Consider the following 54,994-nt stretch of genomic DNA (forward strand, 5'->3'; position numbering starts at 1 on the left):
GTCGATGTGGCACGACGCGCACGACACATGGCCCAGGCCCGACGTCTTGTGCGTGTCGTACAGGTGCTTGCGGCCCACCTTGAGGGCCTGGGGCGTCGGGTCGAAGAACTCCACCCGTGACAGCTCCTTCAGCCGATCCGTGCTCAGCACGGAGATGCTCGCGCCGAAGCGGTTGAGCACGTAGAGCCTGTCGCGCGAGTCGTCGGACACGATGCCCGTGGGCCCCTCGCCCACCTCCACCTGTCCCAGCCGCGCGCCACCCAGGCCCACGGCCACCACGTTGTTGGAGCCCATGCCCGTCACGAAGGCCCGCGTGCCGCGCGAGTTCCAGGCGATGCCGCGCGGGTCTCCCACCGACAGGTTCCGCACGGACTGGGGCACCGTGGGCGTGGAGTAATCGAGGTGCGGGTTGAGGTCATGAACCGAGGGCGACGTCGGCCGGCGAGGGTCCACCACCGCCATCAGCACGCGCAGGAAGCGCCCGTTGACGTTCGGCTCGAAGCGCACCTCGTTGCGCGCGTCGGTGCCCACCACCGTGACGGAGCCGGAGGGGTGCACGGCCAGCGCCATGTTCGCGTTCATCAGCCGCGTGGCGTAGCTGACGTCGAGTGACGCCGCGTCGATGATGGCCAGGTCGCGGTCCGGCATGTCCCAGCCCGTGAGGCGACCGGAGGCGGCGGCATTCGCCCCGCTCACCAGGTCCGTCCAGTCCGCGCGGTTGTCGTCCAGCCACTGGCCTCGCGTGTTCTTGCGCACGATGAGGCCCACGGGCGGAGGCGGCGGGTTGGCGGGGTTGAGCGCGGGGAAGAAGGTGGAGCCCGCGTTGGGCGGCGGGTTGATACCGCCATAGGGCCCGCGCGCGTCGCTCACGGCGTTGGGCGGGTAGGCGTTCGGAATCAGCGAGCCACCGCCGAGGATGGTGCTGCCATTGCCGGACTCGAAGATGGCCGCGTAGACGAAGCGGCCGTCGGGGCTCACCGCGAGCGCACGCGGATCCTCGCCCTTCAGGGTGATGCGCCGGGGCGTCGCGTCCGGACGACGCGGGTCCACCACCAGCACGCGGTTGACCTGGGAGCAGGTGATGAAGGCCCGCTCCGGGCGTCCCGCGAAGACGACGTCCGCGGGCTCGTCATCCGTATAGACGGTGGCCGTCACGGTGCCGCGTCGCAGGTCGACGATGCTCACGCTGTCGGAGATGTGGTTCACCACCCACGCCTCGGTATTGCTCCGAGCCCGCACCGACACGGGGTCCAGTCCCACGGGGATGGAGGCCACCAGCTCCAGCCCCCGCCTCGACGTCACATCGAACACCATCAGCCGGTTGTCGGCGGTGTTCACCGCCAGCAGCAAATTGCCATCAGGGGTCAGCTCCAGCGGGTGAACGTGGGGGTCCTCCCAGTTCACGAACGACTCATCGGCGTGAGACATCCCCGGGAGCAGGAGCGCAATGAAGCACAGCAGCAAGACCGCGCGTCGGATGACAGCCATATCGGCGACCTCCACGTCAGGAAGAAGCGGTGCTTCTCACTGTCTTGCATTTATCAACGCGACGGATGCAACTCCTTGCGTGAGAAAAAACGCATTCCTACATCTACCCCTGCGGGGTGCGTCCTCTCGGGAATCAAAGATTCGAGCTGCCTGGAAAACGACTCGGGGCGTCACACACGCCAAGCAAAGGCAGACACACAAGTCCATTTACCCACGCCAAAGCGGACAGAACCGCGACACCCAAAAATGCGGGCGCCACGCAAGAAACCGCCCCCATGGCGTTACAAGCCCGTGCTCCATTGAGACAGGATTTTTCTGTCTCACGGCGTCACATCCGGCGGAGTGTCTCCGCCCTGGACACATCAGCCGTGAGTGTCCGTCGTGGCCGAGCCCTCGGGCCTGGGGCGGAACACGCGGAACAGGAGCGCGATGGACGGAATCACCGTGAGCGCTCCCACCCCGAGCGCGATGAGCAGCAGACGCTGCGTCGCGGGGCTCGCCGCCGCGCCCTGCAGCGTCACGTCCGGCACCACCAGATAGGGATACTGGGACGCGGCCCAGCCCAGGACGATGAGCCCGGCCTGGAATGCCGCCGCCAGCCGCGCCCACTGGAAGCGACGCGTCCACAACAAGGCGAAGGCCGTCACCGCCGCCACCCCCGTCGCCGCATGCAACGCCAGCGCGAAGGGTGAGCGCGACAACCCCTCCCACACCCGGGGCGCTCCCTCGCGCGCGAGCAGCAACACGGCCACCGCCGCGACGAACACGGCCACCCCCGCCCCGAGCGCGCGCTTCCTGAAGTCCTCACGCAGCTCCGCTCCAGACGCCTCGTGGGTGAGGAACACCGCCGCCAGGAAGGCGAAGAGCGCCAGCGCCAGCACCCCCACCGCCCACGCGAAGGGCGACAGCCACGACGCGAAGAAGCCGCTCACCACCACCCTGCCCTCCACGCGGATGGAGCCGCTCGCCACCGCGCCCACGCACATGCCCAGCAGCAACGGCGCGACAATGCTCGCCGCGCTGAACACCAGACCCCACTGCCGCTGCGCGGCGTCGCCCCGCATGTCGTACGTGCGGAAGGTGAAGGCCGCGCCCCGGAAGACGATGCCCAGCAGCAGCAATGTCAGCGGTACATGCAGCGCCACGCTCAGCGCCGCGAAGGCGCGAGGAAACCCCGCGAACAACAACACCACACCGACAATGAGCCAGATGTGATTCACCTCCCACACCGGGCCCATGGCGTGAGCGATGAGCGCCCGCTGCTCCGCCTTGCGCGGCCCGAAGGACAAGAGGTCCCACACCCCGCCGCCGAAGTCCGCGCCCCCAAACAACGCGTAGAGCACGAACGTCCCCGCCAACACGAAGCCCAGCACCGCGTCAGTGGACATGGGCCTCGCCTCCCTTCGCGTCAGGGCCCTTCGGCTCGCGGTCCGGCAGCGTGTCCGCCACCTGCCGCTTCAACAGCGCCACCACCACCACGCCCAGGAACACGTACACGACGGTGAACGTCCAGAACGGCGCGGCCAGATGAGGCACCGGTGTCACCGCGTCCGCCGTGCGCATGACGCCCCGGACAATCCACGGCTGCCGCCCCCACTCGGTGACGAGCCACCCCGCCTCCAACGCCACCAGCCCGAGCGGCCCCGACACCAGCCACGCCCACATCATCTTCCGACCCGACGGCCACGCCTTCCTCCGCCACCGATACGCAAGCGTCACCAGCGCCAGCAACGCCATGGCGCTGCCCGTGCCCACCATCACCTGGAAGGCGACGTGTACCTTCGCCACCGGCGGCCACGTGTCGCGTGGGAACTCGTTGAGCCCCTTCACCTCCGCGTTGGGGTCGCCAAACGCGAGGATGGACAGGCCGTTGGGGATGTCCAACGCGTGGGAGACAGTGCCCGTCTCCACGTCGGGCAGCCCGCCCAGGCGCAACGGCGCGCCGCGCTCCGTCTCGAACTGCCCCTCCATCGCCGCGAGCTTCACCGGCTGCGCCTTCGCCACGTGCTTGGCGGACAAGTCGCCCACGACGGGCTGGAGCAGCGCGGTGACACACGCGAGCGGCAGCGCCACCGACAGCGCCTTGCGATGGAAGGCCGAGCCTGGATGGCGCAGGAGCACGAAGGCGTGGATGCCCGCCATCGCGAACGCGCTCGCCTGATAGCAGGAGAGCAGCACGTGCGACGTCTGGGTGAGCCAGCCCGGACTGAACATCGCCTTCAGCGGTTCGATATCCGTGGGCCCATGCGGCGTGGCCACGAAGCCCGACGGGTCATTCATGAACACGTTGACCAGCGTGACGAAGAACGCGCTGGCCGCGCCACTCACCGCCACCATGACACCGGAGAACAGGTGCAGCCCTGGCGACACCCGCTCGCGACCGTACAGATAGATGCCCAGGAAGATGGCCTCGGTGAAGAAGGCCACACCCTCCAGGCTGAAGGGCAGCCCAATCACCTCGCCGTACTGGCCCATGAACTCCGGCCACAGCAGGCCCAGTTCGAACGACAACACCGTGCCACTCACCGCGCCCACCGCGAAGAGGATGGCCGTCCCCTTCGCCAGCTTCTGGCTCAGCTTCCGGTAGTCGGAGTCTCCGGTGCGCCGCGCCTTCCAGTCACTCAGCACCATGAGGACTGGCAACGCCACGCCCGCCGCCGCGAACACGATGTGGAACGCGAGCGACAGGCCCATCTGCGCCCGCGCATAGAGCAGGTCCGTCATGAACATCAGAATACGTTATGCACAATTGTCGCGCATTTAGAGATTCTACTTCTCCAGCGAAGCGGGGCTCGGAGCCTGACGGGCGGGCACGAGCGTCTTCACGGAGTTCTTCGCCACGGCGGTGGCCAGGGTGGTGGCGAAGATGAGGATGAGCTTGCGGCCCAGCTCGGCGCCCACCGGGCGTTGGTCCGCGCTGGAGGCCAGCTGGTCCGGGTGCGCCCATGCCCGCTGGAGCGCCTTCCGGCGCTTCTTGCGCAGCACTTCCCCCCGGTGGCGGGAGCGGTAGATGGCCAGGCCCACGCCCGCGCCCACCAGCACCATGGCCACGGCGCCCGCGGCCACCAGCGCGCCGGTGTGCTGCTTCACCTGATAGCGGACGTCGAGGGCGCGCCCGCGCCGCCGGTCCAGCTCCTCCAACGTCAGCAGGAGCTCATCCCGGATGCGGTCCGCCGTCTGCTCCACCTGCTCGCGGTCATCCATGCCACGGGTGATGCGGTGGTCGACGTGGCGCTGACGCTCCACCAGCTCGTTGCCCCCTCGGCCGTTGCCATTCATTGCAGCGTCTCCCGCGTGAGCTGGTAGTCGAGCTTCAAGCGCTCCTGGGTGTGGGTCAGCGGCTTCTTGGGCACGCGCTTGCTGCCCAGGAAGAGCATGCCTCCGGCGATGGCGAGCAACACCACACCCACCAGCAACACGCCCAGGGCGGCGCGCAGGGGCAGGGCCAGGCCCAGCGCCACGAAGAGCACGGCCAGGGACGTGAGGGCGAGCACGGCTCCCGCGCCAATGAGGATGCCCGCGGTGCGCGCGGCCTTCAGCTCGTCGCGAAGCTCCTTCTTGGCGTGCAGCACCTCGGCGCGCACCAACAGGCGTGTCTCCGCCAGGGCATGCCGGATGAGCTCCGCCGTGGAGAGCGACTCCAGTTGGCTGCGCTCCAGGCGTTCCGATTCGAGGTCCACGGCTCACGTCTCCCGCGCTCTGAGGAGGGGGACTCCCGGGTGCGCGCCCGTCCGCTCGGCCGGCACCTGGCCCCACTCCTCCGGACAAGGTGGGCAGGGCGGACGAGCGCGCAAAGCCCGCCTGGAAGTACAGGGCCGGCCCGCCTGGTCGCCTGCCTGGAGCGTGTCGATGGGCTAACGGCGACGCTGGTGGGCCAGGGCCGTGGCCAGCGTCTCGCGGACCTGATGGGCCCGGAACAGTCGGTCCGCGGTGTCCACCAGGTTGTCCACGTACAGCACCTGCTTGCGCAGCCGCGCGGGGAGCGCGCGCGTGCCCAGGTGCGCGCCCAGCAACGCGCCCGTCAGCGCCGCCGCGACGTCCGCTTCTCCACCGCAGCGCAGCACCAGCGCCACCGCCTCGCGGAAGTCGTGGGGCACCTTCAGCGCGGCGTACAGCGACGTCAGCAGCACGGGCACCACGTGCGAGGGCAGCCCGTCCACGCCCTTCAGCTCACTGGGAGGCACGCCCACCTTGCGCAGCTGCGTCAACGCGCGCGTGGTGTCCCACGTCAGGAGCCGGGGCAGGTGCCGCACTTCCTCGGCCAGCCCCTTGTCATGCACGGCCGCCGTCAGCGACAGCTGCTCGCAGAAGGCCGCGGGCGTCAGCGGCTCCTCCTCCATGCCCAGCGCGGCCGCCTGCGCGAAGGCGGCGGCGGCGGCGGCGCAGACCGGGTCCTTGTGGGTGATGACGGTGAGCACGCCCGCGTCGTGCGGCAGCCGCGCGCGCTGACCGCTCTCCAGCAGGCCCACCACCAGCGAGCGGCTGAGCACCGACGGGCAACGCGTGCCCAGGGGCGCGCCCGCGCTCATCCACGGCGTGCCGCTGGAGAGCCGCTGGAGCGACTCCGCGAGGCTGCGAGGCGGCTGGAGGATGATGCCCTCCTGCCACAGCCACGCCAGGTGCGCCGCCGCGCTGCGCCCGTCCACGCGGCCCTCGCGGATGACGCTCTCCGCCGCCGCCAGCAGCAACTGCGTGTCGTCGCTGAACTGGCCCTTGGCGAACTTGCCGCGCGGCCTGGGCGCGAAGTCCTCGGCGAGCCCCGGCAGCCGCGCGAGACTCGCGGGGGGGATTCCGCGCAGCGGAAAGCCGAGCGCATCCCCAATGGCGAGCCCCACGAACGCCGCATGGAACCTGTCCTGGCGCTCAGAGGGAGTCAGCGGCATGGAGTCGAGGAGATTAACCGAGGCTCAGGGCTGGACGGACAGGGAGAAGCGCGCGAATCGCGTGAAACGCGCACGGCTTCCGGTGAAATGACACGCGTGGGGACTTGACTCGCGAAGGAGGAGGCCACTCGCGTGTTTCACGCGAGCGAATTCCACGCCATACACCAGGACGCCCGCCGTCATCACCATCCACCCTCCTTGCCTCGTGCCCCCCGCCGTCGCACGCGGGGGTGGGCTGACTACCGCAACCAGCACGCGCGCGGCAAGCCCGAGCACCCGCATGCATTCGCGCACCTGCACACGTGTCCAACTCCGGAAGCTTTCGTGCCGCCACTCACACGGAGCGCATGGCGCACGAGGAACGCGCAGGTGGCAGCATCACGCGGGAGTCGGCACACGCGCCGTCACGCGTCACGCGTCGTCGCGGCCCAGGTTGACGACGGCCTGCAAGCGCGCCAGCACCGCCTCCGCGCCCTGGTGCAGGTGTGTCCCGTCCCAGAGTGCGGGTGTGGAGTGGCCGCCATGCAGCGTCCAGTCCAGTTCGGCTTCCGCGTACACGAGGTTGCGGAACACGACGCGGTCCTCCAGTGCGTGGTCGACGATGTAACGGCGCGCCGCGGCGGAGGGCTTGTCGGCGATGCGGTGGAACAGCTCGAGCGGGGCAGAGGTCATGGCGCCGTCACGGGGAGGAAGAGGTCGGCCAGGTCCTTGCGGGAGCGGCCGACCAGGTCCGCCAGTGTGTACCGGTCCAGCACCGCGAGGAAGGCCTCCCGCGCCTCCGCCAGCACGCCCTTGAGCCCACAGGCGGGGGCGATGGGGCACGTGTTGGTTTCACGGTTGAAGCACTCCACCAGCTCGAAGTCGGGCTCGGCCGCGCGCAGCACCTTGCCCACGGAGATGTCCTTGGTGGCGCGCGCCAGCGTCACGCCTCCGGAGCGCCCGGCTTTCACCTCCACGAAACCCTCGCCTGACAGCGTCTGCACCACCCGCACCAGGTGGTGCTTGGAGATGCCATATGCGTCCGCCAGCTCCTGCGTGGACGCGAGCCTTCCGGGGCGGGCGGCGAGGTAGAGCAGGACGCGCAGCGAGTAGTCGGCGTGGAGGGTGAGGTGCACGGTCAGCGGGCTCCGACGGCCTCCACCCTGGGGGCACTCGGCAGGAAGGCATCCGCGTGGAGGTCCTTCAGCGAGAGCCCCGAGAGGAAGAGCTTCTTGCGCAGGGATAACACCAAATCGGAATCGCCGCAGAGCCACGCCCGGTAGCCCACGGGCTTCGGACACTCCGCGCGGATGAGCACGTCGAGCGCTCCCTCGGCCACGTCCCGGCTTCCTCCCGTCAGCACGCCAGGTCTGTAGTGGAAACCCACGTTGCGCGCGGCCAGCTCGCGCAGTTCGTCCGTGAGGTAGAGCCCCTCGGGCGTGCGCGCGCCGTGGAAGAGCCAGATGGGGCCGGTATGCCCCGCCTCCAGCGCGTCGCGCGCGATGCCGTAGAGGGGCGCCAATCCCGTGCCGGTGCCCGCCAGCAGCAGCGGCTGCTCGGGGCGACCGGGCACGTAGAAACAACTACCCGCTGGCCCCTGCACCGCCATGGCGTCACCGACGCGCGCCTCCCGGACCAGCCAGCCACTCATCGCGCCGCCCGGCACCAGACGCACGTGCAGCTCCAGCAGGCCCTCGCGCGGCAGGCTCGCCAGGGAGTAGCTGCGGGCCAGCCCATCCGCCCGCAGCAGCGACACGTACTGCCCCGCCCGGTAGTCGAAGGACGCGTCCGTAGTGAGGCGCACGCGCAGCACGCTGGGGGACAAGAGGGTCATGGACTCGATGCGCGCGGGCACGCGCAGCGCATCCGCGCCCGCCACCTCCAGCTCCGCGCCGGTGACGGGCCGGCAGACACAGGCGAGGAAGTAGCCTTGCGTGCGCAGCGTGTCCTTCAACCCCGCGCGCGCGGCCTCCGGCACGTCGCCGGACAGCGCGCGCATGAGGCAGGACTGGCACGCTCCCGCGCGGCACGCGTTCGGCACGGCCACCCCCTGCCGCAGGAGCCCGTCCAGCACGCTCTCCTCGGCCTCCAGCGGATACCACCGTGACTCGTGCTTCACCCTGGCCATGGCGCGCCTTTCGTCCTTCAGCGGTTCAGCACGTCCGCGCGAGCGCCCCCGGCGATGGCAAGCACCTGCTCCACCAGCGGCGCAGGAACGTTGAGCTCCTCCAGCGTCGCGCGCAGGTGCTCCACCACCGCGTCGAAGTGCACGTCGTTCAGCCCGCGCTTCACCAGGGGCGCATGGCCGGCGCGCATGTCCTTGCCCGTGTAGTTCGAGGGCCCGCCCGTCACCATCGTCAGGAACGCCTTCTGCTTCGCGGACTGGCGCTCCATGTCCACGTCCTCGAAGAAGTGGCTGATGCGGTCGTCCGACAGCACCTTCCGGTAGAACACGTCCACCGCCGCCGCCATCGCCGGCTCTCCGCCAATCTGCTCGTAAACGCTCTTCTCCTGCGCCGCCGTGCTCATCGCGTCCGCTCCTTCCGCCCCATCCGGGCTTAAAGATGCATTTCAAATGCATCGATTCGGGCGTAAGGTCAACTACAGCAGGACAAGGAGCGCGAATCGCGGGAATCAGTCGGGGCCTCCGGGCCACCGTCGTGCGGTGGTCATGTCTCCGCGCGGAAGTTGCGGCCCATTCCCGCGCCCGTGCCGACGTAGTGGCGGAACACGTAGAGCAGGGGTTGCCAGCGCTCCACGTCGATGTGCTGCGTGCCCGGCACGGTGACGGACTCGTGCGCGTGCACGCGGGTGACGCGCAGCTCGGCGATGACGAAGGAGGGCTCGGGGACCTCGGGCGTGGGGCTGGAGCGGCGCGCGGACAGCAGCACGGCCTCGAGCTGCAAGGGACACTCGGCGACGCGGGGTGGAGCGACGGTGTCGGAGGGCAACGGCGTGAGGCCCGCGCGCTCGAACTTGCGAGGCTCGTGCTGATAGCCCTGCGCGCGCTTCGAGTCCGGAACGGGGAAGCGGCCCGTGGTGGGCGCCAGGCGCTCGACTTGAGGCCACAGGGACGCGGAGGGCAGGTTCACCACGGCCTCGCGCGTGCGCTCCAGGTTCGCCAGGCCCTGGCCCAGCCCGCCCAGTCCAAGCACCAGCCTGTCATCGAGTGCCCACGCGGAGGACAGCGGCGTCAGGTTGGGTGAGCCGTCTTCTTGAAGGGTGCTCAGGAGCGCCACCGGCGTTCCGAAGTAGAGGATGTGGGGCGCAATCACGCGGTGTCTCGTCGGCTCGGTCATGCCCGCATCCCTAGGGCACGGGTGGCTCGAAACGCTTCGGTGCTTGCCGAGACGTCCGCGTGCCGCCCGGCCACACACGCAAGCCCCCGCCCGAGATAGTTCGGCGCGCGCCGAAACGTCCTCGTAGGCTTGGCCCTCAAGCTCTCGCCATGCCCCACCCCATCGACCTCGCCCTCACGGCTTCACTCATCGGCGACGCCACGCGCGCGGGCATGCTCTCGCGCCTCCTCGAAGGACCCGCGAGGACCGCGGGCGAGCTCGCACGGGAAGCGGGCATCTCCCCGCAGACGGCGAGCGGGCACCTCGCGAAACTCCTGGAGGGAAACCTGGTCCGCGTGGAGGTGCAGGGCCGCCACCGCTACTACCGGCTCGCCAGCGCAGACGTCGCGCGCGCCCTTGAAGCGCTCAGCCTGCTCGTCCCCACGCGCGTCGCCACCGTGCGCGTACCAGAGCCGCTGCGCTTCGCGCGCACCTGTTACGACCACCTGGCGGGCACGCTGGGCGTGGCGCTGGCCGAGGGCCTGGAGAAGCGCGGCCTCTTGGAGTCCGGCGAGGACAGCTACGCCCTCACCCCGGAGGGCACACGCTTCGTGGCGAAGTGGGGCGTGGATACACAGACACTGTCACAGGGCCGCCGCGCCTTCGCGCGCCGCTGCCTGGACTGGAGCGAGCGCCGCGCCCACGTGGGTGGGGCGCTGGGCGCCGCGCTGGCGGAGCGCCTGTTCGCGCTGCGCTGGATTGCACGCCGGCCCGAGGGCCGCGGAGTGCGGCTCACCGTCGAGGGCCGGCGGGGCTTCGAGAAGTCGCTGGGGCTGTCCTGGCCGTGAGGCCCGGAGACTGACTCAGGCCCGAGCGTTCGCGGCGCCGATACGAGCCGCCTCGCGACGCACGGTGGCCTGCTCCAGCTCGTAGCGCGCGTCCTCGGAGGACAGGCCCTTCAGGCGCTCCTGCGCCTCGGACAGGCGCTTGCGCGCGCCCTCCACGTCGATGCCGGACACGTGCTCCGCGGCGTCCGCCAGCACGAGCACCTTGTCGTTGGCCACTTCCACGAAGCCGCCCGCGACGAAGTACGCGTCACGCTTGCCCGCGTCGATGAGCGTCAGCGAGCCCGGCTCCATCAGCGACAGGAAGGGGGTGTGCCCCGGCCGCACGCCAAACAGGCCCTTGCCGCCGGGCACGATGGCCTCGTCGGCCTGCACCGACAGGATGCGCTTCTCGGGGGTGACAATCTCCACAGTCAGCTTGGCCATGAGGCTCCTCGCACTACCCAAATCAGAAATGGAGCTGCTGGGTGCTGCCACCCACCGGCTCGAACTCCACCACCCCGGCGTCCGTCAACCGAGGCCCCTTGCCGGGGATGCCGAGCGTGCCCTCCAGCCACTTCAAGTGGTGGGTCATCTGGCGCACCTCGGTGAGCTGCCGCGCGGGGACCAGGTCCGTCAGCCGCCGCTCCAGGACTCGCTGACCGTCGCGGCCATACTGCCCCGCCACCAGCACGTTCGTGGCCCAGCCCGGAGGTCCCTTGGGCTTCCTCGCCTTGCCCCGCTTCGGCGCCGGCTCCGGCTTCGTCTTCCCCTTCTCCACCAGGGGCCACACCACCCAGACGCGCTCGCCGTCGTTGGAGACGAAGTAGTAGTCGTCCACCGTCCCCAGGCACTGCTCCAGCTGCCAGACGGGTCCGCTCTCCTTCGTCACCTCGAGCCGGCACTTGCCCGGGCCCCCGTCCACCATGCGCACGCTGTACAAGCCGTTGGCGCTCACCCGGGCCCGTCCCTTTCGCTCCTCCGCCAGGGCGGGGAGCGACAGAACACAGAGGAACAGGGCGAGCGCCGCGTGACGCATGGTCACCTCGGAAAGCGGGTTTGAACCGAGTCTACGCCGCCTGCTTGATCGCGTTCTCGACGACTTCGCTGATGGTGCCCGCCATGTAGAAGGCGCCCTCGGGGATTTCGTCGTGCTTGCCCTCGGCGATCTCCTTGAAGCCCTGGATGGTGTCCTGGAGCTTCACGTACCGGCCTTCCTTGCCGGTGAAGACCTGGGCGACGAAGAACGGCTGGGACAGGAACTTCTGAATCTTGCGGGCGCGCGCCACCACCAGCTTGTCGTCCTCGGAGAGCTCGTCCATGCCGAGGATGGCGATGATGTCCTGCAGCTCCTTGTACCGCTGGAGGATGCCCTGGACCTTGCGGGCCACCGCGTAGTGCTCCTGGCCGATGATGCCCGGGTCCAGGATGCGGCTGGTGGAGTCGAGCGGGTCCACGGCGGGGAAGATGGCGAGCTCCGCGATGGAGCGGTTGAGCACCGTCGTCGCGTCCAGGTGGGCGAACGCGGTGGCGGGCGCCGGGTCCGTCAGGTCGTCGGCGGGCACGTAGATGGCCTGCACCGAGGTGATGGAGCCCTTGGTGGTGGAGGTGATGCGCTCCTGCAGGCTGCCCATCTCCGTGGCGAGCGTGGGCTGGTAACCCACGGCGCTGGGGATGCGGCCCAGAAGGGCGGACACTTCCGAGCCGGCCTGGGTGAAGCGGAAGATGTTGTCCACGAAGAGGAGCACGTCACGGCCCTCCACGTCGCGGAAGTACTCCGCCATGGTCAGCGCGGAGAGGGCCACGCGGGCGCGGGCACCAGGCGGCTCGTTCATCTGGCCGTACACGAGGACGGCCTGGCTGGCCTCCAGGTTGTCGGTCTTGATGACGCCCGTGTCCTGCATCTCGTGGTACAGGTCGTTGCCCTCGCGGGTGCGCTCGCCCACGCCGGCGAACACGGAGAAGCCGCCGCGCTCGATGGCGACGTTGCGGATGAGCTCCTGCAGGAGCACCGTCTTGCCCACGCCGGCGCCGCCGAACAGGCCAATCTTGCCGCCACGGGTGTAGGGGGCGAGCAGGTCGATGACCTTGATGCCGGTCTCGAACATCTGCACGCGCACGTCCTGCTCCGTGAACGCGGGGGGCGCGCGGTGGATGGGCCAGTACTCCTGCGCCTTCACCGGGCCCATCTCATCCACCGGCTCACCGGTGACGTTCAGGATGCGGCCCAGGGTGGCCTTGCCGACCGGAACCTGGATGGGGCCGCCCGTGTTGCGAACGGCAGTGCCACGCGCCAGACCCTCGGTGGAGTCCATGGCGATGGTGCGCACCGTGTTCTCGCCCAGGTGCTGCGCCACTTCCAGGGTGAGGTTCTCCTGCTCCGGCCCCAGGTTCGCGTTCGTCACCTTGAGGGCGACGTAGACCTCGGGAAGACCGCCCGGCGGGAACTCGACGTCGACCACGGGGCCGAGAACCTGGATGATTTTGCCTGCCGTAGGAACTTGAGCGCTCATGGGATGTCGTCTGCCTCGTGAGGGGGAGCGGCCGGCGCCGTGCCCGTCATCAAATTTCGGCCCGGATATGAGGGCGGTGCCCCTTTACCGGGGGCCTCCCCCAGAATCAAGCCTCCCGGGGACCTGACCGGTAAGTCCCGCTTAGCGGATCCACGCCCCCGGCGCCAACCCCCCGGCTACTTCCCGTCCACCTGGTAGACGAGCGGCAGGTTGCCCTTCGAGCCGCCGCCCACCACCACCACCTTGGCGTTGGGGCTGGAGGCGAGCTTCTCCGTGGCCTCGATGCCCTTGAAGCGCAGGTACTCCTCGGTGAGGCCCTGGCGGACGATGTTCTGGTACTTGGCGATGCCCTCGGCTTCGATCTGCCGGCGCTCGGCCTCCTGGCGCTCCTTGTCCAGGGTGAAGCGCATCTTCTGGCTGCGCTGCTCCTCGGCGAGCTTGTCCGCGATGGCCTCCCGGATGGCGGCCGGCAGCGTGACGTCCCGAACGAGGATGGCCTCCACGACGACGTGCTTGCCCTGCAGGGCCCGGGTCACCTCGTCCTGGATCTCCTTTTCAATCTGCTCGCGCTTGGTGGAGTAGATCTCCTCTGGCGCGTAGCGACCGAACACCTTGCGCGCCTCCGAGCGGGCGATGGGGGCGATGAGGATGTCCGCGTAGCGGGGGCCCGTCTGCGTGTGCAGTTCGAAGAGCTTCGCCGGGTCCACCCGGTAGCGCACGCTGGAGTCCACCTTCAGGTCCAGGCCGTTGTTGGACAGCACGCTCAGCTCGTCCTTCATCTCCTGGACGCGCAAATCGTAGGTGATGAGCGACTTGCCCGGCCTGAGCACATGCAGCCCTTCACCATAGGGCTCACGCTGGGTGCCGCTGCCAAACGAGTCGAAGCCGATGCCCCCGTGGCCGCTGGACACCGTCTCGCACGCACACCCACTGATGCACAGCAGTCCCAGCACCACCCACAGTCGCTGCTTCACGCGGCCCTCCTCGCGCGAGCCCTCACGCGCTCGGGGAGACCCTTAAACGCGAAGGGCCCGCACCCAAAAATGGGGCGGGCCCGAGGCTTGCGCGACAGGAGGCGGGAGCTACTTGAGCGCCTCGGCGCCGGAGACGATTTCCATCAGCTCCTTGGTGATGACCGCCTGACGGGTGCGGTTGTAGGTGAGCGTCAGGCTGGAAATCATGTCCGAGGCGTTGGAGGTGGCGTTCTCCATGGCGCTCATGCGGGCGCCGTGCTCGCTGGCGACGCTCTCCAACAGGGCGCGGTAGACCTTGATGTTGACGGCCTGGGGGACCAACCGGTCCAGCACCGCCTGGCGGTCCGGCTCGTACTTGAAGTCCACCATCGCGGTGGCGCCCTCGGAGGGAGGCGCTTCGGCGCCGAGCGTCTGCAGCGGCAGCAGCTGGGCGACGACGACCTTCTGGTTAATCGCGCTGATGAACTCGTTGTAGACGATGTGGACCGCGTCCACCTCGCCGTTGAGGAAGCTGGCGACGAGCTCCTCGGCCACTTCCGCGGCGGCGCGGTAGTTCAGCCGCTGGTACAGCCCACCGAAGTCCTTGCGGATGGTCTGGTTGCGGTTGCGGAAGAAGTCGTTGCCCTTGCGGCCCACCGTGGAGACCTGGATGCGCTCCAGCGCGGTGTTCTCGTAGATGAAGCGGTTGGCGCGGCGGGTGATGTTGGAGTTGAAGCCGCCCGCGAGGCCGCGGTCCGACGTCAGCGTCACCAGCTCCACGCGCTTGACCGGGCGGGCCACCAGCAGCGGATGGGTGAGGTTGTCGTCACCGGAGCGCGCCGTCAGGTCCGAGATGATCTGGTCCAGCATCGACGCGTACGGACGGGCGGCGAGGATGGCGTCCTGCGCCTTTCGCAGCTTCGCGGCGGAGACCATCTTCATGGCCTTGGTGATCTGCCGCGTGTTCTTCACCGAGCGGATGCGCTTGCGAATGTCGCGAAGGGACGCCATGGGACGGAGGACTCCTGTGGGACGTTCTGCCCAGGTGCGCCCGGGTGGGAGCAAGGCAGTCTGACGGCGGGGCCCCCTATATAAGCGGGCCGCAAGCCGGTCAACGGCAGTCCTGCCGGGGCTTTCCGGACACGTGGCCCGGGGGCTGCCGGGCGGGCGACCCCGGGGCTGTCGGAGGTGAGCAGACCCCTTACCTTCCAGGGCATGGCCTCAGCCGTCGCCGCCGGTGGTGGACCCCTGCTCATCGTCGAGGACGACGTGGATATCCGCGAGGCGCTCCAGACCTACCTGGAGCTCCAGGGCTACGAGGTCCGCGTCGCGGGCGACGGCCGGGAGGCGCTGGCGCACCTGGCGGCCCTGCCCCCTCCCTCGCTCATCCTGCTGGACATGGGGCTGCCGGTCCTGGACGGCCACCGGGTGCTGACGGCGCGCGGGACGGACCCGGCGCTCGCGCGGGTGCCGGTGGTCATCCTGTCGGCGGAGACGGCGGACATGAGCCCCCGCGACAGGGCGGTGTACGCGGCGAGCCAGGGCGTGGCGGCCTTCCTGCCCAAACCGGTGGACCCCAAGCGGCTCCTGGAGACGCTGCGGCGGCTGTTGCCAGGGCTGGCCGCCCCCCAGGCGGACGCACCGGTTTGACGCGGGAGGTCCACACGGGGCTTTGCGAGGGCGGTCGGCCGTAACACAATGGCGCCTGGTGCGGTGGTTCCTGGGTCCATGAAGCCAACCCGAGCGAGCGGTATCTGGGCGCGCAGGGCCCTCTTCCTCCTGCTCGCGGGCACGGTGGGCCTGCTCGTCACCTCGTACCTCGTGCGGGTGAGCTACGAGGAGCGCATCGTGTCCCTGGCGCAGGCGCCCACGGCGCCGGTGGCGCTCGTCTTCGGCGCGGGGCTGGCGCCGGGCGCGGTGCCCTCTCCGGTGCTCGCCCAGCGGTTGGACATGGCGATGGCGCTGTGGCGTGAGGGCAAGGTGCGCGCGGTGCTGGTGAGCGGGGACGAGGTGCAGCCCTTCCACCACGAGACGCGGGCCATGCGGCGCTACCTCCTGGAGCGCGGCGTACCGGAGTCCGCGGTGCTGGGCGACGAGGCGGGGCTGTCCACCTATGACAGCTGCCTGCGGGCGCGCGGCGTGTTCGGGGCGAGTCAGGCGTTGCTCGTCACCCAGCGCTTCCATCTGCCTCGGGCGCTGTTCATCGCCAACTCGGTGGGCATCGACGCGTGGGGCGTGGCGGCGGACGAGGGGCGGTCGACACCCTGGCGCTACACCGTGCGCGAGACGCTGTCGCGCGTGCTGGCCCTGGGCATGGTGCTGCTGAAGGTGGAGCCCGTCTACCCGACGGGCCGCGCGGCGTTCCCGAAGGGCGGCTGAGCCGCCGAACCCGGCAGGCGGGCGGGCGGCGCGAATTGCGGCGGCCCGCGTGGGTTCTCATTGTTGAGGTACGGCGGTTCAGCCCACCCCGCTTGAGCGAGGAGACACCATGCGATTCAAGAAGCTCGGTTCGGAGGACGTGGGCGAGTCCACTTCGTTGCGTCACGTGAATCAGGACACCGGCGAGGAGGAGATCAACATCTCCGACCAGGACCTGGCGGCGACTCCCCCGTTGGAGGAGGAGCCGGACTTCCGAGACATCCTGCCGGATCAGATTCACGAGTTCCGCCGGGGTGACGAGGAGGCGGAGGAAGTGGAGCTGACGGCCCAGCCCGAGGAGCGCTTGCGCCCCGCGCGAAGGGACCAGCTCCCGGAGAGCTAGCGCTTCGGCGCCCATCGGTTGGAAGGTCGAGGCCGGACTGATGAGGTCCGGCCCGCCTGCGCCCACTGGGATTTCTCGTGGACTCACTGCTCGCGCAGAGCGCTTCCGCCCGCGAACTTCTCCTGCCACGTCTGGAAGATGCCCAGAATCTCCCTCAGGTTCGAGGCTCCACCAAACCCCTCGAAGACGTCAGCGCGCACTCGGCAGCGGACCCAATCCTCGTCCGTTCGATCAATCGTCACTTCCTCGAAGGCGACCCCCGACAACTCCGTCTGGATCAGATCGACGTAGACCAACCACCCTGGATTATCGAGGTTCTCAATCCGAACACCGTACTGGTGCTCCCACTCTCCATTGGAGTGATTGGCAAGCCAGGCTTCCAGCGTGCGTAGCGCATCCATCGTCATGTTCTCCTCCCAGGAGTTCGTTTGACGATGAGGAACGGCGAGACCTCGTCAGGCTGACATTGAGGGGCCTCTTGCATCGCGCCGCGAGGCGGCCCCTCCTCGAGCGAAGGGGCCGCGCATGGACGCGTCGAGGGCCTACTTCCTCGACTTGGCCTTCTTGACGACGCCCTTCTTGGCTGCCGCCTTCTTCGCTGGAGCTTTCACCGCGACGACCTTCTTGGCCCCCGCCTTCTGGGTGGCGACCTTCTTCGCGGGGGCCTTCTTCGCGGCTGACTTCACAGGCGCCTTCTTCGCAGCCGACTTCTTCGCGGTGGGCTTCGCAGGAGACTTCTTCGCGGTGCCCTTCTTCGCGGCTGACTTCGCAGGGGACTTCTTCGCTGCGGCCTTCGTCGCGGCAGGCTTCGCAGGCGCCTTCTTCGCGACGGGCGTCGCAGCCGTCTTCTTCACGGGGGCATTCTTCAAGGCGGGCGTCGCAGCAGCCTTCTTCGAGGAGGGCGTCCCAGCGACCTTCTTCGAGGAGGGCGTCCCAGCGACCTTCTTCGAGGAGGGCGTCCCAGCGACCTTCTTCGCAGCGGGCGTCGCAGCAGCATTCTTCGCAGCGACCTTCTTCGCAGCGGGCGTCGCAGCAGCATTCTTCGCAGCGGCCTTCGTCGCGGAGGGCGTCGCGGCGGCCTTCGTCGCGGCGGCCTTCTTCACGGCGGCCTTGCTTGCGGTGCTGGGCGCGCCAACCGCTGGCGTATCGGCCTTCTTCACGATGGCTTCACGGGGCTTCGTCGCCGTATCCACCTTCGCCGCCGGAGCCACAGCCGACTTCTTCGCCGCCGCCTCCGCGAGCAGCGCCGGCACATCGCTCGTCGCGGGTGCCAACGCCAGTGGCGTGGCCACCTTCTTCGCCTTGGCCTTCTTCGCTGTCGGTTCCGCCTGGGGCGCGCTCACCGGCTTTGCCTCAGCGGGCGTCGCGGCCACCTGAGGCTTCGCCTTCTTCGCGGCGGGCTCGGCAGGAGCCTTCGGTGCCGGTGCCTCGGCCGCCTTCTTCTTGGGCGCCTCCTTCTTCTCGGGCCCCAGCTCCTTGCGCAGCGCCTCCTGCATCGTCGGACGCACGAAGAGCTCTACCTGCTTCACCGCCACCTTCGACGGAGCCTTCCTCCCACCGCCGTCCTTCGTGCCAGCCTTTCCGAATCCGGCGGTCTCGGCGCCCTTCCGGCCTCGTGACGCGTCGTCGTCATACTCGTAGGCCAGCTCGCGCTGAGCGCCCTCGTCCTCCTCCTCTTCGGCCTCGACGAGCACCTCCTGCGTGACGGACTCCTCCTCCGTCTCCTCTTCGTCGTCCACCCCGACGCCAGAGAGCGCGCCCTGGAGCACCGCGTTCAGCGCGCGCGCGAAAGTGCGCTCACCGAAGCTCTCGACCTCCGCAGGAGGCACGAGCACGTCGAGCATCTCCTTCAGCGTGCGGTACAGCCGCATCTCGCGCTTCTCGCCCTCCCAGGTGCCGAAAATCCATTCCTCGTCACCCAGCGCCTGGACCCAACCCGGCAGGGGTCCACCACCATCGCCCTGCTCCACCATGGCCGACTTGCGCGCGGAGAACAGGTGCCGGTGGGCCCCCTTCATTCCAATGCGCCACACACCCGCCGCCGGAAGGCCCTCCAGCTTCAGCCGCGTCTTCTCCAACACGCTCGCGGAGCCCTCGGGCCCGTGCAGCGGGAAGAGACTCACGTCCCCGTGAAACTCGCCCCCGTTGAAGGACAGGTACAGGTGGCCGAGGTCCTCGGGGAATGGAACGCCACACTCCGTCTCCGCCCACCGGACCTCATCCGCGGACACACCCGATGACGCTGCCTTCGCCGACTTCCGCAGTGCCTGCAACCACTCGTGCATGACCCCTCCACGACACAACCATTGCCACAACCTTACGGCGGCTGTGCGTCCCGCGCAGTGCGCCTGTTGGGCTTTTGATGGCCCCCCGCACGGAATGATCCAGCCCCCGAGGTAGGGCCACCCGAGCCCTCCCCGGACCTATCACGACAACGCCGGGCCAGGGCTCCATCCATCCCCTTGCTCGGGAGGAGGACCCGCCACCGACCCAGAAGGGCCCGGGCCTCGCGCCCCCTCCGCTCCAGGCCAGACAGGCCTCTTTCCGCTGATCCACGACCGCGCGGAACGGGTTCCCCGGGGACCCGCCACCCGGGCCGAGCCCGGCTTGAAGCCGGCAGAGCGACCCGTTAGGCAAGGGGCATGGCACATCCCGTGAGCTATGAGGGGACGGCGGAGAACTTCGACCAGCTGGTCATGGAGCCGAAGGGCGAGCTGGTGGTGGTGGACTTCTGGGGTGACGGCTGCCCGAACTGCGAAATCTACGCGGCGGCCGAGCCCATGCTCCTCTCGGAGCTGGACGGCGCACCGATGCGCGTCGTGAAAGTGAACGCATACCAGCACGAGACGCTGGCCCACCGCTTCGGCCTCTACGGCATCCCCACGTTCCTGCTGTTCCGCGAGGGGAAGCTCATCGGGAAGATGAGCCAGTACTACGGCAAGGAATACTGGCTCGGCGTCGTCCGCGACCACATGCCGACGGCGTAGCACCCCAGGGCGCCGTGCTCAGCCCACCTGGGTGAGCCGACCGCCCTCCGGCGGACTCGCGGCGGACACCACGGCATCGGCGGCGCGGCGCGTGTTGGCCTCGATGGCGACCTGACACAGCGCCGTCTGCGCCTGGAGCTGGAGGACGAAGGCCCGCGACCTCGCCGAGCGGACCCCCAGCGCCATCCCGATGAAGCCGAGGACCACGGCCCCTATCGGCCCGCTCTTCATCGCCGCGTCGAGCACCGCGCCAGCGACTCCTCCTCCGACAAAACCAGCCAGGCCCCACGCGAAGACCATGCCTCGTGCCTGGTCATAGAGCGCCTGCGCATGGGCGCGAATGATTTCCGGGTCGTATCTGACAGTCATTGCTTCCCCACGGGTCGAGACCTGCGAATGCAGGCCCCTGGAAAGCTTCCACAAGACTCCCGGGAGGGACCTACCTCCCCAGGGGTATGGACAGCAGCGCGTCCATCCTTCGGGGCAACGAGGTTGATGTGGGGCAGGGCCGTTACAACCATGAACCCTCGCGGTGGCAGGGCACGAGGGGGACGGACATGACGAAGCATCGATGGGGGCAAATACTTACGCATCTGGCCTGCATGACATGGCTATGCGGCGGCGCGCTGGGTTGCGGCACGGGCCAGCCCGATGCATACGAGGACGGCGCATCGTCGGACAGGGTGGGGACTCAGACCGCGAGGCAGGCACCCATCTTCACGGAAGACCTCTTCTACGACCACTGTCCGAGGGGGACGCAGGCGCAAGGTCCCACCATCCATGTCGCGAAGACCGGCCCACGAGACCCCACGAAGCCTCTGGGGTCCAACGAGAATCCCTACTCCACCATCATGGCGGCGGTGAAGGTCGCCCGGCCGGGAAACGTCATCGTGGTGAGAGCAGGTGACTACAACGAGCAGGTCGCCATCACCGCTCCGAAGGGGGCTCGACCAGGCACCGCCGACGCTCCCATCGTCCTGAGGGGTGAGCAGGCCGCGCGTCCTCGCATCCTGCCAGCGGCCACCAACGTCGGCAGCCTGGTCATGGTGAGCCAGCCGTACTGGATCGTCCAGTTCTTCGAGGTGGACGTCCAAAGCAGACCGTCGTTCGCCGTGCTCTTCGAGACCAACACGACCTGCTCCCAACTCCGCGACTCGAAGTTGCACGGAGGCCGGGCCGGCGGCGGCGTCATCGCCAGCTACGCGGAGTTCGTCCTCTTCGACCACAACGAGATCTACGACTTCTCCAAGACGAACACGGACTCGCACGGCGTGGCGATCCGAGGCGTGTCCCGCAACATCTTCATCGTGGAGAACGACATCCACGACGTTTCGGGCGACGGGGTGCAGTGTCAGCCGAATGGCGGCCGGCCCGCCATCATCCTCGTCGAGAGGAATCGACTGCATGCCACGGGGGAGAACGGCGTCGACGTCAAGGCCTGCGATGACCTCCTGCTGCACAGGAACATCATCTACGACCTCCCGAACATCACCCGCTTTCCCTGGCAGGCGAACACGTCCGCCGCCGAAGGCGTGCTGATTCACGAGGACGCGACGAACATCCAGATTCTGGACAATGAAATCTACCAAGCGGGCCGGGGCATCTCCATTGGCGGGAACAACGTCATCGACCATCCCACCAACGTGCTGATTGAAAGCAACTACATCCACGACATCTACAACTATGCGTCGCGCACCAATGGACAGGGCATCCGCATCGTGAAGGGTGAAGGGGTACACATCATCAGCAACACCATCGAGCGGACCGCCGACGCGGGACTCCGACTCGCAGCGGACGAACCCAACGTCGTGTTTGGCCTCATTGTCTATGACAACGTCCTGCGCGACATGCGGCTGTTCGTGCGCCTGGGGCGGCCGGAGCACCGGCCCGGCATGGGAATGGACCGCAACCGCTATTTGGGACCCATTGGAGTCTTCACCCTCTCAGGTGCCCTGTGGGAGGGGACCCATGCCCAGTGGCTCAGCGCACTGGCCCCCTCCCACCTGGACCAGTTCTCAGTGAGAGTCCTCGTGCCCTCACGGGCAATCACCGAGCCAGGGCTCACGGAAGCACCCTCCCCGAGGTCGACGCCCGCGCCGTAGCGGGTTACCGCATCACACGCACCCCGCCGGAAGGAGCCACAGGGCTTCCGGCGGAGCCGTGCGTTCGCATTGGGCGCGGCGCGGCATGCGGGAATCCCTATCCATGACCCATCACCACGGACGGACCCCATGCAACTCATTGACTCCGGCAACCACTTACATTCATGACATATTGCCTTCGCCGGAACTCCGTGGCTTACTGGCTTTGCGTCTGATGGGCTCTTCCGAACCCAGACGCCAAAGAAAGCGGAGACAATCATGTTCATCGCAGGACTGCGGCGTTGTGCGCTGTTGGCTGGAATCGTGGCATTGACCGCGTGCGGAGGTCCGCTCCCGGAGGAGCAGGCTCCCGTCGAGGCCACGCCCGGCGAGGAAATCAGTATGGAGGCCGTGACCGAGGGCGGCGAGGTCGAGGCCATGGCCTGCAATCTCGTCAAAGAGCCCTGTTCGCCCAACCTTCGGACCTGTGGCATCCGCTGCTGCGATGGAACCCTCATCCGGGCTCCGAACACGGCATGCGGCGACTGCGAGCCCCTTGCAAACGAAGTCTGCCTCTTTCGCGGCGGCCCATGGCACCTCCGCTGGACGGACCAGTAAGGGACGCGGCGCACGAACGGACTCTGTCCATTCGTGCGGCGGGCACTACATCGAAAAGTCATTGACTCAACCAATGACTCTCATTCTTCAACTCATCGCCCGCCAACAGGCGACCGCGAACCGTCTTCCCTTACCCTGAGTGGAACGACTCCGGCCTGACTGAAATCCGTATTACTTTGAACTCCGGGGCGAAGCCCCCCGCCGCTGCTTTGTCCTGGCGGTGGGGGCCTTCTCTCGTCTGGAGCGTCGCGCCCACTTTCCCTATCCTCGGGGCTCATTCAACGAGGAGCACGCTGTTGGCCCGTATCGCATTCGTCGTGGTGGAGCCGTTCGCCGACTGGGAGCCCGCGCTGCTGGCGGCGGGGGCGCGCGAGGACTTCGGTGACACGGTGTCGTGGTTGTCGCCAGGGGGACGCCCGGTTTCATCGATTGGCGGAATGACCATCCAGGTCCACGGCGCGCTCGAGGACTTCTCTCCCAACCAGGCCGATGCGCTCGTGCTGATTGGGTCCTCGCTCTGGATGACGCCCGAGAGCCCCGACCTCACGCCCGTGCTCCGGCGCGCGGCGGACGCGGGCCTCGTCGTCGCCGGAATCTGCGGTGCGACGCTCGCGCTGGCCCGGGCCGGCCTGCTCGATGACCGCGCACACACCAGCAACGCCCTCGACTTCCTCCAGCAACACGTCCCGGCCTACAACGGTGTCGCGCACTATCGACCCGGGCCGCGCGCGGTGCGCGACGGACGCGTCATCACCGCGTCCGGCTCGGCGCCCGCGAGCTTCGCCCTGGAAGTGCTCGGCGCCCTGCATCCCGAGGCCACCAAGCCCCTGGCCGAGTTCCTCACGGAGTTCGGGCGCGAGCACCAGCCCACCTGAGCCTTCGCGCCCTCGGTGCGAGCCCAGGGCGCCCCTCACGTGTGCTTCAATGACGGGAGCGCCAGTCCTCCCGCCGCCCCTCGAGGCAGACGATGAACCTCATCGAGCCCGTCATCTTCACCGCTGCGGCCCTCTTCGGAGTGGCGGGTGCCGTGTGGGGCATCACTTCGGCCCCCATCTGGGGACTCGAGGGCTTCGTCGGCGCCGCCGTGCGTGGGCTCGGTGGCTTCGTCGGCGGATTCATCGGAGGGGGCATCTCTTTCGCCGCGGTGCTCTTCGCCCTGGGTGCCCTGCTCGTCCTCAGGGACAAGGCACGCCAGAAGCGGCAGGGGCACCTGAAGGGGTCGGACCCGGCTCCCCCGCCCTGAAACCGCGTAGGGTGCTCCCATGAAGCCCCCCACGAAACGCACCGCCCGACGCCCTCGCGCTCCGGCCTTCCAGGCTCCTCCACCGGAGCTGGCGCTGCTGCTCGGCCCGCTCGAGACAGGAGACGAAGCCGCCCGACATCAGGCCGCCATGGTGCTGTTGCAACGCAAGGACCCCGTCACTGCACGTCACGTGGCCAGACTCCTGCGCACCGCCGCCGACCCCAAGGCCCGTGAGGTCTGCGCCTGGCTGCTCTGCGGCATCGACAAGGGCTCGCCCCCCGTCATCGAGGCCCTGCTCGAAGCCGCCGAGGACCCCTACGAGCACATGAGCGTCCGCGGTCAGTCCCTCGAGGCCCTCAGGCCATCAACGTCGTCGGGCCTGAACCGGCGCATCTTCCAGACCCTCATCGGCCTCCTCGAACACCCCGCCGTCGAGCTGCGCTTCTGGTCCTGCTTCGCCCTCGGCGCCCTCAAGCACCGCCCCGCCATCCCCGCGCTCCGCAAGGTCGCCGAGGAAGACGAGCGGGTGAACCCGGGCTGGTGGTACGTCGCAGAGGAGGCCCTCGACGCCATCGACCACATCGAGTCGAGGGAGTCTCCCGACCGCATCCCCGTCATGCGTCGCGGCAAGCGGGACTGAGCGCCTCGCCTCAGGTCTGATAGCCGCGCGCCTGCAAGCGGAACAGGTGCGCGTAGCGCCCGTCCTTCGCCATCAGCGCGTCATGACTGCCCAGTTCGTCCACGCCGCCGTTGTGCAACACGGCGATCTGGTCCGCCATCCGCACCGTGGAGAAGCGGTGCGAAATCACTATCGCCATCCGGTCCGCCGCCAGCGCCTGGAAGCGCTCGAACAACGCGTGCTCCGCCTCCGCGTCGATGCTCGCCGTGGGCTCATCCAGAATCAGTACCTCCGCGTCGTCCCGCATGAACGCTCGCGCCACCGCCAGCTTCTGCCACTGCCCCGCCGACAGCTCCTGCCCCTTCTCGAACCACCCGCCCAGCATCGTGTCGTACTGGCTCGGCAGCGTCTCAATCACCCCACTCGCCCCACCCTGCTCCGCCGCCTTCACGATGCGACCCCGGTCCTCCAGCGCCGGCACGTGCCCCAACCCGATGTTCTCCGCCACGTTGAACTGGTAGCGCACGAAGTCCTGGAACACCGCCCCGAAGCGGCTGCGCAAATCCCCCACGTCCATGTCCCGGATGTCCACGCCCCCGTAGAGGATGACCCCCTCCGTCGGCTCGTACAGCCGCAACAGCAGCTTCAACAACGTGCTCTTCCCCGCCCCGTTCTCCCCCACCAGCGCCAGCTTCTGTCCCGGCCGCAGCGTCAACGACACATGCCTGAGCGCCCACGCCTCCTTCCCCGGATAGCGGAAGGACACGTCGCGCAACTCAATGTCGTTGGTCGGCCCGCGCGGCGGTGACTTCGCCGGCAATACCCGGGGCGACTCGCTGCCCGTCGGAATCTCCAGGTACGTGAAGAGATTGCTCATGAAGAGCGCGTCCTCGTACATGGAGCCCACGCTCGTCAGGATGCCCTGGAACGCCGCCTGCCCCTGCCGGAACACCCCCAGGTACAACACCATGTCGCCCACGGTGATGGCCCCGTCCGCCGCCCGCCCCGCCACGAACAGATAGCAGCCGTAGAAGGCCGCCAGCGACAACACACCCAAACCCAGACCCCACCCCATCCGCTTGAAGGCCAGCGCGCGGTCCTCCGCGAAGAACTTCCGGAACAGCTCCCGGTAGCGCCCCAGCACCAGCTCCCCCAACCCGAAGAGCTTCACTTCCTTCACGTGACTGTCGCGCGTGAGGATCCACTCCAGGTAGTTCAGCTTGCGCCCCTCCGGCGCACGCCACGAGTAGAGCCGGAAGCCCGCCATCGCCAGCCGCGCCTCCGCGATGAACGCCGGAACCGACGCCACCACCAACACGACGACGCTCCACGGCGACAACGCAATCAACAGCGCCGCGAAGGTGGACAACGTAATCGCGTTGCGGACGATGGAGAACGCCTGCATCACCAGCGACAGCGGGCGACTGCTCGCCTCGCGCCGCGCGTTCTGCATCTTGTCGTAGGTGTCCGAGTCCTCGAAGTGCTGAAGCTCCAGCTCCAGCGCCTTCTGGAGAATCCGCTCGTTGAGCAGGTTGCCCAGGTTCGCGCGCAACAACTCCCGCGTCAGCGTCAGCCCCCGCTCCACCACCGCGGAGCCGAGCATCAACCCGAACTCCAGCCCCACCAGGCCATAGACGCGCGAGTGCGCCTCCGCCGAGCCCTGCGCGGACGCCACCACCGCGTCCACAATCAGCTTGCCCACCCAGGCGATGCCCGCCGGCAACACCGCCGCCACCAGCGTTAGCGCCCCCAGCAGCACCGCCCCCTGGGGGCTCGCCCGCCAGAAGAGCTGGAACGTGCCGGGGAGCTGCCGGAACAGGCTCCCGGCGCCCTTCAGGCGGTCTTTGAGGGAGGTCTTCGCGGGGGGCGTGGCATCAAGAGAACGAGGAGACACAGGGCGAGTTCATAACGCGCCCGGCGTCCGCGCGCTTGGCCCCTCACGACACCGCGCGCCCTTCGTGCCGGGACACCAGCACGTCGCACGAGGACCTCGCCAGCACCCGCTCCGCCAGCGAGACGCCGCACCCCTCGGCCTGCCCCGAGCCCGCCAGCGCCAGCAGGTCCGTGCCCAGCTCCGCCGCGTGCGCCAGGATGCTCTCGCCCGGCTCGCCTCCACGCAGCCGGGCCTCCAATTCGCGCCCCGTCTCCCGGTACGGAGCCAGGAAGCGGGCGAGCGCCACCCTCGCGGCGTCCTCCCGCTCCCGCTGCAACACCAGGAAGCTCTCCGGTGACGCCCCCCGCGCGCGCAGCGCCGCCTCGTCCGCGCGGGTGTCCACCACGTGCAACACCTCCACCAGCGTCAGGGGACACAACCTCAGCGTCAGCTCCAGCGCCCTCCGGGACTCGCGCGAGAAGTCCACCGCGACCAGCGGGCTCGCGTACGGCCGCGCCGGATGCGGCAACACCGTCAGCACCGACGTGTCCAACCGCCGCACCATCCGTCGCACCGTCGAGCGCTCACCGAGCTCCCGTCCCGGCACCGTCACGTGCGTGCCGCCCAGCACCACCAGCTCCGCGCCCTGCTCGCGCGCCACCGCCACCGCGGCGTCCACCGCGTCTCCCCGGCGCAGCTCCTCGTGCACCGTCACGTCCTGCCGCTGCCTCAACCGCCGCGCCACCGCGCTCACCGCCTTGCGCAGACACCGCTCCCCCGCCACGATTCCCGCGGGCGAGCCCTCCAGCGGAGGCCCCGCGTGCATCACCGTGAAGGTGGCTCCCATGCCCAGCGGAAGCCGCAGCGCCCGGGCCAGCGCCAGCTCGGAGCGCAGCGAGAAGTCCGTCGCCACCACCAGGCGTGTCATGCCCCTCGGGCCCCGGGAGGGCCCAGGTGACAACAATGGAATGTCCAGCCGGGTCAGCTCGTGCTGCCTCATCGCGAGACCCTCCTTTCGTCTGTCCCTACTTCTTTAGTGTCGGCGCCGTGGGGCGGTGACACGACATCCCATGCACCTGACGCGACCTGGGCGAGCCGTTGCTCGTCGGTCCGCCGCCGTGACGCGGCGATGTCCAAGTCCTCGCTCCGAAGATTCAGGCCCTCGCGCCCAGATGCCACCCGTGCCGCGGGGACGGCGCGTGCCCGAGCAGACGACAGAGCCCCAAGGTCCTCGCGTGCACCGCTCCCCCTGCGTTCTGGATGACGCGCGCTCGCCGCGTGGCCCGGCGCTTCAGTCGGGTGACAGCGACGTCGTCGCGACTCAGACCTGGGTGAGGGTGGAGCACGACACCTCGTCGCGGGAGGCGAGACGTCACGAAGGGAGGCAGGGGCTCAAGCCCCCGCTGCGCGCGGGAAGGAGAAGTGCGTCGCACGGTGGACGGCCTCCCTGAAAAAACTCCAGGCGTCTGGCGTCCGTATCTCACGTGAGTCGTAAGGGACATGCACCCCGGCACGAAGATTGGCCCGCTTGGCACGTCCGAGGAGCGACAGAGCGACTCCTGCGGGCCGCGAGGAGCACGGCCGAGGCTTTGCAGATGGGGTGCTACGGCAGCGCGGTGGGTGGCGGGTCGGACGGGATGCTGAAGAAGGGGGAGGGCCAATGCGCGGGGTCATCACCGGCAGAGAGGTGGTCACCAATCTGGGTCTCATCTACCGAGAGTTCGGCGCGGGCTGTGTGCTGCGCTGCTTGTGGGTGATGCTCAGTGGGAAGACCACGACGTTTCTTGAAGTGGCGTGTCCACCCGCGGCGAAGCGCTAGGGCGGACACAACGGCGACGGGTCGCGAGGGCATGCCCCGCGACCCCGCCGTAGCAATCGTCGTCTTCGCGGTACCGGACTAGGGCTCATCGCGGCGAGGCTTGTCGTCGTCCACCGCGTCCCGGACCGCACGCTTGGCGTCCTCGACCTTCTCCTTGGCGTGGCCCTTCGCCGTGTCGACCTTGCCCTCGGCCTCCAGCGAGCGGTCGCAGCGCTGACTGCCTCGCCAGACGTGGCGACGCAGCGGCGAAGGACAAGAGTCCGGCGGCCATCGAGCGCGGTCGCCGACCTCGCGGAGCGGTTGCTCGAAGCCGTACAGGCGTGCCATGGAGAGACAATCGCAATCCTCGCCGCTCGCATGGGCGAGAAGGCTCGGGCACTTCACCGGCCGATGATGCGCCTGAAGCAAGAGGGCCGTGTGCGCAGCGCTGGATGGCGGGACGACGTCGCCACGTGGAGAAGGGATCCGTCCTACCGGCCACGCATCTGGCCCCCGGACTGGACGGTATCCCTTTCCACAACCCCTACGGCGCGGACCGAGCCGTAGGGCATTGCTTCAGCTCAAGCGCGGATGAAGCCCAACCGCGGAGGCGTCGCCTCCAGCGCCCCGCCCACCCGCGCCTGAGCGAAGACTGCCTCCCCCACGGCACGTGTGGCGCGGAAGCGGTCCTCTCGCTGCGAGAAGGTGAAGGTGAGGCCCATCCCTTCCTTCACCGTGCAGAACTGGAGCTGCGCGATGCGGGCTCCCTGAAGCGTGAGAATGTACTCACGCTGGACCCCTACCTTGTCGCCGTGGGTGACCTGTCGCTCCGAGAGCAAGGTGAGGCTCTGCGCGTGTTGTTGGATGGATGAAAGCATGCGGGCGGCGAGCTGCTGCGCGGTTTCCGAGGGCTTCACGGGCTCCACGGACACCACGACACTCGGTCTGAAGCCACCATCCTCGGGGCCGAGGGCAATCACCTGGCTCGTGTCCTGCCAACCCTCGGGGAGAGAGAGCGTCAACGCACCATGACGAAGGGAATTGCGAGGAGACATGTTCACGCGTCCTTTCTGGTGACGACGTTCAGACCCGCTGGGTCGCGATGTCTTCCTTGCTCTTGTCCGCCTTTCCAATCAGCGTGGTGAGCACGTAAGCCCCTGCGCCAATCCCCAAGCCCGTCAGCGCCCCAAGCATGGCCCCCGGTGGTCCCGCGACGGAGCCCGCGACCGCGGACGCGGCAACGTACCCCAGCACCGCGCTCCCCATGGTGACGCCTCCGCTTGCCACCTTATAGAAATTGTCCTCCTGGATTCCTCGGGCGACCTGAAACCCTCCACTCATGACGCCCAATCCCATGAAGAACCGCCCTGTCACCTCCCCCGCGTAGGAGGGATTGATGCGCCCGTTCACCGTACTGATGGCGCCCCCCAATGAAGCGCCCTGACCCGTTCCCTTGGCGACCGTCACCAACGCATTGCCCCCCACATATACGGAGACCCCTCCACCCGTCAGCCCCACCACCCCCTCTGCGATTCCCAGTCCATCGCCTCGGGGGATATCGCGAATGAGCGAGTTGATGGAGGTGTAGACGTTACTGAAACCCGTGAGTGCCTGGACCCCTCCCGTAGCACCTGTCACGAATCGCTGCGGAGCTGTCAGGTCGATGGTCAGAGGTGTCTTGAACGCCTCCACGGGCGTCTTGCTCCATCTCGCCTTGTTGGCAGAAGGGTCTGGCTCGTTCTGGAGCGGGGCATGAATGGTCGTGAGCTCCTTCTTGACCAGATAGAGCCCGTAGTTGTTGGCGGCGAACACAGAGTTTCGCTCCCCGGTGTCCGTCCGGGCCTGCTGCTCCTGCGTTGCTTGCGCCTGTGGCTGGGCCTGCTCGGCCGCAGCAGCCTGCTCGGAGGGCGTGGGAGCCGAAGGCTCGATGGATGCAGTCCGGGCGGCAAAATCACGCAACAGCGCGGATTGTCCATCCAGCGCGGCCCCCCCCAGCGCACCCGAGGCGGGCTGTTGCGCCTTGAGGTCCTCCATGCTCGTTACTGGCACACCGTTGATGAGGAGTTCTTGCCCCTCGGGCGTCAGCGTTGATCGGGCATTTCCTTCGGGCGCGTTCAGTCCATAGACGGAGCGGACCAATTGCGGCCCTTTGTCCGTTTGCAGGGACACCACCTCCTGCTCGATGTTGCGCTTGGCCTGGCCCCCAGGGAGCTCTTCAGAGGAGGCCGTGCGCTCGGTGACTTCGACCTGTCCGCTGGCATTGCGCGCCTCGGTGCGCTGATGGTCCTGGACCTGCCGCTTGCCCTGAGCATCCGTGAGTTCCGCGTGCAGCGAGGTGATGCGCCCCTGAGCATCATACGTCTTGGACGAGGTGCCCTGGATGGACACGGGGTCCCCCTTGCCCGAGGGGTTGGGAACCTTGCCCTCCGTGGTCTCCTCCACGGTGTTGCCTTGAATCTTCTTCTTGATGACCACGGACAGGTCCGGCTGCCCTTCGACGAACGTCTGGGTATTCAGCTCACCCGGCTTGATTGCCTGGAACGTCCAGCTCTTTGGCGCTTTCTTCGCGTCCTTGGCGCGATCCTCGACCTCCAGGAGGCTGTAGGGAACAGAGGTCTTCTCATTCGCGGGGGAGTCAACGGCCTTTGTCTGGGAGCTCGTGGCGCGAATGCCGCCCTGCGAGTAGGACGTGCCCTCGGTGACACTCGCCTTGGCCAGCTTCCCATCCGGACTCTTGGTGCCCACGGGCGGGATGTTGGTGGTCCGGATCTTCACCGTGTCGAGGGGGCGCGTATCATCGAAGCGGACCTTCAGCTCGTCATTGACGCCGTCCGTCTTCTGCTGGCTGTCATAGAGCTTTCTCGTCTCCGTGACGCCTGTCTGTGCGTCTCGTGAGAATGAGTTCTCGACGAGCACACCCCGGTCGCGCCGGATCTCTGTTTCCGAATAGGAGACGTTCAAGTCGTCCATGTTTCGGAGGGCCTCATCGGTGTAGCGCAATGAGTCCTTCATATTGGGGTCAATCTTCCAGCTGGATTCGATGACCTTGGTCGTCGATTGCGGCCCCTGGCTCACGATGACACTGAGGTCGGCCTTCTGGTTCGCGCGATCAAACTTGGTGCTCTCGAGCCTGACCGAGCCATAGGTCATATCCGCCTGGATGCGCTCGAGGACGTTCCCCTGCTCATCCTTGAGGACCATCGTGGCCTTCTCGGGGTGCTTGTCTCCCTCGAAGGAGACTCCGGGGGGCCATTCCTTGGGGTCCTTCTTGGACAGGGCGATGGCGTCGGTGGCACGGGTGCGAGCTTCCGCGTCAGTCTGTTGCTGAGCCGTCTCCGCCTGCGTGCGCTCCTCCGCCACCGTGTTCAGGTCCACTTCGTTGCGCAGCGCTTGCTGGCCGGCGGTCTGCCCCGCCTTCGCGGTGAGCTGCGGACTCAGCTGAGCGATGGCATCCGCATCCTCGAAAAGGTTGCCATCACGTCGCAGCTTGGCCATTTCCGTTCCAAGATCGACCATGTTGGCATCCGCGCCGTTGGCGCGAATCGCATTGAAGACCCGGTCCTTGTTGGTGGGCCCCTCCCCTACTGCCGCGAACGGGAACGTCGCCGCGTTGATTTGCGTGGCCAGCGTGGTTCGGGCGGGAGGCCCCCCGAGGGCGGCGCTGTTGGCCAGGCTCTTCATGATGGCATTGGCGTCCTCGGAACGGGTTGACCCGGAGGCCACCTGTTCGACGAGCTTGCGGGTGTGGGGCATGGCCTCCACCGCGAGCGCCGCCCGGTAGTTGGGGTCGGTGCTCGCCGCAAGCTGGCGTTCCAGCTCCGCGGCACCTTCGACCGGATTGCTCTGGGTGGCCTCCCCCACGCGTTGGGCATCGGCGCGCGCGGCGGCCCAGACATTGACGACGGAGGGAGCACCGAGGAGCTCGGTCTGGGCCTTGGCGTCGAGACTGCCCGCATCGTACACGTCCCGGACGGCGTTCGCCTTGGGGAAGGGCTCGGACTTGCCGGCCGCCTTGGCCGCTGTATTGGCGGATTTCTGTGCGTCCAGGGCAGCATTGGCCTGGGTGATAGCCTGTTGGTAGGAGGCGTCCGAGGCTGCCTGGGTCGCGAGGTAGGGCTGTTCCAATCCCGCTGCGGTGGCCTTCGCCGCGTTGAGGCGGTTCTGGCTATCTGTGGCAGCCTGCTCACGTTGAAGCTGTTGCTGAGCATCGTCGGGCGAGGGGCACCGCTTCGCGCGCGCATCCTTGAATCGGGTCAGTTCGGCTTGCGCGTCACTGAGGGCGGTTTGGGCATCGAGCGACTGTTGTTCAGCGGGGCCGTAGGCCTTCTGTGCTGCCTGGGCGGCGCGGTCATCCTGACGCGCTTTCTCCTGGGCCGCGGCCGCCTCTTTCATGCGGGCTTCGGCCTGCTTGCGCGCTTCTTCGGCTGCTCGTGCGAGCGCTTCGGCCTCGCTCGGGGCCACGCCCTGAGAAGAGCCGGGGACGTTGGATACGCTCGTTCTCGCAGCGGTCGAACCCTGAACCATCGACATGGTGCTCACCTCGGGAATGGGCCTGCGTTGGCTTCTCCCCGGGGAGTTGGTTCGGATTTTCGTGGCGCATTCTTTTCTACGCCGGCACATATGGCCTGAGCCCCGGGTGTTGCCCCTCTGCGAAAACCTCCAGGGAAACCGTGGAGGTGCCCGTGGAGAAGGAGCTGGGGCGATTGAGGAGCGGGCACCAGCGCGGTTCATTGCCCTACCCGGAGGCGCTCAGGGAGTTCGCGGTGCGCTACGTCGCGCACGCGCAGGAAGCCGGGGGGGACGTTCGCGGGAGCGGCGAAGGCGCTGGGAGTCTCCGAGCCGACGCTGCAGTCGTGGAGGAAGGGCCGGCCGGCGGCCCATCGGCGAGGGCAGAGCCTTGGGCAGAGGCCGTCTCTGGTACCGGTGGTGGTGGCGGAGCCGAAGAAGACGGGAGCGTCCGCGGCGCGAGTGTACGCGTGCTCGGCTCCGTGGACATGCGCCGAGGCTTCGACGGGCTGAGTGCGCTGGGGGAGCCGTAGTTGGGAGGCGAACTTCTGAGGTGGCGGTGCTGCTGGCGGCGGAGAATGCCCAGCTCAAGGGCGAGGACGGCCAGGCGCGACTCCAACTGGAACTCGAGGGACTCAAGCAGCAGCTCGCCTTGCTGCAGAAGCAGCTCTTCGGCGCCTCGAGCGAGAGACGAGACGCACTGGCTGGTGCTTGAGAAGGACCCCGGTACCAGGTGGTACGCGGGAGTCGTCCTGGTGGACGGGTACGCAGCGTACCAGACGGCGACAAAGTCGGGAGCACAGCGGCCCACCCCGCGACGCTGGCCTTCTGTTGGGCTCACGTGCGCAGAAAATGCTTCGAGGCCAGACAGCGGAACCTGTCAACGCGGATGAGACAGAGAATTGGTGAGATTACTGCGCGGCCTACCGAGAGGTGGAGAGCCGCGCGGGGTCGTTTATCCAGACGGTGTTCGGAGGCGCCTGCGGCTTGGGAGGGCCTCGCGGGAAGCGCTCGGGGTGAGCGGCGTAGGCGGCGGCGAGTACGGCGGCTCGGGTGGTGATGCGCTGGGCAGCCAGGCCGTGGTGCACGTCGTAGGGAGTGAGCAGACCGAGGCCTGAGTGGTGATGCTCCTGGTTGTACCAGCCGAAGAAGTCGCCGCAGAAGCCGCGAGCGTCGTGGAGGCAGCCGAAGCACTGGGGGAAGTCAGGCCGGTACTTCATCGTCTTGAAGTGCGCCTCGCTGAAGGGGTTGTCGTTGGAGACATGAGGCCTGGAGTGCGTCTTGGTGACCCCCAGGTCGGCCATCAGCAGGGCCACCGGCTTGGAGGTCATCGAGGAGCCTCGGTCGGCGTGAATCGTCAACTGGCCGGGCACTACCCCCTGGCGTTCGCAGGTCTGCGCCAACAGCTTCTGGGCCAGAGTGGCCGACTCGCGATGCGCCACCATCCAGCCAACGACGTAGCGGCTGAAGACGTCCAGGACGACGTAGAGGTAGAGGTACGTCCACTTCGTCGGGCCATGCAGCTTGGTGATGTCCCAGCTCCAGAGTTCATTGGGCTTCGTCGCGTGCAGTTGGGGCACCGGGTGGTTGGGGTGGCGCAGTTGGTTGCGTCGCTCACGCACCGCGTGGTTGCTGGCGAGCACCCGGTACATGGTGCGCTCCGAGCACAGGTAGCGGCCCTCGTCGAGCAACTGCGCGTAGACTTCCGCGGGCGCAGCATCCGCGAATCGCGGCTCGTGCAGCACCGCGAGCACCTCGGCCCGTTGCTCAGGCGGCAGGGCTCGCGGTGGGCTGGCCCTGGGCACCGACTCCTGCTTCGGCTGGGTCCCTCGGTAGAAGGTGGCGCGAGCCAGGCCCAGCGCCTTGCACACGGTCGCTACGCCCCACTGGCCGACCGCCTCCCTGGCCACTTGCATCAGGGCTCCTCGTCGGGCTTGGGCAGTTCCACTCCGAGGATTTCCGATACTTTTTTTTGTAGGTCCAGCAGGGCCTCGGCGCGCTTGAGGCGCACCTGGGCCCGGGCCAACTCCTTCTCCAGCTCGGCGACGCGCCGAGCACTCGCGTCGGGCACTTTCGCCGGCGGGCCGCGCTTCTTCGGACTCTGCGCCGAGAGCTCTCCTGCATTGCGCTGGCGCCGCCACACGCTCAGCAGCGACGAGTACAGCCCTTCCCGGCGAAGCAGTGCTCCCACTTCACCGGGCTTCGTGCAGCGGTCTGCCTCCGCGAGCACCCTCAACTTGTACTCCGCCGTGAAGCCTCGGCGCCTCGCCTTCTCCTCCACCTCGGTCTCCCTGACCCGAGCCTCTTCCACCACCGGATTCATCGTTCCTGCCTGGGTCGCCCTGCACACTAAACTGCCCGGTACGGACTGTCTCACTCACGCTGGCAGAGAGGGCAGTTCGCTCCCGCCTGTGACGAAGTGCTGGAGCTCATGGGCCAGCTCTATGTCATCGAGGCGGACCTGCCCGAATGGTGCGCCCTCTCCAAAGAGGAGCGCCCGGCCGTGCTCGCGCAGCGACGGGCCACGCGCCAGCAGCATTCCGCGCCGGTGGTGGAGCGCACCCTCCAGTGGGCCCTGGCGAAGAGATGCGAGGCCCTCAAGCGTGGGCCTTCGGATGGCACGACCTGCGCCACACCCACGGCAGCCACCTTGCCATGAGGGGCGTACCGCTGAAGGCCATCCAGGAGCTGATGGGTCATGCCGACATGAGCGAGACGATGCGGTACGCCCACCTCTCACCAGAGACACGAGCGAACGCGGTGCAGCAGCTCGACCCGCCGAGCCCCCTTCCCCTTGTCGCTTCAGCTCCAGCCACCGAAGGGGCACCTGGAGGGCACATGACGTTTGCGGCAGGGGTCGAATGCACGACAACTCATTGATTTTATTGAAATACTAGAAGGGCGGGTCGCGAGGGCATGCCCCGCGACCCCGCCGTGGCAATCGTCGTCTTCGCGGTACCGGACTAGGGCTCATCACGGCGAGGCTTGTCGTCGTCCACCGCGTCCCGGACCGCACGCTTGGCGTCCTCGACCTTCTCCTTGGCGTGGCCCTTCGCCGTGTCGACCTTGCCCTCGGCCTCCAGCGAGCGGTCGCCCGTCGCGGCGCCCACGGTCTCCTTGATCTTGCCCTTGGCCTTGTCGATCAACTCACCCATGACGCATCTCCTTTGGCTTTGAGCTCCTGAGAGCCGTTGTGGTGAGAGTGTGAACACGCGCCGGGTGGCATGCAGGCGGCGCGACGACGCTCGCCTGCCCTGGGAGCATCAAACGGCGGAGGCGCATCGGCCCGCCCGGGAGCCCACTTCGCCAAGCAACGGGCGGTCCCCTCGTTGATGTAGGTGCCGGTGTCAGCCTCCTGCCTCGCACGCGCCAGGAGCTCCGCGTGGAGCGGCCCACGCGCCACCCGCGCCTCGGAGCAGGGGGTGGTAATCCCATAATTTTCCTTGAATTGCCTGACATGCAGACAGACAGGAGGTAGGGTCCCGCGCCGGTGCTGACGACCATGCAGACACGCTGCCTGGTTGGAATCCTTCTCTCAGGCTGAAACGGGACATTGACGCAAGGCGCGCCGGCCCGCACGCTGAGGTCACTGCCACCCCGGAGTCACTGCTTCCCGATGTCTACTCCTCCGCTTCCGACCCCTGGCGCGCTGTTCCGGCGGATGTACCTGCTGCGGTCCCTCATCACGACGGTGGCCTTCTGTCCGGCCCTCTACGTGGACATGCAATTGCTCTCACTGGAAGGACCGCGCGCGACGCGCATCCTCCTGGGAGTCATCACTCCGCTGGTGTTGGGGTTGTGCGCGGTGGCGCAGCCGGTGCTTGTGATTCCGTGGCTCCTGAAGCGCGCCATGGCCTCGCAGGGGAAGCTGCGCGTGGAGCGGCTGATCCGCATCCCTTCGACGCTGGCGTTCGGCGAGTCGATGGTGTCGTGGTTCATTGGTGGGGTGCTCTTCAACGGCGGCGTGGCGTTGCTGTTGGACAGGCCCATGTCGGTGGTGCCGGTGGGCGTGGCGGTGGCGGTGAGCGCGGGGCTGTTCAGCAGCCCGCTCCTGTACATGCTCTATGAGCAGATGCTGATGCCCACCGTGCTGGAGGCATACCAGCGCGCGCCGAGTGCCCGGCCCGCGGGCGAGGGCTTCGCGCCGAGGCAGCTGTGGCTGCTTCCGGCCACCGTCGTGTCCGCGCTGCTTGTCACATGTCTGACGAGCATCGTCACCCTGCACCTGAGGCTGGAGCGGGAGATGGGCGCGCTGGCGGCCGACATCGAGTCACGAGGACAGGCCGCGTCGGCCGACCGCGTGCGCGCCACCGTGGCGCCGCTGCAGCGCGACCTGGTGCTGCCGGTCATCATGTTCGGCGGTTATGCCGCGCTGGGTTCCATCCTCACGGCGGCGTGGGCCGCGCGCAGGCTCGCCAAGGGCTCGCGGGCGGTCGGTGCATCGCTGGAGGCGTTGGTGGAAGGCCGCGCCGCGCCGCCGCGCTGGGTGTCCACGGACGAGTTGGGCGACCTGGCGGCGACGACGTGGCAGCTCTATCAGCGGCTGCAGGAGCTGCCTCGTTCGCTGCGCTCGTCGGCCGGGGACCTGGCCCAGGCGGGCAACCGGCTGTCGGAGGCCAGCAGCCAGCAGAACCAGACGTTGTCGCGACAGGCCGCGGCGCTGCATCAGGCGCGAGCCACCGCGCAGGAAATCCAGCAGGCGTCGCATGTGGCGGCCTCGCGCGCCACCAGCATCCTCCAGGTCGCCGAGCGCGCCGCCGCCGTGGGCCGGCTGGGCGAGGAGTCCCTGCTCGGCACCGAGAAGGGCCTCGCCTCCATCCGCGAAATCGCCGACGGGCTGCATGAGCAGATGCAGGACCTGGGGCAGCGCGCCCGCGAGGTGGGGCGCGTGTCGGAAGTGGTGAAGGCGCTGGCGGACCAGTCGCACATGCTGGCCATCAACGCGGCCATTGAAGCCACGCGCGCGGGTGAGCACGGCAAGGGCTTTGGCGTGGTGGCGCGGCAGATGCGCGAGCTGGCGGACCAGTCCGTCCAGGCCACCAATCAGGTGCGCGGCCTGTTGGAGACGATGGCCTCGGCCGCAACCCAGGCGACGGAGATGACGGACCGGGGCGCCGCGGGTGTGGAGACGGCGCTGACGCCGCTGCGCACCAGTGGTGAGCGGCTGCGCGAGCTGGCCACGCTGTCCCGCGAGTCCGCGTCCGCCGTGCGACAGATCGCCGAGGCGGTGGCCCAGCAGCACCAGGGCGTGGACCAGCTCTTCGCCGCCGTGCGCGAGCTGGACGAACTCACGACGGACACACTGCGCCACCTGGACACCACGCAGCAGGCCGCCGTCGCCGTCACGCATGCGACGGGACAGGTGTCCCAGCTCGCGCAGCGCTACGTCTGAAGCAGCGTCGCTTCCTCCGCTGACACCGGAGGCTCGGGCGCGAGCCTCCGTCCTGTGCGCGGCGCTACGTCTGAGCCCGCGCCTGCTCCTCCGCTGACACCGGAGGCTCGGGCGCGAGGTGCCCATCCAACGTCAGCACCGGAGCGCGCAGCAGCACCATCAACTGTCCCGCGAGCACACCCAGGCGAGAGAGCCGCTCACGAGGCTCCGCGCTGCCCTCCTCGAAGCTGGCCGCATCCAGGTATGTCAGCTGAACCTCCGCGCGGCCATGGAGCGCTCCCACCCGCGCGTCGAGCGCGGCCAGTCGCGCGAGCAGCGCCTCCAGGAAGTCCGTGGCCCGCGTCAGCGTCGCCGCGCAGTCCTCCAGACACCGCACACGCGCCTCCACCGTGTCCGGCGCGGGTGATGCGGCCCAGGGCGCTGCGGCATGGAACAGCGACATCCCATCCAACACCACCGGCACCGCGTCCTCCTGCAACCAGCCCCGCTCCAACCACTCGAGCACCGGCACCAGCTCCAGCGGCGCCGTCGCCCCTGAACCGAACAGCGGCCACGCACGCCGCGCCGCTCGCGACACGGGCTCGGCGGGCAGCGCCTCCAACGCGGCCAGGGCCTCGGCCGGGAGGACGTCCTCCCGCCTCGCATGCTCCCACCGCTCCAGGCGCGCCAGCAGCCCACGCAGCGGCTCCACCACCTCCGCCTTCGCCTTCACCTGCCGCTCGCCCAGCGAGGCCATCCCCGCGCGTACGCGCAGCCGGGTCGACTTGAGCGAGCCCAACGCCACCGCGTGCCGCTCCCGTGCCGCGCGGACGTCCGGCGGCTCCGGCGCCCCCACGAGGCCCTCATCCAGGACCCGCTTCACGCCGAGCCCCAGCGCCGTCAGCACCAGGCCACCCACCGCCAACGGGATGAAGAAGGGCATACGCTCGCGACCTCCACGGACAGGGTGACAGCTTCGCATCCGTCGCGACCCCACGCGAGGGACCCCTTCCGTTCGCATGGAGGGGAAGGAAGCTCAGCCAGCGCGCGCCCGGGGCGCCTGCATCGACGACGGGCCCGCCGCATCCCGCGTCACGTCGTCCAGCGGCGGCACGTACGGCCAGCCCGGCAGCGGCCCCTGGCCCGCCTCGCGGTTGAGGTAGTCCGCCGCGATGTTGGCGCTCTCCATGATGGTGAGCAGCCCGCTGCCCGGATGCGTGCCCCCACCCACCCAGAACAAGCCCTCCACGTCCGGACTCTTCACCCGGGGACGCAGCGGCCCCAATTGCATCCATGTATGAGAGAGATTGAAGACCGCGCCCCGGAACACGTTGAAGTCATCCCGCCAGGTCTCCGCCGTGAAGTAGCGCTCCTCGCGAATGTGCTCACGCACGCCCTTCAACCCCACCTTCGCGAGCATGTCTGGAATGCGCTCGCGCAACGTGGCCTCCGTCTTCGCCCAGTCCACGGGCCGCGCCGTGTTGGGCGTGGGCACGAGCACGTAGAGCGTGGAGTGCCCCTTCGGCGCGCCGGACGGGTCCGTCACACACGGGTTGCACACGTAGAAGGGCGGGTCGTCCACGTCGACGCTCCGGTCCTCCAGCGCGTCCCGGTCCGTGCGCCGCGCCGCCTCCGAGAGATAGATGAGGTGGTGCGGCAGGTCCTCGTAGCGCGTGTCCAGCCCGTAGTACGCCATGAACGTGCTGCACGAGTACTTCGCCTTCTCCAGCGCCGCGTCCGTCAGCCGCGAGCCCTCGCGCGCCTCGGCGGGCACCAGCTTCGTCGCCGCGTACGGCAGGTCCGCGTTCATCACCACCGCGTCCGCGTCCAACACCTCGCCCCCCACCAGCGTCACGCCCACCACGCGCCCCGCCTCCACGCGCACGCGCTCCACCGGCGCGCCCATGCGGAACGTCGCGCCCAAATCTTGCGCGCACCGCATCATCCCTCGCGCCAGCTCTCGGAAGCCGCCGTCGACGTGCCACACCCCGAAGGCCAGCTCCAGGAAGGGAATCACGCTGAACACCGACGAACACGTCGTCGGGTGCAGGCCCAGGTACTTCGACGGATACGCCAGCGCGTACGTCAGCCGGTCGTCATGGAAGAACGAGTCCAGGTGCCGGTACAGCGTCTGCCAGGGCTTGAAGCGCAGCGTGGGCGCCAGACGCCAGGGGGCGTAGTAACCCAGGCTTCCCGCGTGCGTGCAGATGAACTTCTCGTACGCGACGCCGTACTTCTCCTTCCCTTCCGCCAACCACCGGCGCATCGCCGCGGCCTGCTCCGGACCGAAGCGGGCGACCTCCGCCTCCATGCGCTCCGGGTGTCGGCTGGTGTCCAGGTGGGTGCCATCCCAGAAGTGCACCCGCGTGTTGACGTCCAGGGGGACCAGCTTCACGTAGTCCGCCAACCGCCGGCCCGCCCGCTCGAAGATGCGCTCCAACACACCGGGGAGCTGGAGGATGGAAGGACCAGTATCGAGCGAATACTCGCCCTGCGGTCCGAGCGTCAGGCCCTTCATCCGCCCGCCGGGCACCGGGTCCTTCTCCACCACCGTGACTCGAAAGCCCTGGCCGGCCAGGTTGATGGCGGCGGACAGCCCACCCGGTCCCGCTCCCACGACGATGACGTGACGCACCATGGCTCCTAGAATGCCCTGAGCGAGCAGCCGTTGCAGTGTCCGTGGTGCGAACGGGCGGGCGGGGATTGTGTTTCGGCCCCGGACGTTTCTCCTGGAGGACACGCGCGGGTGGGGACGGCTTGAAGGGGGCCGCCGCGCACTCGAAGCTCGCGTCGTCGTTCTCCCGGCCCCTTCCCCGGCAACCTCCCTCCGGTCCTGCTCCCGCGAAGCCGTGTCGCCCCCCCTCCTCTCCCACCTGCGCCGCAACGCGGCCGCGTATGGCGCCCTGCTGACGGGGCTGCTCATCACCGCGGGGGCCACGGCCTACGTCCAGCGCGGCGTGGACCTGCGCCGGGAGCAGCTCTTCGAGAACGCCGTCACCGACGGCAGCGTGGCGCTCCTGCAACGCATGGACATGTACCAGGCCATGTTGCTGGGCACGCGCGGGGTGTTCAGCGGCAGCCAGGAGGTGGAGCGGCGGGAGTTCCGCGCGTACACCGCGAGCCTGGAGGCCCGGCGGCGTTTTCCTGGCATCCAGAGCATCGGCTTCGCCCAGTGGCTTCGCGAGGAGGACCTTCCACGGCACGAGGCCGAGGTGCGCGCCGAGGGCTTCCCCGACTATCGCATCCGTCCCCGCATCGTGCGGCAGGACCACGCCGTCATCACCATGGTGGAGCCCTTCGACGGGAACAACGCGCGCGCGTTCGGCTTCGACATCACGTCCGAGCCCGTGCGTCACGCGGCCCTCCAGCGCGCGCTGGAGACGGGGCTGCCCGCGGCCTCCGGCAAGGTGCGGCTGGTGTCGGAGCCGAAGAGCGCACCGGACCGACAGGTGGGCTTCCTGCTCTACGTGCCGCTCTACGAGGAGCCCGAGCCCTCGACCCCCGAAGCACGCCGCGCCCAGATTCAGGGCTTCGTGTTCGGCGCCTTCCGCATGAGGGACCTGGTGGAGGGCCTGCGCTTCCCCGGCTTCCAGTCCACCATCGACCTGACCATCTACGACGGGGCGGGCACCCGCGCGACGGACCTGCTCTACACCTCGCGCTCCGAGCAGACCCCGAAGGGGCGCGGCCTGCTGCGTGAGCAGCTCACCGTGCTGGTGGCGGGAACCCCCTGGACGCTCGTCTTCACCACGCGGCCCGCCTTCTTCGAGGGGACGCGCTCCAGTCACCCGGCCACGGTGGCCGGCGGTGGGCTGCTGATGTCGCTGCTGGTGTTCCTCGTCACGCGCGCCCAGGTGAACGCGAGGGCCAGCGCGGAGCGTGCCAGCGCCAAGCAGCGGCGACTGGCGAGCGAGGCCCGAGCGGCGGTGCGGGTGCGCGACGAGTTCCTCAGCGTCGCCGCGCACGAGCTGCGCACGCCGCTGACGTCCCTGAAGCTCCAGCTCCAGCTCCTCTTCCGACAGCTCCACCAGGGCGAGCCCGTGGACACGGTGCGCCTGGAGCGCGGCGTGGAGACCTGCGAGCGGCAGACGACCCGACTCACCAAGCTGGTGGACAGCCTGCTGGACGTGTCGCGGCTGTCGAGCGGCAAGATGGAGCTCCAGTTGGAGCCGCTGGAGCTGGGAGAGCTGGTGCGCGAGCTGGTGCGCCGCTTCGAGGCGGAGGCGCAGACGATGAACGTGCGCCTGGACGTGGACACGCCCGAGCCGGTGACGGGCCGGTGGGACCGGCTGCGGCTGGAGCAGGTCATCACCAATCTATTGTCCAACGCGCTCAAATACGGACACGGCGCGCCGGTGGACGTGCGCGTGCTCGGGGACAAGGCAGAGGCCCGGCTGGAGGTGAGGGACCGGGGCATCGGCATCGCGCCCGAGGACGCGGCGCGCGTGTTCGACCGCTTCGAGCGCGCGGTGTCCAGCCGCCATTACGGCGGCCTGGGCCTGGGGCTGTTCATCACCCGCCAGCTCGTCGAGGCACATGGCGGACGCATCTTCCTGGAGAGCCACCCGGGTCAGGGCACGACCTTCATCGTCGTGTTGCCTCGCACCGGACCTGTCTCCGGGACACAGATGCCACCCCCGCCCCCGACGGAGCCTACCGGGCCGCTCGCGCCCTGAGCGGGAGCCGAGCCCGACGAGAGGACACGTCCCCCGCCGGGCTCGTGCCACCTGTCAGAGGCGCGCGAACCGGGTGTTGTTACTCGTACGTCGGCAGACAGCGGCTGCCGACCGCCGTGTACGGCTGCCAGACACAGCGCTGCGAGCCCGTCCTACAGGCCTCCTGCGTCTTGAACTGCGCGCAGAAACATTCCCAGGCATTGGCGCTGGAGCAGAGCTCCTGCTCCGTCCCGGAGACAGCCTCCGGCTCGGTTCCAGCGGACTCGACACCACCACCACACGCGGACAGACCCAGGAGCGAAAACAACACGACCAAGCGACGCATGATGTGAACTCCAGCGCGATGAGGGCGCAGCCACCCTCGGTGAGCTGGACCTTGCCTCAGGCATCAGAGGGGTGTCCAGGATTACAAGGAAATAAGAATTTCCCAGCAACGACAGTGCCTCGTGAGAGGCACCGATTCCTAGACACCGACGGACGACAGGTGGCGCAAGGTGGAGGGTGGCGCGGCGCTACCAGGCGTAGTCCTCGGGCGCGGGACGGTGCCCCGGGAAGATTTCATCCAGCCGGGCCAGGGCCTTGTCATCGAGCTTCACCTCGAGCGCTCGGAGCGCCGCGTCGAGCTGCCCCGCGGTGCGGGGTCCGATGATGGGCGCGGTGACGGCGGGTTGGTGCAGCAGCCACGCCAGCGAGACGTCACCCGGCTCGTGTCCCAGCTCGGCGGCGAGACTCTCGTAGCGTTCGATTCGCTCGCGATTCTTCTGGAGGGCTTCCTGCGCGCGGCCCTCCAGCCGGCGCTTGCCCTCGCGTTCCTTCTTCAGCACGCCGCCGAGCAGACCGCCCTGGAGCGGAGACCACGGCAGGATGCCGACGCCGTAGTGCTGAGCGGCGGGCAGCACCTCCAGCTCCACGGTGCGCGCCATCAGGTTGTAGAGGGACTGCTCGCTCACCAGCCCCATGAAGTCGCGTCGCGCGGCGGCGGCCTGGGCCTGGGCGATGTGCCAGCCCGCGAAGTTGCTGCTGCCGACATAGAGCACCTTGCCCTGGGCGACAGCGACCTCCATCGCCTGCCAGATTTCCTCCCACGGCGTGGCGCGGTCCACGTGGTGGAACTGGTACAGGTCGACGTAGTCGGTGCGCAGCCGCTTGAGGCTGGCGTCCAGCGCGCGGCGGATGTTGAGCGCGGACAGCTTGCCCTCGTTGGGCCACTCTCCCATGGGGCCGTAGAGCTTGGTGGCGAGCACGGTGCGCTCGCGCCGACGGCCGCCCTGCGCGAACCAGTTGCCGATGATTTGCTCGGTGCGGCCCTTGTTCTCGCCCCAACCGTAGACATTGGCCGTGTCGAAGAAGTTGATTCCCCGCTCCAGCGCGGAGTCCATGATGGCGTGCGCGTCAGGCTCCTCGGTGGTCCAGCCGAAGTTCATCGTGCCCAGGCACAGCCGACTGACAGAGAGCCCCGAGCGCCCCAGGTTCGTGTACTTCATGTCGACTCCCTCGCGGCCGGATGGAAGGACGCTGCGCGTTGGGGAACGGTCCGGCCGGATGCCGTTCGAGCGCGCCACAGTGACGACTTGCATCCAGTGCGTCGAGTCCGAACAGGACCACCGTTCAATCCCTGCCCTTCGACCCGGACCCTCGCAGGGGGCGTCACGAGCGTGGGGGGCCACGGGCTCAGCGCAGCGCCACCGACGTCATTCGCGACACGATTCGCAGACAGGCCTTGAGGGCGGGGCCTGGGGGCGTGGGAGCTCGGGCAATCACCAGGTCCACGTGGCGGGGAGCTCCCGCGACGGCGCGATAGACGGCGCCCTCTCGCGAGAAGGTGCGGACCGACTCCGGGAGGATGGCGCACCCGAGCCCGGCCGCCACCAGGCTCACCATGGTGAACCACTCCACCGCCTCGGTGACGAACGTGGGCGTAAACCCCGCCTCCAGGCACATGCCCATCATCGCGTCATGCAGCGACGGCGCCGTGTCCCGCGCGAAGCCGATGAAGGGCTCATCCGCGAGCTGCTCCAGCGGCACCCGCGCGCGGCGCGCCAGCCGATGACGCGACGGCAGAACCAGCACGAGCGGCTCCCGGCGCAGCGTGTCGACGCGAACCCCTGGCGCGATGACGGGCCCGCGCACGAAGGCAACGTCGAGCTGTCCCAGCCGGACCTCCTCCAGGAGCGTCACGCTGTCCGCCTCGCGCAGCATGAGGTGCACATCCGGGTGCTCGGCCCGCAGGCCGCGCAGGACGTCCGGCACCAGGGCGAACGCGGCCGGATTGACGAACCCGACGCGCAGCAAGGACTGCTGCTCCCTGGCGGTGCGCTGGGCAGCCTCCGCCGCATGGGACAGGTGGACGAGCGCTCGCCTTCCCGCTTCGAGCAGCGTCCTGCCCGCCGGGGTCAGCTCGACGCGCCGCCGGTCCCGCTTCAGGAGCTGACAGCCCAGCTCCTCCTCCAGGCGGCGAATCTGCTGGCTCAGCGCGGGCTGGGCCAGACGCAGGCGCTCCGCGGCCTTGCGGAAGTGCAGCGTCTCCGCGACCGCGATGAAACACGTGAGGCGACGGGCATCGAGTGTGGGTGAGATCACTTCGCTATCACAGGCCTGGATTTCGGTATTGGACGCGAGCCGGGGAGCTGACTTCTAACGGAGCCCATGTCCTCGAGCATCATGGCCTTCCTGGCATCGCTGTCACTCGCCATTTCGGGCGTGCCCCGGTTCGAGCCCGCACCCTGCCCCTCCACCGTGGAAGCCGGAGAGGGCATCGACTGTGGGTTCCTGGTGGTTCCGGAGAATCGGAGCAAGGCGGAAAGCCGCTCCATCCGGCTGCCGGTGATGCGCCTGCGAAGCCGCGCCGAGCGCCCGGCGAAGGACCCGCTGCTCTTCATGCCGGGCGGTCCCGGGGTCAGCTCCGTGGCCCGGCTGCGCTCCGGGAAGAAGAACCTCCTGCTCGACGAGCGCGACCTCATCGTCCTCGAGCAGCGCGGCGTGAAGATGGCCCAGCCAGCGCTGGAGTGCCCCGAAATCAACACGCTCAAGGGTGAGATGGCGGCGGGCCGGCTGCGCGGCGCCAGTGCCCAGAACGCGCTGACGAAGGCGGCGGGCCGCTGCCGTGCGACGTTGACGGCGTCCGGGGTCGACCTGGACGGGTACACGACGACGGCGACGGCGGATGACATCGAGGATTTGCGCAAGGTCCTCGGCTACGAGACGTGGAACCTCCAGGGCCTCTCCTACAGCACGCGGTTGATGCTCACCGTGCTGCGCAGACATCCGGCGGGAGTGCGCTCGGTCATCCTGGATTCGGTGCTGCCGCCCGAGGTGAACTTCGACGAGGTCGCCGCGATGAACCTGCTGCGCTCGCTCGACCTGGTGTTCGACGGGTGCGCCATCGACCGTGAGTGCTCCGCCGCGCATCCCGACTTGCGCAAGCGCTTCGCCCAGCTCGTCGCCACCGCCGAGCGCAAGCCCTTGCCTCTCGTCTTGAAGGAGTCCGCGACGGAAGGACGCCCGGTGGAGGTGCGCGGCGCGCAGGTCGTCGAGGCCCTCTACAATGCGCTGCATGACCCCGAGAGGATTCCCCTCCTCCCGCGCATCATCAGCCGGGCGGCGGCGGGCGATTACTCGGAGCTGACGCCGCTGGTGGAGGACAGCCTGGGTCCGTCGACGATGAGCTGGGGGCTGCGGCTGTCGGTCTGGTGCTCGGAGGAGATTCCGTTCGAGGACCCGAAGCGCATCGCGGCGCAGCGCTCACCGGCCCTGGGGCTGGGCGGGGTGGACGAAGGGACGGCGTCCATGGAGACGTGCCGGGTGTGGAACGTGGCGCCAGTGCCCGCGGAGGAGAACACGCCGGTGAAGAGCGACGTGCCGACGCTCATCTTCGCGGGGGAGTTCGACCCGGACACGCCTCCTGACTGGGGACGGCAGTTGCTCGAGTCCATGTCACAGGCCCGCTACGTCGAGCTGCGAGGCTACAGCCATGGCGCGTCGTTCAATCGCTGCGGCGGACAAGTCACCATGGCCTTCCTCCGCGACCCCAAGGGGCCACTGCCCCTGGACTGCGTCCTCCAGCTTCGCGGCGCGGACTTCGGCAAGAGCGCGGCGGCCCCTTGAAGCGCCGTTGCGTCGGAGGCGCTAACCTCTGGAGGCATGACGACCAGGACACTCCCGTTTCGAGGGAGCATGAGCCACAAGCCTTCCGAGAGCCTCCGTCACGATATCGAGCGGTGGCTGAAGGAGTTCCTGCTCAATCCCACGGAGCCCGCTGACCAGCGCGAGCTTGCCCGCGAACTCGGCGGACTGCCCCTGTATGCCGACATGGGCGGCCTGGTCGTCCTTCGCCCAGACGGCACGGTGTTGACGTACGACTGGGAGGACTCCAAGTCCGAAGCGACTGATGACGCGTGGAAGGTGGTCGCACTCACCACGAGCCGCGAGAAGTATCCCCGACTGCGGGAGCTGTTGCCCGAGCGCACCGTGAGCGCGCTCGACTGCGCGGCCTGCACGGGGAAGGGGTCCATCCTCCGCACCGCGACGTGCTGGAAATGTCTGGGCCTCGGCTGGCACGAGCCAGAGGCCGTTGGCGTCGCGGGTTGAAGGAGCCTCGCCGGAAGCCGACGTCACTCCATCAAGCCACGTGAGATGCGCGACGAACGCGCCGCTGCACGAAGTGGGTGAGCAGCAACACCACGCCCCACCACACCAGCCCCCAGACAAGGACGACCGCGACCCAGCCGAGCACCGATGGTCCGGCCCAGCCGCCCGACGGCTCCTGCGACAAGACTGGGAGCCCCAGGGCACGCAGGGGCATCAGCGGCAGGTAGACGGAGCCGGCCAGCGCGGGCGCAATCGACGCCGGGACGAAGACAATCGCGAGGAAGTGCAGCGCCATCATCGCGCCCCAAGCCACCCATCGAATCAGCATTGCGTCACAGCCTCTGGTGAGCGGGCCCATGAGTCAAGGGCAGCCTCAGGGCACGGCGAAGGCACGCAGGTGCGTCCACTCGTCCTTCACCGTCGCGGCCAACATCGCCTCCTGCAGCGAAGGGAGAGGCCACGCGTCGAGTTCGAGACTCCTCGAGACGCGCGCGACCTCCCGTCCCTCTTCGAGAGCCAGCGCCGCTTGGGTTAGTCGCTCGGAGTCAATGAGCAGCATGGCCCCCTCCCTCATCGTGTTCAGCCCCACCAGGCGCTCGACGAGCGTCGACTCGGCCGCCATGCGCTCGCCCAGGGACCACAGCACCCGCCCCAGCCGCATGCGGTGGTCGGTGGAGAGCCTCCCGTAGGAGGCATCGACGACCTTGGAGATCAAATAGGGCCCGTCAAGCACCAGCTCATTCACCATCACCATGAAGGCGCCATTCTCGGGGTGAGTCACTCCCGCTGACCTCAAGAGCCGCTCAGCCTCCGCGTACATCGACACGGTGGACGTGGGCCGGAAGTCGGGCAGGGCCGCGATGCGCTCCAGTTCGCGGAGCTCTTCGTCCGTGAACGGCGCATCGGCCACGCGAGGCTCCAGCAAGAGAAGGAGGGAGCGCTGCATGTCCGTCGGCGCATCCTCCGCGAAGCGACGGAGTCGTGACCGCAACAGGTCGCGCTGCTCCCCAGCCAGGACATCGCGCTGGAAGAACGCCAGGGCGGCCAGCAGCAATCCAGGGTCCTTGACCTCCTCCAGATGCGCGAACAGCCAGCGCCGCGACTCCGCATCAAGCTCGTCGCCGGCGAGCGCGAGCACCAGCCGGACCTCCGCGCTGTTCGTCCGCCCCCAGGCTCCAGCCAGCAGTGCCTTCGCCTTCTCCAGGAGATCACCCATCCCGTCGAACAGGTCGCGGTCCTGGAACCCCGGACGACCCGCCTTCCTCCACGCCCACAAGAATGAGTCGCGCCAGTCCTCTGTCGGGTGGGTACCGCGCCTCTCGATGAGCACTTCGAGGACCGGTGCTTCGAGACTCGCGGGCGCCGCCGCGCGCAGGCGCTTCACCATCCCCGTGGCCTCCTTCAGCGAGCCCCGCTCCAGGAAGACACAGGCTTGGACGAAGAGGGCCTTCGCGTCCGTGGGCGCATCTGCGAGGGCTTCGTCGAGTTGCCGCTGCGCGGTGTCGAAGTCCTTCCGCTCCGTGGCCTCGACAGCGCGCGCCACTCGCACGGAGTGCTGCTCCGGATGGGACACCAGCAAGGGAGTGGCCTGAGAATGCATACCGCCCGTGGTGGTGGAACATGCGGCGACGAACAGGAGCAGAAAGGAACGCGCGAAAGACATGGGCGCTCCGAGCGTACCCGAAGTCATCGTGGAGCCCCGCCCCTGCCCTGGCGGCACGCGGGTGGTGCATTTCTTCCAAGCGCTCGCGGCCCGTTCAGGGTGGAATCCGCGTCCAACATCCTGGAGGCCACACCCCATGTCGTCGACCGCTTCACCGCTCGCAGCCCCCGAACCGTGGGACCTCGTCGCGCCCGAGTACGTGCGCGAGCTGCTCCCCGTGTTCGAGAACTTCGCCCGGGACGCCCTCTCTCGCATGGCCGTCGGCCCGGGCTCGCGCGTGGTGGATGTGGCGGCGGGTCCCGGCACCCTCTCCCTGCTCGCGGCGCGACAGGGCGCCCGCGTGACGGCGGTGGACTTCGCCCCCCAGATGCTCTCCGCGCTGCGTGAGCGCGCCACCGCGGAAGGACTCGACATCGAAGCGCTCGCGGGCGACGGCATGGCCCTGCCCCTGCCCGACCAGGCGTTCGACACCGCCTTCTCCCTCTTCGGCCTGATGTTCTTCCCGGACCGCCCGCGCGGCTTCCGCGAGCTGCACCGCGTGCTCGTCCCAGGCGGCCGCGCCATCGTGTCGAGCTGGCTGCCCTTGGAGCACTCCCCCGCGATGAACACCGTCTATCAAAGCTTCGCGGAGCTGATGACAGGCGGCGGTGGTGGCGGTGGCGCGCCTCGGGACGGCATGATGCCCTTGTCGGACCGGGAGACGTGTCTGCGCGAGATGGCCTCGGCTGGCTTTGACGAGGTCGCCGTGTACGAGACGACGGCCCGCGCGGAATACCCATCCACCGCCGCCATGGTGGACTCCATGATTCGCGCGAGCGCCCCCGTCGTCCTGGCGCGCAAGGCCCTGGGCGAGAAGTGGCCCTCCATCCAGCAGGCCCTGCTGGAGAAGGTCTCCACCGTCCTGGGCCCGGGACCCCAGGTCGGCCTCTTCAATGCCTACCTCACCACGGGCATCCGCCATCCGTCCGCGGCGTCCAAGAACAGACACCCCACCGCCGACAAGCGTTGACCGAAAGACAGTCCCGCCACTTTTCCCGGCCCCTGGAGCCCGGAACGCCCGATTGTGACCTTTCCTCTCTCCGAAACGTCTGCGATGGCATTGCGGCTCCGGAGACAGCGTGGGGACCTACCGCATCGTGAAGAAGCTGGCCGCGGGCGGTATGGCCGAGGTCTTCCTGGGCAAGGTGGTGGGCGCCGAGGGCTTCGAGAAGCCTGTCGCCGTCAAGCGCATCCTCCCCTCCTTCGTGCAGGACGCGGCCTTCGTCGACCTGTTCCTGCGCGAAGCCAAGCTCTCCGTCTCGCTTCAGCACGGCAATGTCTTGCAGGTGCTGGACCTGGGCTCCAGCGCCGGCCAGTACTACATGGTGATGGAGTTCGTGGACGGGGAGAACCTGGGCGCGCTGCTCAAGGCGGCGCGCAGGCGACAAGTCCCGTTGGGGATTCGCGAAATCTGCTTCATCGCCCAGCAGGTGGCGGACGGCCTCGCGTATGCCCATGGCTGCACGGACTCCAGCGGCGCCCCGCTCAACATCATCCACCGCGACGTCAATCCCTCCAACGTCATGGTCTCCAGCAACGGAGGCGTGAAGCTGGCCGACTTCGGCATCGCCAAGGTCGCGGACGAGGGACACCAGGAGACGCAGGTCGGCGTGCTCAAGGGCAAAATCAACTACCTGTCCCCCGAGCAGGTCCACGGCCGTCCCGTGGACCAGCGCAGCGACATCTTCCTGTTGGGCCTGCTGCTCTACGAGATGCTCGCCGGACGCCGCCTCTTCGAGGGGACCACACCTCACATCATCCACGCGCTGGGCAACTTCGACGAGCGCGCCCTGGAGCCCCTGCCCGGCGTCCCCGCGCCGCTGTGGGCCCTGCTCCTGCGCGCGCTGGCCGCCCAACCCGCCGCGCGATTTCCCGTGGCCCGTGAGTTCTCCGAGTCCATCCAGAACTTCCTCTTCGACCACCGCCTGCGCGTGAGCGCCTCCGACATCGCCAGCCTCTTCGGCCGCGCCTTTCCAGACTGGCGCTCGCCCCTGGCGGACCTGGCCAGTGTCCCCGGAGAGGAGATTCGCCTGGAGGGTGCGGACTTTCCGCGCACGCGCACCCCTCCCGGAAGGGAGACCCGACGTCCCCCTCCGGGCCCGCCGCCCATGCTGCGTCCCGTGACGCCGCCCCCCAACGGGATGGGAGTCACAGCGGTGGCTCGCCCTCCCACCGCGAGTCCTCCAGCGCTGGGAATCGAGCCCCCCACACGACTGGCCCCCGCGCCATTCCCGCCCGGCCCCCGCGCGGCCCGGACACGCCAGCAATTGGGCGCCATCCTGCTGACGCGCGGCATGCTCACGCCCCACGTCCTGGATGAAGCCCTGGCGCTCCAGAAACGCAAGGGCGGCAGGCTGGGCCAGTTGCTCGTCCACGAGCGCTGGCTGGAGCCCGAGAACCTCGTGCGCGCGCTGTCCGAGCAGTCCGGCCTGCCACACATCACCGACGAGAAGCTCCAAGCCCTGCCAGTGCCCAGGGAGCTCATCCAACAGATTCCCCGCGAGCTGTGCGAGCGGTTGTGCGCCGTCCCCGTGGGACTGCGCGGACGCGAGCTGTTCTGCGCGGTGCAGGACCCTCGGGACGTGCAGGTCACCGACGCGCTCAAGTTCTCCACGCGCGCCGTCGCCGTCCAGGGGCTGTTCGCCACGGAGCAGGCCATCCGCAAGGCCATCCAACGCTTCTACACCGAGGAGGAGCCCCGTCCCCGGGAGCGCGTCCCCATTGAGCTGAAGGATGAGCCCGACGTCGGCGGGCACGCGCGCGTGCTCCAGTTCGCGGAGCAGTTCACCGGCCGCGCGGTGCTCGACGAGCACACCTTCACGCCGACCGAGTCACCGGACACCAGGACTCCCGCCTCCATGGAGACCGCGAGCCGGGTGACGCCGCCCCGGAGCGACGTGCGCGCGCGCATGGTGTTGCTGGTGGCGGAGCCCTCCGAGCCTCGCGAGGCCGTGGTGCGACTGCTGTTGATGCAGGGCCTGGCGGCGGCGACCAGTCCCTCGGCCGATGCCGGACGCGCGCTCGCGCTCGGGGGCTATGACCTGGTGCTCGTGCTCGAGGACTCGGTGACGGACGCCGCCGGTCTCGCGCAGAAGCTGCGCGCCGCGCATCCCCAGGTGGAGGTGCGTCTGCTGCCTTCCTACAGCGCGGCGTTGATGGGTGAGGGCGGACCGCTGGCGCGGCTCGCCGAGACGCAGGCGCGACTGCTGGATGGAATGCTGTCGATGCTCGGCGGCAGCGCGACGCTGGCGCCCTTCCTGACGAAGCTGGCGCGACGCATCGCGGTGAGGCTGGGCGCCGGGCGCGTGGACGAGGCCGTGCTCGGCACCGCGGCCTGCGCCCTGGCCCTGGCCGCGCGACTGGAGGAGCCGCGCCGCTTCACGCTGCCCTCGCGCGCTCGCGCCCTGGTGCTCGCGAGCAGCGGCATGCCCGAGGTGACCGAGCTGCTGGTCGCCGTGCTGCCGGAAGGCGAGGAGCGCGCTCCACCCGTGGGACGCGCGGCGGGGGCCCTGCTGGGCGCGGCGCGCTTCGTCCAGGAGGTCCAGAGCGCGCAGCCGACACCGGCCAGGGCGGCCCAGGCGCTCCAGGCGCTTCGCCAGGACGCGCGCCTGCCCATCCCCATGCTGGAGGCGCTCACCACGGAGCTGGAGGCCAGCGCGCTGGCTGACCAGACGGCGCCCCGGGTGGTGGTGGCCGAGACGGACGGCGCCAATGCGATGACGCTGCAGATCCGCCTCATGGCGGAGGGCTTCAGCACCGTGCGCGCCAGGACGCGCGCGGACGTGGAGAAGGCCGTGGGCTCCGGCGCGCAGGCGGCCATCCTGGCCAACCCGTTGCCGGATGGAGACCTGCACTCGCTCCTGCAAGCGCTCCGGAAGAACCCGGCCACCGAGGACCTTCCCGTCTACCTCATCGTCGACAAGGAAGACGCCGGCGTGTTCACCGCCAGCCTGGAGGCCGGGGCCGATGACGTCCTGGTCCGCTCCGCCAGTCCCGAGGTGCTCATCGCCAAGCTGCGCCGGGGCATCCAACAGCGACAGGGTGCCCGCCGAGGCGCGAGGACCGCGCAGTGAGGGCTCCCCGGACCTCGGAGCACACACGAGCCGCGCTGTTCAGAGCTGCACAGCGCGGCCCATGACGCATGCGAGCAAGTCAGGCCTCGGATGCATCATCGCGGTGTTCCCCTCACCAGGAGCTCTGAATGACGCTGAAGCCTGCCTTTGGATTCGTGCTGGCGCTGACCGTCGCGGTGGGAATGATTGCCGCCACCTTCCCTCAGGATGAACCTGTCGCGGACGACTCCACCACCCCAGCCGCCAGCGCCTGTGACGCGGACAAGCAGAAGCTGCTCATGTCGAGGGCGCGCAGCGGGCTCCCGCTGGACGCCACGCCTGCCCTCTTCTCTGACGAGCCGGTGGGTCTGCTGGGCTACTGCTCCTACGACTGTTCGAGCTGCTCCTCCACCGCGGAGTGCCGGGCTCGCGGCGCGGGCTCCTGCTACAACATCTGTCCCTAGTCCCTGGGCTCGGCCCGATGCCCCTCACAGGGAGCATCGGGCAGGGCCCGCGAGCAGCCAGGGTCATCAGCCGCAGGTGGACGAGAAGTCCGTCACCGCGAAGCTGGTCCGGCGGCCGGAGAGCCACGCGGTCTGATAACACTCACATGAGATGTATCCGACCCACTTCGTGTACGTCGCGTCGGAGTAGTAATCAATCCAGTAGGACTGGTTGCCGCAGAAGGGCAGCGCGTCCTCGCGCGCGTCGAGCGAGGCCTGCTCCTCCTCCAGCGCCGGCTCCATGCCACCACAGCCCATCGTCAGCAGTGCCGCCGTCAACAACCCACCCAGGATGTTCCTGCTGCGCACGTGTGCACCCTCCACCGGGCCATGATTGGGCTTCCGGTGGAGCAAACCTAGCACCAGTCATGCAAAGCAGGACAAGACGGCAAGAATGACTCAGCCTGTCTCAAGGGTTGCCGGTGGCGTAGGCCCACAGCTCGATGGGCGTCGCGTAGTAGATCCACCCGAAGAAGCCTCCCACCGCGGAGCGCGCGGGCGGCCGGAGGTAGGCCTTGTCTCGCATACCGAGCAGCTTCAGGAGCCCGCCGAGGGTACACGTCCAGAGCAGTTGCAGCAGGGACGTGATGACATACGAGGCTGCGACGAAGGGCAGGTAGAAGGGGCCGAAGATGCGCGCCTGGAGCAGGTGCATCTTCTCGTGTTGCCCCGCGCCGCCCAGGTTCACCGTGCCCAGCGTCTGGAGCACGTTGTTTCCGAACGAGCCTCCCGGGTTGGCTCGATAGACAATCCAGCCCTGTCCCTCCGAGTCGGGGCGGGACAGCTTGCCGAAGAAGACATAGACGATGTTTCCGAAGATGAAGCCGAACAGCGTGTTGGGCAGGCTCCAGGTGAGGTCGATGATGAGCTCCACCCAGCCTTGCGCGGAGGGCAGCGGATAGATGCGCAAGAGCCCGGCCTCCAGGCCGTACCCCAGCCCCAGCGGTAGCCCCAGCAGCAGCGCGACGCCCGCCGGGAAGGCGCCTCCCGTCACCGCGCTGACGAGGAGCAGGACTCCCGGCACCAGCACGAGTGACAGCAGCACCGTCAGGAAGGACTGCGTTTCCTTGGACATGGTCCCCACCTCTCGAAGCTCGAAGGGAAGCCACCGTGGCTCCCTCTGACGTGGAGTGGTGGAGCCCCCGCTGTGACACCCGGGCAGGCACACCGGGGGGCAGGCGGCACGACAGGTCGTGCTAAGCGTCCTCCATGTCGAGCATCTTGATGGCGGCCCATCCGACGGCGGGCCACACCAACGCCTTGCGAGTCCTGGGCGGACGGTTGCGCGAGCTGGGCCACGACGTCGCGATGGCCCTGGCCGCGCCGCCCCTCCCTTTCTCCGACCTCTGGCCCGAGCCCCTGCGCGTCGCGACGACGCTGCCCCACGCCATCCAGCGCGACGGCCTGCGCCTCATCCGGCTCCAGCCCTCGCCCGCCATGCTCTGGTATGGGGCCCGCATCCCGCGCGCCCGCGGCGTCGACGAGCTGGCCCTGGCGCTCCGGCTGTTCACCGCCGGGATGAAGTCCCAGGCCCGCCACCTCGCCCGGGAAATCGAGGCGGCCCACATCGATGTGGTGCTCGGTGACTACCTCATGCCGGCCGCACTGCTCGCCGCCCGACTGACACAGCGGCCCTATGCGGCGCTCTATCACTCGGCGCTGCCCTTCCCCGTGGAGGGGGCGTCACCCTTTGGCAGTG

At 68.7% G+C, this 54,994-nt stretch carries 55 protein-coding genes and 2 pseudogenes (2 of these 57 running past the window's edge); 22 read left to right on the top strand and 35 right to left on the bottom strand.

Annotation, left to right across the window (positions count from 1 at the left end; translation table 11 throughout):
• The 11 genes from HUA78_RS09585 to HUA78_RS09635 all read right to left on the bottom strand — a co-directional run.
• Positions 1-1,488, bottom strand: partial view of a beta-propeller fold lactonase family protein gene (locus HUA78_RS09585; RefSeq protein WP_174453963.1) — the 5' portion only. Its footprint begins 1,305 nt before the window's first position; only the first 1,488 of its 2,793 coding nucleotides appear in the window; its start codon is at positions 1,486-1,488; the stop codon falls past the left edge of the window.
• Between the two features lie 362 nt (positions 1,489-1,850).
• Positions 1,851-2,876, bottom strand: coding sequence for a cytochrome d ubiquinol oxidase subunit II (locus HUA78_RS09590; RefSeq protein WP_174460755.1), 1,026 nt, complete (start codon positions 2,874-2,876; stop codon positions 1,851-1,853).
• A complete protein-coding gene (locus HUA78_RS09595) occupies positions 2,866-4,212 on the bottom strand; it encodes a cytochrome ubiquinol oxidase subunit I (RefSeq protein WP_305794045.1) in 1,347 nt (448 codons plus the stop codon). Before HUA78_RS09595 ends, HUA78_RS09590 begins: the two co-directional genes overlap by 11 nt.
• Before the next feature lie 45 nt (positions 4,213-4,257).
• On the bottom strand, positions 4,258-4,767 hold the full coding sequence (locus HUA78_RS09600; protein ID WP_174460753.1) for a hypothetical protein: 510 nt from the start codon (positions 4,765-4,767) through the stop codon (positions 4,258-4,260).
• Positions 4,764-5,168, bottom strand: coding sequence for a phage holin family protein (locus tag HUA78_RS09605; RefSeq protein ID WP_141643359.1), 405 nt, complete (start codon positions 5,166-5,168; stop codon positions 4,764-4,766). Before HUA78_RS09605 ends, HUA78_RS09600 begins: the two co-directional genes overlap by 4 nt.
• Positions 5,169-5,342: 174 nt before the next feature.
• On the bottom strand, positions 5,343-6,371 hold the full coding sequence (locus tag HUA78_RS09610) for an ADP-ribosylglycohydrolase family protein (RefSeq protein WP_141643358.1): 1,029 nt from the start codon (positions 6,369-6,371) through the stop codon (positions 5,343-5,345).
• A gap of 411 nt (positions 6,372-6,782) precedes the next feature.
• Entirely contained in the window at positions 6,783-7,043 is a 261-nt protein-coding gene (locus HUA78_RS09615; RefSeq protein ID WP_174453959.1) for a hypothetical protein, read from the bottom strand.
• Positions 7,040-7,486, bottom strand: coding sequence for an Rrf2 family transcriptional regulator (locus tag HUA78_RS09620; protein WP_141643356.1), 447 nt, complete (start codon positions 7,484-7,486; stop codon positions 7,040-7,042). Before HUA78_RS09620 ends, HUA78_RS09615 begins: the two co-directional genes overlap by 4 nt.
• A 2-nt stretch (positions 7,487-7,488) precedes the next feature.
• Positions 7,489-8,478: an FAD-binding oxidoreductase gene (locus tag HUA78_RS09625; RefSeq protein ID WP_174476119.1), complete on the bottom strand. Its 990-nt coding sequence runs from the start codon at positions 8,476-8,478 to the stop codon at positions 7,489-7,491.
• A gap of 17 nt (positions 8,479-8,495) precedes the next feature.
• Positions 8,496-8,879: a group 1 truncated hemoglobin gene (locus HUA78_RS09630; protein WP_174476120.1), complete on the bottom strand. Its 384-nt coding sequence runs from the start codon at positions 8,877-8,879 to the stop codon at positions 8,496-8,498.
• A 140-nt stretch (positions 8,880-9,019) separates the two neighbouring features.
• Positions 9,020-9,625 (bottom strand): flavin reductase family protein, encoded by a 606-nt coding sequence (locus HUA78_RS09635; protein ID WP_371745536.1) that lies wholly within the window; start codon positions 9,623-9,625, stop codon positions 9,020-9,022.
• A gap of 173 nt (positions 9,626-9,798) precedes the next feature.
• Here HUA78_RS09635 and HUA78_RS09640 point away from each other — a divergent pair, with 173 nt between their 5' ends.
• Complete coding sequence (locus HUA78_RS09640) at positions 9,799-10,476, top strand: helix-turn-helix transcriptional regulator (RefSeq protein WP_174453957.1); 678 nt, start codon at positions 9,799-9,801, stop codon at positions 10,474-10,476.
• Between the two features lie 15 nt (positions 10,477-10,491).
• Here HUA78_RS09640 and HUA78_RS09645 read toward each other — a convergent pair whose 3' ends face one another.
• The 5 genes from HUA78_RS09645 to atpG all read right to left on the bottom strand — a co-directional run bounded on the left by HUA78_RS09645 (position 10,492) and on the right by atpG (position 14,929).
• A complete protein-coding gene (locus HUA78_RS09645) occupies positions 10,492-10,899 on the bottom strand; it encodes a F0F1 ATP synthase subunit epsilon (RefSeq protein ID WP_141643351.1) in 408 nt (135 codons plus the stop codon).
• Between the two features lie 22 nt (positions 10,900-10,921).
• A complete protein-coding gene (locus HUA78_RS09650; protein ID WP_174476122.1) occupies positions 10,922-11,491 on the bottom strand; it encodes a hypothetical protein in 570 nt (189 codons plus the stop codon).
• A gap of 31 nt (positions 11,492-11,522) precedes the next feature.
• Entirely contained in the window at positions 11,523-12,965 is a 1,443-nt protein-coding gene (gene atpD / locus HUA78_RS09655) for a F0F1 ATP synthase subunit beta (RefSeq protein ID WP_174453955.1), read from the bottom strand.
• A gap of 176 nt (positions 12,966-13,141) precedes the next feature.
• Positions 13,142-13,939 carry a prohibitin family protein gene (locus HUA78_RS09660; RefSeq protein WP_174453954.1) on the bottom strand — a complete coding sequence of 266 codons (798 nt, stop codon included), beginning with the start codon at positions 13,937-13,939 and terminating at the stop codon, positions 13,142-13,144.
• A gap of 108 nt (positions 13,940-14,047) precedes the next feature.
• Positions 14,048-14,929, bottom strand: coding sequence for an ATP synthase F1 subunit gamma (atpG, locus tag HUA78_RS09665; RefSeq protein WP_174453953.1), 882 nt, complete (start codon positions 14,927-14,929; stop codon positions 14,048-14,050).
• Between the two features lie 204 nt (positions 14,930-15,133).
• On the opposite strand from atpG, the gene HUA78_RS09670 reads away from it, so the two are divergent.
• The 3 genes from HUA78_RS09670 (at position 15,134) to HUA78_RS09680 (ending at position 16,679) form a co-directional block, all read left to right on the top strand.
• Positions 15,134-15,568 (top strand): response regulator, encoded by a 435-nt coding sequence (locus HUA78_RS09670; protein ID WP_174460751.1) that lies wholly within the window; start codon positions 15,134-15,136, stop codon positions 15,566-15,568.
• Between the two features lie 78 nt (positions 15,569-15,646).
• Positions 15,647-16,297: a vancomycin high temperature exclusion protein gene (locus HUA78_RS09675; RefSeq protein ID WP_174476123.1), complete on the top strand. Its 651-nt coding sequence runs from the start codon at positions 15,647-15,649 to the stop codon at positions 16,295-16,297.
• Between the two features lie 109 nt (positions 16,298-16,406).
• Positions 16,407-16,679: a hypothetical protein gene (locus HUA78_RS09680; RefSeq protein ID WP_141643344.1), complete on the top strand. Its 273-nt coding sequence runs from the start codon at positions 16,407-16,409 to the stop codon at positions 16,677-16,679.
• Positions 16,680-16,762: 83 nt separating this feature from the next.
• Here the strand turns inward: HUA78_RS09680 and HUA78_RS09685 are convergent, their stop codons facing one another.
• Together HUA78_RS09685 and HUA78_RS09690 are read right to left on the bottom strand one after the other, a co-directional pair.
• A complete protein-coding gene (locus HUA78_RS09685; RefSeq protein ID WP_217442394.1) occupies positions 16,763-17,086 on the bottom strand; it encodes an immunity 53 family protein in 324 nt (107 codons plus the stop codon).
• 135 nt (positions 17,087-17,221) lie between these two features.
• Positions 17,222-18,964 (bottom strand): SMI1/KNR4 family protein, encoded by a 1,743-nt coding sequence (locus HUA78_RS09690; protein ID WP_174476124.1) that lies wholly within the window; start codon positions 18,962-18,964, stop codon positions 17,222-17,224.
• Positions 18,965-19,321: 357 nt separating this feature from the next.
• On the opposite strand from HUA78_RS09690, the gene HUA78_RS09695 reads away from it, so the two are divergent.
• Positions 19,322-19,666, top strand: coding sequence for a co-chaperone YbbN (locus HUA78_RS09695; protein WP_174476125.1), 345 nt, complete (start codon positions 19,322-19,324; stop codon positions 19,664-19,666).
• An 18-nt stretch (positions 19,667-19,684) separates the two neighbouring features.
• Here HUA78_RS09695 and HUA78_RS09700 read toward each other — a convergent pair whose 3' ends face one another.
• On the bottom strand, positions 19,685-20,035 hold the full coding sequence (locus HUA78_RS09700) for a hypothetical protein (RefSeq protein ID WP_141643340.1): 351 nt from the start codon (positions 20,033-20,035) through the stop codon (positions 19,685-19,687).
• A 233-nt stretch (positions 20,036-20,268) separates the two neighbouring features.
• Here HUA78_RS09700 and HUA78_RS09705 point away from each other — a divergent pair, with 233 nt between their 5' ends.
• From HUA78_RS09705 to HUA78_RS09720, 4 genes are all read left to right on the top strand, one after another.
• The gene (locus HUA78_RS09705) at positions 20,269-21,768 is read left to right on the top strand and encodes a right-handed parallel beta-helix repeat-containing protein (protein WP_254623616.1); all 1,500 of its coding nucleotides are present in this window, start codon (positions 20,269-20,271) and stop codon (positions 21,766-21,768) included.
• Positions 21,769-22,661: 893 nt separating this feature from the next.
• The gene (locus HUA78_RS09710; RefSeq protein WP_174453950.1) at positions 22,662-23,240 is read left to right on the top strand and encodes a type 1 glutamine amidotransferase family protein; all 579 of its coding nucleotides are present in this window, start codon (positions 22,662-22,664) and stop codon (positions 23,238-23,240) included.
• Positions 23,241-23,332: 92 nt separating this feature from the next.
• On the top strand, positions 23,333-23,608 hold the full coding sequence (locus HUA78_RS09715) for a hypothetical protein (RefSeq protein WP_174453949.1): 276 nt from the start codon (positions 23,333-23,335) through the stop codon (positions 23,606-23,608).
• Between the two features lie 19 nt (positions 23,609-23,627).
• Positions 23,628-24,248 carry a HEAT repeat domain-containing protein gene (locus tag HUA78_RS09720; protein WP_174476126.1) on the top strand — a complete coding sequence of 207 codons (621 nt, stop codon included), beginning with the start codon at positions 23,628-23,630 and terminating at the stop codon, positions 24,246-24,248.
• Between the two features lie 10 nt (positions 24,249-24,258).
• Here the strand turns inward: HUA78_RS09720 and HUA78_RS09725 are convergent, their stop codons facing one another.
• Positions 24,259-26,121, bottom strand: coding sequence for an ABC transporter ATP-binding protein (locus HUA78_RS09725; RefSeq protein WP_174453947.1), 1,863 nt, complete (start codon positions 26,119-26,121; stop codon positions 24,259-24,261).
• 43 nt (positions 26,122-26,164) lie between these two features.
• Positions 26,165-27,100 carry a universal stress protein gene (locus HUA78_RS09730; protein ID WP_174453946.1) on the bottom strand — a complete coding sequence of 312 codons (936 nt, stop codon included), beginning with the start codon at positions 27,098-27,100 and terminating at the stop codon, positions 26,165-26,167.
• A 660-nt stretch (positions 27,101-27,760) separates the two neighbouring features.
• Here HUA78_RS09730 and HUA78_RS09735 point away from each other — a divergent pair.
• On the top strand, positions 27,761-27,919 hold the full coding sequence (locus HUA78_RS09735) for a hypothetical protein (protein ID WP_174453945.1): 159 nt from the start codon (positions 27,761-27,763) through the stop codon (positions 27,917-27,919).
• Positions 27,920-27,997: 78 nt separating this feature from the next.
• Here the strand turns inward: HUA78_RS09735 and HUA78_RS09740 are convergent, their stop codons facing one another.
• The 3 genes from HUA78_RS09740 to HUA78_RS09750 form a co-directional block, all read right to left on the bottom strand.
• The gene (locus HUA78_RS09740; protein ID WP_174464857.1) at positions 27,998-28,246 is read right to left on the bottom strand and encodes a CsbD family protein; all 249 of its coding nucleotides are present in this window, start codon (positions 28,244-28,246) and stop codon (positions 27,998-28,000) included.
• A 233-nt stretch (positions 28,247-28,479) separates the two neighbouring features.
• A complete protein-coding gene (locus HUA78_RS09745) occupies positions 28,480-28,953 on the bottom strand; it encodes a DcrB-related protein (protein WP_174476127.1) in 474 nt (157 codons plus the stop codon).
• Between the two features lie 28 nt (positions 28,954-28,981).
• On the bottom strand, positions 28,982-32,428 hold the full coding sequence (locus tag HUA78_RS09750; RefSeq protein WP_174476128.1) for a hypothetical protein: 3,447 nt from the start codon (positions 32,426-32,428) through the stop codon (positions 28,982-28,984).
• Positions 32,429-32,957: 529 nt separating this feature from the next.
• Here HUA78_RS09750 and HUA78_RS09755 point away from each other — a divergent pair.
• Both HUA78_RS09755 and HUA78_RS47680 read left to right on the top strand, forming a co-directional pair.
• The gene (locus tag HUA78_RS09755) at positions 32,958-33,119 is read left to right on the top strand and encodes a hypothetical protein (protein WP_174468440.1); all 162 of its coding nucleotides are present in this window, start codon (positions 32,958-32,960) and stop codon (positions 33,117-33,119) included.
• Positions 33,120-33,137: 18 nt separating this feature from the next.
• A pseudogene (locus HUA78_RS47680) lies at positions 33,138-33,308 on the top strand (transposase); the annotation flags it as partial.
• Between the two features lie 19 nt (positions 33,309-33,327).
• On the opposite strand, the gene HUA78_RS09760 reads toward HUA78_RS47680, so the two are convergent.
• Positions 33,328-34,727 (bottom strand): IS3 family transposase gene (locus tag HUA78_RS09760; RefSeq protein ID WP_371745537.1). Its coding sequence is split into 2 segments (ribosomal slippage): positions 33,328-34,353 and positions 34,356-34,727, totalling 1,398 coding nucleotides; the frame shifts between segments, so codons are not numbered across the junction.
• 108 nt (positions 34,728-34,835) lie between these two features.
• On the opposite strand from HUA78_RS09760, the gene HUA78_RS46320 reads away from it, so the two are divergent.
• Positions 34,836-35,063 carry a hypothetical protein gene (locus HUA78_RS46320; protein WP_254623662.1) on the top strand — a complete coding sequence of 76 codons (228 nt, stop codon included), beginning with the start codon at positions 34,836-34,838 and terminating at the stop codon, positions 35,061-35,063.
• A pseudogene (locus HUA78_RS46325) lies at positions 35,018-35,284 on the top strand (tyrosine-type recombinase/integrase); the annotation flags it as partial. The gene HUA78_RS46320 and the pseudogene HUA78_RS46325, both read left to right, overlap by 46 nt.
• Before the next feature lie 83 nt (positions 35,285-35,367).
• Here the strand turns inward: HUA78_RS46325 and HUA78_RS09770 are convergent.
• Complete coding sequence (locus HUA78_RS09770) at positions 35,368-35,559, bottom strand: CsbD family protein (RefSeq protein ID WP_141643332.1); 192 nt, start codon at positions 35,557-35,559, stop codon at positions 35,368-35,370.
• A gap of 461 nt (positions 35,560-36,020) precedes the next feature.
• On the opposite strand from HUA78_RS09770, the gene HUA78_RS09775 reads away from it, so the two are divergent.
• Complete coding sequence (locus HUA78_RS09775) at positions 36,021-37,796, top strand: methyl-accepting chemotaxis protein (protein WP_141643331.1); 1,776 nt, start codon at positions 36,021-36,023, stop codon at positions 37,794-37,796.
• A gap of 64 nt (positions 37,797-37,860) precedes the next feature.
• On the opposite strand, the gene HUA78_RS09780 is transcribed toward HUA78_RS09775, so the two are convergent.
• Together HUA78_RS09780 and HUA78_RS09785 are read right to left on the bottom strand one after the other, a co-directional pair.
• Positions 37,861-38,718, bottom strand: a complete 858-nt coding sequence (locus HUA78_RS09780) for a hypothetical protein (RefSeq protein ID WP_174476131.1) — start codon at positions 38,716-38,718, stop codon at positions 37,861-37,863.
• 93 nt (positions 38,719-38,811) lie between these two features.
• Complete coding sequence (locus HUA78_RS09785) at positions 38,812-40,413, bottom strand: NAD(P)/FAD-dependent oxidoreductase (RefSeq protein WP_174476132.1); 1,602 nt, start codon at positions 40,411-40,413, stop codon at positions 38,812-38,814.
• Positions 40,414-40,624: 211 nt separating this feature from the next.
• Here HUA78_RS09785 and HUA78_RS09790 point away from each other — a divergent pair, with 211 nt between their 5' ends.
• Positions 40,625-42,451, top strand: a complete 1,827-nt coding sequence (locus tag HUA78_RS09790; protein ID WP_174476133.1) for a CHASE domain-containing protein — start codon at positions 40,625-40,627, stop codon at positions 42,449-42,451.
• A 79-nt stretch (positions 42,452-42,530) separates the two neighbouring features.
• On the opposite strand, the gene HUA78_RS09795 is transcribed toward HUA78_RS09790, so the two are convergent.
• The 3 genes from HUA78_RS09795 to HUA78_RS09805 all read right to left on the bottom strand — a co-directional run bounded on the left by HUA78_RS09795 (position 42,531) and on the right by HUA78_RS09805 (position 45,031).
• Entirely contained in the window at positions 42,531-42,776 is a 246-nt protein-coding gene (locus tag HUA78_RS09795) for a hypothetical protein (RefSeq protein ID WP_141643326.1), read from the bottom strand.
• Between the two features lie 187 nt (positions 42,777-42,963).
• Complete coding sequence (locus HUA78_RS09800; protein WP_174453941.1) at positions 42,964-43,935, bottom strand: aldo/keto reductase; 972 nt, start codon at positions 43,933-43,935, stop codon at positions 42,964-42,966.
• Positions 43,936-44,122: 187 nt separating this feature from the next.
• Entirely contained in the window at positions 44,123-45,031 is a 909-nt protein-coding gene (locus tag HUA78_RS09805) for a LysR family transcriptional regulator (protein WP_174453940.1), read from the bottom strand.
• Positions 45,032-45,097: 66 nt separating this feature from the next.
• Between HUA78_RS09805 and HUA78_RS09810 the strand changes: the two genes are divergently transcribed.
• Positions 45,098-46,555, top strand: a complete 1,458-nt coding sequence (locus tag HUA78_RS09810; RefSeq protein WP_174476134.1) for an alpha/beta fold hydrolase — start codon at positions 45,098-45,100, stop codon at positions 46,553-46,555.
• 69 nt (positions 46,556-46,624) lie between these two features.
• Entirely contained in the window at positions 46,625-47,038 is a 414-nt protein-coding gene (locus tag HUA78_RS09815; RefSeq protein ID WP_174476135.1) for a hypothetical protein, read from the top strand.
• Positions 47,039-47,069: 31 nt separating this feature from the next.
• Here HUA78_RS09815 and HUA78_RS09820 read toward each other — a convergent pair whose 3' ends face one another.
• Entirely contained in the window at positions 47,070-47,366 is a 297-nt protein-coding gene (locus HUA78_RS09820; RefSeq protein ID WP_141643321.1) for a hypothetical protein, read from the bottom strand.
• 45 nt (positions 47,367-47,411) lie between these two features.
• The gene (locus HUA78_RS09825) at positions 47,412-48,701 is read right to left on the bottom strand and encodes a M48 family metallopeptidase (protein ID WP_174476136.1); all 1,290 of its coding nucleotides are present in this window, start codon (positions 48,699-48,701) and stop codon (positions 47,412-47,414) included.
• Positions 48,702-48,837: 136 nt separating this feature from the next.
• On the opposite strand from HUA78_RS09825, the gene HUA78_RS09830 reads away from it, so the two are divergent.
• From HUA78_RS09830 to HUA78_RS09840, 3 genes are all read left to right on the top strand, one after another.
• Positions 48,838-49,710 carry a class I SAM-dependent methyltransferase gene (locus HUA78_RS09830; RefSeq protein WP_174460737.1) on the top strand — a complete coding sequence of 291 codons (873 nt, stop codon included), beginning with the start codon at positions 48,838-48,840 and terminating at the stop codon, positions 49,708-49,710.
• A 109-nt stretch (positions 49,711-49,819) separates the two neighbouring features.
• A complete protein-coding gene (locus HUA78_RS09835; protein WP_174476137.1) occupies positions 49,820-52,813 on the top strand; it encodes a protein kinase in 2,994 nt (997 codons plus the stop codon).
• A gap of 128 nt (positions 52,814-52,941) precedes the next feature.
• Entirely contained in the window at positions 52,942-53,256 is a 315-nt protein-coding gene (locus tag HUA78_RS09840) for a hypothetical protein (protein WP_174476138.1), read from the top strand.
• Positions 53,257-53,322: 66 nt separating this feature from the next.
• Here the strand turns inward: HUA78_RS09840 and HUA78_RS09845 are convergent, their stop codons facing one another.
• Positions 53,323-53,604 carry a hypothetical protein gene (locus tag HUA78_RS09845; RefSeq protein WP_371745538.1) on the bottom strand — a complete coding sequence of 94 codons (282 nt, stop codon included), beginning with the start codon at positions 53,602-53,604 and terminating at the stop codon, positions 53,323-53,325.
• 100 nt (positions 53,605-53,704) lie between these two features.
• A complete protein-coding gene (locus HUA78_RS09850; RefSeq protein ID WP_141644471.1) occupies positions 53,705-54,370 on the bottom strand; it encodes a hypothetical protein in 666 nt (221 codons plus the stop codon).
• A 134-nt stretch (positions 54,371-54,504) separates the two neighbouring features.
• Between HUA78_RS09850 and HUA78_RS09855 the strand changes: the two genes are divergently transcribed.
• Positions 54,505-54,994, top strand: the 5' portion of a protein-coding gene (locus tag HUA78_RS09855) for a glycosyltransferase (protein WP_174476139.1). 800 nt of this gene lie beyond the right edge of the window; the window shows 490 of its 1,290 coding nt (coding positions 1-490); it begins with the start codon at positions 54,505-54,507; its stop codon lies beyond the right edge, outside the window.

The sequence above is a fragment of the Myxococcus sp. CA033 genome (assembly GCF_013336625.1).
GTDB classification, from domain to species: Bacteria; Myxococcota; Myxococcia; order Myxococcales; family Myxococcaceae; genus Myxococcus; species Myxococcus llanfairpwllgwyngyllgogerychwyrndrobwllllantysiliogogogochensis.

Excerpts from the sequence above, each read along its gene's own strand:
- HUA78_RS09810 (WP_174476134.1), top strand. The coding sequence starts at position 45,098 with ATGTCCTCGAGCATCATGGCCTTCCTGGCATCGCTGTCACTCGCCATT.
- HUA78_RS09770 (WP_141643332.1), bottom strand. The coding sequence starts at position 35,559 with ATGGGTGAGTTGATCGACAAGGCCAAGGGCAAGATCAAGGAGACCGTG.
- HUA78_RS09750 (WP_174476128.1), bottom strand. The coding sequence starts at position 32,428 with ATGTCGATGGTTCAGGGTTCGACCGCTGCGAGAACGAGCGTATCCAAC.
- HUA78_RS09780 (WP_174476131.1), bottom strand. The coding sequence starts at position 38,718 with ATGCCCTTCTTCATCCCGTTGGCGGTGGGTGGCCTGGTGCTGACGGCG.
- HUA78_RS09775 (WP_141643331.1), top strand. The coding sequence starts at position 36,021 with ATGTCTACTCCTCCGCTTCCGACCCCTGGCGCGCTGTTCCGGCGGATG.
- HUA78_RS09590 (WP_174460755.1), bottom strand. The coding sequence starts at position 2,876 with ATGTCCACTGACGCGGTGCTGGGCTTCGTGTTGGCGGGGACGTTCGTG.
- HUA78_RS09700 (WP_141643340.1), bottom strand. The coding sequence starts at position 20,035 with ATGACTGTCAGATACGACCCGGAAATCATTCGCGCCCATGCGCAGGCG.
- HUA78_RS09645 (WP_141643351.1), bottom strand. The coding sequence starts at position 10,899 with ATGGCCAAGCTGACTGTGGAGATTGTCACCCCCGAGAAGCGCATCCTG.
- HUA78_RS09625 (WP_174476119.1), bottom strand. The coding sequence starts at position 8,478 with ATGGCCAGGGTGAAGCACGAGTCACGGTGGTATCCGCTGGAGGCCGAG.
- HUA78_RS09610 (WP_141643358.1), bottom strand. The coding sequence starts at position 6,371 with ATGCCGCTGACTCCCTCTGAGCGCCAGGACAGGTTCCATGCGGCGTTC.
- HUA78_RS09825 (WP_174476136.1), bottom strand. The coding sequence starts at position 48,701 with ATGTCTTTCGCGCGTTCCTTTCTGCTCCTGTTCGTCGCCGCATGTTCC.
- HUA78_RS09795 (WP_141643326.1), bottom strand. The coding sequence starts at position 42,776 with ATGCGTCGCTTGGTCGTGTTGTTTTCGCTCCTGGGTCTGTCCGCGTGT.
- atpD (WP_174453955.1), bottom strand. The coding sequence starts at position 12,965 with ATGAGCGCTCAAGTTCCTACGGCAGGCAAAATCATCCAGGTTCTCGGC.
- HUA78_RS09650 (WP_174476122.1), bottom strand. The coding sequence starts at position 11,491 with ATGCGTCACGCGGCGCTCGCCCTGTTCCTCTGTGTTCTGTCGCTCCCC.
- HUA78_RS09685 (WP_217442394.1), bottom strand. The coding sequence starts at position 17,086 with ATGACGATGGATGCGCTACGCACGCTGGAAGCCTGGCTTGCCAATCAC.
- HUA78_RS09745 (WP_174476127.1), bottom strand. The coding sequence starts at position 28,953 with ATGTCTCCTCGCAATTCCCTTCGTCATGGTGCGTTGACGCTCTCTCTC.
- HUA78_RS09830 (WP_174460737.1), top strand. The coding sequence starts at position 48,838 with ATGTCGTCGACCGCTTCACCGCTCGCAGCCCCCGAACCGTGGGACCTC.
- HUA78_RS09720 (WP_174476126.1), top strand. The coding sequence starts at position 23,628 with ATGAAGCCCCCCACGAAACGCACCGCCCGACGCCCTCGCGCTCCGGCC.
- HUA78_RS09595 (WP_305794045.1), bottom strand. The coding sequence starts at position 4,212 with ATGACGGACCTGCTCTATGCGCGGGCGCAGATGGGCCTGTCGCTCGCG.
- HUA78_RS46320 (WP_254623662.1), top strand. The coding sequence starts at position 34,836 with ATGGGCCAGCTCTATGTCATCGAGGCGGACCTGCCCGAATGGTGCGCC.
- atpG (WP_174453953.1), bottom strand. The coding sequence starts at position 14,929 with ATGGCGTCCCTTCGCGACATTCGCAAGCGCATCCGCTCGGTGAAGAAC.
- HUA78_RS09785 (WP_174476132.1), bottom strand. The coding sequence starts at position 40,413 with ATGGTGCGTCACGTCATCGTCGTGGGAGCGGGACCGGGTGGGCTGTCC.
- HUA78_RS09670 (WP_174460751.1), top strand. The coding sequence starts at position 15,134 with ATGGCCTCAGCCGTCGCCGCCGGTGGTGGACCCCTGCTCATCGTCGAG.
- HUA78_RS09615 (WP_174453959.1), bottom strand. The coding sequence starts at position 7,043 with ATGACCTCTGCCCCGCTCGAGCTGTTCCACCGCATCGCCGACAAGCCC.
- HUA78_RS09675 (WP_174476123.1), top strand. The coding sequence starts at position 15,647 with ATGAAGCCAACCCGAGCGAGCGGTATCTGGGCGCGCAGGGCCCTCTTC.
- HUA78_RS09715 (WP_174453949.1), top strand. The coding sequence starts at position 23,333 with ATGAACCTCATCGAGCCCGTCATCTTCACCGCTGCGGCCCTCTTCGGA.
- HUA78_RS09840 (WP_174476138.1), top strand. The coding sequence starts at position 52,942 with ATGACGCTGAAGCCTGCCTTTGGATTCGTGCTGGCGCTGACCGTCGCG.
- HUA78_RS09630 (WP_174476120.1), bottom strand. The coding sequence starts at position 8,879 with ATGAGCACGGCGGCGCAGGAGAAGAGCGTTTACGAGCAGATTGGCGGA.
- HUA78_RS09705 (WP_254623616.1), top strand. The coding sequence starts at position 20,269 with ATGACATGGCTATGCGGCGGCGCGCTGGGTTGCGGCACGGGCCAGCCC.
- HUA78_RS09740 (WP_174464857.1), bottom strand. The coding sequence starts at position 28,246 with ATGGCACGCCTGTACGGCTTCGAGCAACCGCTCCGCGAGGTCGGCGAC.
- HUA78_RS09680 (WP_141643344.1), top strand. The coding sequence starts at position 16,407 with ATGCGATTCAAGAAGCTCGGTTCGGAGGACGTGGGCGAGTCCACTTCG.
- HUA78_RS09695 (WP_174476125.1), top strand. The coding sequence starts at position 19,322 with ATGGCACATCCCGTGAGCTATGAGGGGACGGCGGAGAACTTCGACCAG.
- HUA78_RS09730 (WP_174453946.1), bottom strand. The coding sequence starts at position 27,100 with ATGAGGCAGCACGAGCTGACCCGGCTGGACATTCCATTGTTGTCACCT.
- HUA78_RS09820 (WP_141643321.1), bottom strand. The coding sequence starts at position 47,366 with ATGCTGATTCGATGGGTGGCTTGGGGCGCGATGATGGCGCTGCACTTC.
- HUA78_RS09640 (WP_174453957.1), top strand. The coding sequence starts at position 9,799 with ATGCCCCACCCCATCGACCTCGCCCTCACGGCTTCACTCATCGGCGAC.
- HUA78_RS09850 (WP_141644471.1), bottom strand. The coding sequence starts at position 54,370 with ATGTCCAAGGAAACGCAGTCCTTCCTGACGGTGCTGCTGTCACTCGTG.
- HUA78_RS09800 (WP_174453941.1), bottom strand. The coding sequence starts at position 43,935 with ATGAAGTACACGAACCTGGGGCGCTCGGGGCTCTCTGTCAGTCGGCTG.
- HUA78_RS09815 (WP_174476135.1), top strand. The coding sequence starts at position 46,625 with ATGAGCCACAAGCCTTCCGAGAGCCTCCGTCACGATATCGAGCGGTGG.
- HUA78_RS09735 (WP_174453945.1), top strand. The coding sequence starts at position 27,761 with ATGCGCGGGGTCATCACCGGCAGAGAGGTGGTCACCAATCTGGGTCTC.
- HUA78_RS09600 (WP_174460753.1), bottom strand. The coding sequence starts at position 4,767 with ATGAATGGCAACGGCCGAGGGGGCAACGAGCTGGTGGAGCGTCAGCGC.
- HUA78_RS09690 (WP_174476124.1), bottom strand. The coding sequence starts at position 18,964 with ATGCACGAGTGGTTGCAGGCACTGCGGAAGTCGGCGAAGGCAGCGTCA.